The sequence below is a fragment of the Vibrio crassostreae genome (assembly GCF_024347415.1).
Classification (GTDB): Bacteria; Pseudomonadota; Gammaproteobacteria; order Enterobacterales; family Vibrionaceae; genus Vibrio; species Vibrio crassostreae.
This window is the reverse complement of sequence record NZ_AP025476.1, coordinates 1153432-1211102: the sequence shown is the minus strand read 5'-3', so window position 1 is coordinate 1211102 and position 57671 is coordinate 1153432. Positions and strand designations below refer to the sequence as shown.

The 57671-nt window shown below is 44.6% G+C and carries 53 protein-coding genes (2 of these 53 only partly in view); 18 read left to right on the top strand and 35 right to left on the bottom strand.

Going from position 1 to position 57671, the window contains the following annotated elements; genetic code table 11:
- Positions 1–552, top strand: the 3' end of a protein-coding gene (locus OC193_RS05635) for a response regulator (RefSeq protein ID WP_048664089.1). Its footprint begins 1095 nt before the window's first position; 552 of the gene's 1647 nt are visible here — the last part of the coding sequence; its start codon lies beyond the left edge, outside the window; it ends in the stop codon at positions 550–552.
- A 127-nt stretch (positions 553–679) separates the two neighbouring features.
- Here OC193_RS05635 and serS read toward each other — a convergent pair whose 3' ends face one another.
- From serS to lrp, 5 genes are all read right to left on the bottom strand, one after another.
- Complete coding sequence (serS, locus tag OC193_RS05630) at positions 680–1987, bottom strand: serine--tRNA ligase (RefSeq protein WP_010439959.1); 1308 nt, start codon at positions 1985–1987, stop codon at positions 680–682.
- A 142-nt stretch (positions 1988–2129) separates the two neighbouring features.
- Positions 2130–3485: a replication-associated recombination protein A gene (locus OC193_RS05625; protein WP_276605534.1), complete on the bottom strand. Its 1356-nt coding sequence runs from the start codon at positions 3483–3485 to the stop codon at positions 2130–2132.
- A 64-nt stretch (positions 3486–3549) separates the two neighbouring features.
- The gene (gene lolA / locus OC193_RS05620) at positions 3550–4146 is read right to left on the bottom strand and encodes an outer membrane lipoprotein chaperone LolA (protein WP_048658297.1); all 597 of its coding nucleotides are present in this window, start codon (positions 4144–4146) and stop codon (positions 3550–3552) included.
- 75 nt (positions 4147–4221) lie between these two features.
- Complete coding sequence (locus tag OC193_RS05615) at positions 4222–7380, bottom strand: DNA translocase FtsK (RefSeq protein WP_048664091.1); 3159 nt, start codon at positions 7378–7380, stop codon at positions 4222–4224.
- Positions 7381–7543: 163 nt separating this feature from the next.
- A complete protein-coding gene (lrp, locus tag OC193_RS05610; RefSeq protein ID WP_004734558.1) occupies positions 7544–8038 on the bottom strand; it encodes a leucine-responsive transcriptional regulator Lrp in 495 nt (164 codons plus the stop codon).
- A 156-nt stretch (positions 8039–8194) separates the two neighbouring features.
- On the opposite strand from lrp, the gene ald reads away from it, so the two are divergent.
- Positions 8195–9319, top strand: coding sequence for an alanine dehydrogenase (ald, locus tag OC193_RS05605; protein ID WP_017060246.1), 1125 nt, complete (start codon positions 8195–8197; stop codon positions 9317–9319).
- 158 nt (positions 9320–9477) lie between these two features.
- On the opposite strand, the gene OC193_RS05600 is transcribed toward ald, so the two are convergent.
- The gene (locus OC193_RS05600) at positions 9478–10680 is read right to left on the bottom strand and encodes a methyltransferase (protein WP_048664092.1); all 1203 of its coding nucleotides are present in this window, start codon (positions 10678–10680) and stop codon (positions 9478–9480) included.
- A gap of 152 nt (positions 10681–10832) precedes the next feature.
- Entirely contained in the window at positions 10833–11807 is a 975-nt protein-coding gene (cysB, locus tag OC193_RS05595; protein WP_017060244.1) for an HTH-type transcriptional regulator CysB, read from the bottom strand.
- Between the two features lie 322 nt (positions 11808–12129).
- Between cysB and OC193_RS05590 the strand changes: the two genes are divergently transcribed.
- Together OC193_RS05590 and miaE are read left to right on the top strand one after the other, a co-directional pair.
- Positions 12130–12894, top strand: coding sequence for a hypothetical protein (locus OC193_RS05590; protein WP_048658294.1), 765 nt, complete (start codon positions 12130–12132; stop codon positions 12892–12894).
- Positions 12895–13037: 143 nt separating this feature from the next.
- On the top strand, positions 13038–13793 hold the full coding sequence (miaE, locus tag OC193_RS05585) for a tRNA isopentenyl-2-thiomethyl-A-37 hydroxylase MiaE (RefSeq protein ID WP_048664094.1): 756 nt from the start codon (positions 13038–13040) through the stop codon (positions 13791–13793).
- Positions 13794–13897: 104 nt separating this feature from the next.
- Here miaE and pyrF read toward each other — a convergent pair whose 3' ends face one another.
- The 11 genes from pyrF to OC193_RS05530 form a co-directional block, all read right to left on the bottom strand.
- Positions 13898–14593, bottom strand: a complete 696-nt coding sequence (gene pyrF / locus OC193_RS05580; RefSeq protein WP_017078954.1) for an orotidine-5'-phosphate decarboxylase — start codon at positions 14591–14593, stop codon at positions 13898–13900.
- A 123-nt stretch (positions 14594–14716) separates the two neighbouring features.
- Positions 14717–15892 carry a lipopolysaccharide assembly protein LapB gene (lapB, locus tag OC193_RS05575; RefSeq protein ID WP_016769333.1) on the bottom strand — a complete coding sequence of 392 codons (1176 nt, stop codon included), beginning with the start codon at positions 15890–15892 and terminating at the stop codon, positions 14717–14719.
- Positions 15893–15904: 12 nt separating this feature from the next.
- Positions 15905–16177 (bottom strand): LapA family protein, encoded by a 273-nt coding sequence (locus OC193_RS05570; RefSeq protein ID WP_017066774.1) that lies wholly within the window; start codon positions 16175–16177, stop codon positions 15905–15907.
- Between the two features lie 129 nt (positions 16178–16306).
- Positions 16307–16591 carry an integration host factor subunit beta gene (gene ihfB, locus OC193_RS05565; RefSeq protein ID WP_010439923.1) on the bottom strand — a complete coding sequence of 95 codons (285 nt, stop codon included), beginning with the start codon at positions 16589–16591 and terminating at the stop codon, positions 16307–16309.
- A gap of 121 nt (positions 16592–16712) precedes the next feature.
- A complete protein-coding gene (gene rpsA, locus OC193_RS05560; protein ID WP_010439921.1) occupies positions 16713–18383 on the bottom strand; it encodes a 30S ribosomal protein S1 in 1671 nt (556 codons plus the stop codon).
- 106 nt (positions 18384–18489) lie between these two features.
- The gene (cmk, locus tag OC193_RS05555; RefSeq protein ID WP_017060237.1) at positions 18490–19170 is read right to left on the bottom strand and encodes a (d)CMP kinase; all 681 of its coding nucleotides are present in this window, start codon (positions 19168–19170) and stop codon (positions 18490–18492) included.
- A 276-nt stretch (positions 19171–19446) separates the two neighbouring features.
- Complete coding sequence (gene kdsB / locus OC193_RS05550) at positions 19447–20193, bottom strand: 3-deoxy-manno-octulosonate cytidylyltransferase (protein WP_048658292.1); 747 nt, start codon at positions 20191–20193, stop codon at positions 19447–19449.
- The gene (locus tag OC193_RS05545) at positions 20193–20372 is read right to left on the bottom strand and encodes a Trm112 family protein (protein WP_004736429.1); all 180 of its coding nucleotides are present in this window, start codon (positions 20370–20372) and stop codon (positions 20193–20195) included. The genes kdsB and OC193_RS05545 overlap by 1 nt, the downstream gene beginning before the upstream one ends.
- Positions 20353–21360: a tetraacyldisaccharide 4'-kinase gene (lpxK, locus tag OC193_RS05540; protein WP_048664096.1), complete on the bottom strand. Its 1008-nt coding sequence runs from the start codon at positions 21358–21360 to the stop codon at positions 20353–20355. The genes OC193_RS05545 and lpxK overlap by 20 nt, the downstream gene beginning before the upstream one ends.
- Before the next feature lie 14 nt (positions 21361–21374).
- The gene (msbA, locus tag OC193_RS05535; RefSeq protein WP_048664097.1) at positions 21375–23123 is read right to left on the bottom strand and encodes a lipid A ABC transporter ATP-binding protein/permease MsbA; all 1749 of its coding nucleotides are present in this window, start codon (positions 23121–23123) and stop codon (positions 21375–21377) included.
- Between the two features lie 31 nt (positions 23124–23154).
- Positions 23155–25485 (bottom strand): DNA internalization-related competence protein ComEC/Rec2, encoded by a 2331-nt coding sequence (locus OC193_RS05530; protein ID WP_048664098.1) that lies wholly within the window; start codon positions 25483–25485, stop codon positions 23155–23157.
- A 17-nt stretch (positions 25486–25502) separates the two neighbouring features.
- Here OC193_RS05530 and OC193_RS05525 point away from each other — a divergent pair, with 17 nt between their 5' ends.
- The gene (locus tag OC193_RS05525) at positions 25503–26015 is read left to right on the top strand and encodes a DUF2062 domain-containing protein (protein ID WP_048658288.1); all 513 of its coding nucleotides are present in this window, start codon (positions 25503–25505) and stop codon (positions 26013–26015) included.
- Positions 26016–26207: 192 nt separating this feature from the next.
- On the opposite strand, the gene lolE is transcribed toward OC193_RS05525, so the two are convergent.
- From lolE to lolC, 3 genes are read right to left on the bottom strand one after another with little or no spacing between them, the layout of a single operon-like run.
- Entirely contained in the window at positions 26208–27452 is a 1245-nt protein-coding gene (lolE, locus tag OC193_RS05520) for a lipoprotein-releasing ABC transporter permease subunit LolE (RefSeq protein ID WP_048658287.1), read from the bottom strand.
- The gene (gene lolD / locus OC193_RS05515; protein WP_048658286.1) at positions 27453–28145 is read right to left on the bottom strand and encodes a lipoprotein-releasing ABC transporter ATP-binding protein LolD; all 693 of its coding nucleotides are present in this window, start codon (positions 28143–28145) and stop codon (positions 27453–27455) included.
- Positions 28138–29346, bottom strand: coding sequence for a lipoprotein-releasing ABC transporter permease subunit LolC (lolC, locus tag OC193_RS05510; protein ID WP_048658285.1), 1209 nt, complete (start codon positions 29344–29346; stop codon positions 28138–28140). The genes lolD and lolC overlap by 8 nt, the downstream gene beginning before the upstream one ends.
- A 227-nt stretch (positions 29347–29573) precedes the next feature.
- Here lolC and OC193_RS05505 point away from each other — a divergent pair, with 227 nt between their 5' ends.
- From OC193_RS05505 to OC193_RS05490, 4 genes are all read left to right on the top strand, one after another.
- Complete coding sequence (locus OC193_RS05505) at positions 29574–30143, top strand: hypothetical protein (protein ID WP_048614554.1); 570 nt, start codon at positions 29574–29576, stop codon at positions 30141–30143.
- A gap of 6 nt (positions 30144–30149) precedes the next feature.
- Complete coding sequence (gene mfd, locus OC193_RS05500) at positions 30150–33611, top strand: transcription-repair coupling factor (protein ID WP_048664101.1); 3462 nt, start codon at positions 30150–30152, stop codon at positions 33609–33611.
- A gap of 62 nt (positions 33612–33673) precedes the next feature.
- Complete coding sequence (locus tag OC193_RS05495; protein ID WP_048658282.1) at positions 33674–34441, top strand: peptidoglycan binding protein CsiV; 768 nt, start codon at positions 33674–33676, stop codon at positions 34439–34441.
- A gap of 147 nt (positions 34442–34588) precedes the next feature.
- A complete protein-coding gene (locus tag OC193_RS05490) occupies positions 34589–35134 on the top strand; it encodes a GNAT family N-acetyltransferase (protein ID WP_048658281.1) in 546 nt (181 codons plus the stop codon).
- A 110-nt stretch (positions 35135–35244) separates the two neighbouring features.
- Here the strand turns inward: OC193_RS05490 and OC193_RS05485 are convergent, their stop codons facing one another.
- The 7 genes from OC193_RS05485 to hinT form a co-directional block, all read right to left on the bottom strand.
- Positions 35245–36534, bottom strand: coding sequence for an NAD(P)/FAD-dependent oxidoreductase (locus OC193_RS05485; protein ID WP_048658280.1), 1290 nt, complete (start codon positions 36532–36534; stop codon positions 35245–35247).
- Between the two features lie 509 nt (positions 36535–37043).
- Positions 37044–37583, bottom strand: a complete 540-nt coding sequence (gene ycfP, locus OC193_RS05480) for an alpha/beta hydrolase YcfP (protein WP_048658279.1) — start codon at positions 37581–37583, stop codon at positions 37044–37046.
- A gap of 108 nt (positions 37584–37691) precedes the next feature.
- Entirely contained in the window at positions 37692–38546 is an 855-nt protein-coding gene (locus OC193_RS05475; RefSeq protein WP_048658278.1) for a phosphotransferase, read from the bottom strand.
- Positions 38547–38732: 186 nt separating this feature from the next.
- Positions 38733–39323, bottom strand: coding sequence for a penicillin-binding protein activator LpoB (gene lpoB, locus OC193_RS05470; protein ID WP_048658277.1), 591 nt, complete (start codon positions 39321–39323; stop codon positions 38733–38735).
- Between the two features lie 86 nt (positions 39324–39409).
- On the bottom strand, positions 39410–39793 hold the full coding sequence (locus OC193_RS05465) for a YcfL family protein (RefSeq protein WP_019822451.1): 384 nt from the start codon (positions 39791–39793) through the stop codon (positions 39410–39412).
- Positions 39793–41184, bottom strand: coding sequence for a COG3014 family protein (locus OC193_RS05460; protein WP_048664103.1), 1392 nt, complete (start codon positions 41182–41184; stop codon positions 39793–39795). The genes OC193_RS05465 and OC193_RS05460 overlap by 1 nt, the downstream gene beginning before the upstream one ends.
- Positions 41185–41480: 296 nt before the next feature.
- Positions 41481–41831: a purine nucleoside phosphoramidase gene (gene hinT, locus OC193_RS05455; RefSeq protein ID WP_048664105.1), complete on the bottom strand. Its 351-nt coding sequence runs from the start codon at positions 41829–41831 to the stop codon at positions 41481–41483.
- 277 nt (positions 41832–42108) lie between these two features.
- Here hinT and OC193_RS05450 point away from each other — a divergent pair, with 277 nt between their 5' ends.
- Positions 42109–44100, top strand: a complete 1992-nt coding sequence (locus OC193_RS05450; protein ID WP_048664106.1) for a methyl-accepting chemotaxis protein — start codon at positions 42109–42111, stop codon at positions 44098–44100.
- A 197-nt stretch (positions 44101–44297) separates the two neighbouring features.
- Positions 44298–45464 (top strand): DUF1887 family protein, encoded by a 1167-nt coding sequence (locus tag OC193_RS05445; RefSeq protein WP_048609362.1) that lies wholly within the window; start codon positions 44298–44300, stop codon positions 45462–45464.
- A gap of 197 nt (positions 45465–45661) precedes the next feature.
- Here the strand turns inward: OC193_RS05445 and udp are convergent, their stop codons facing one another.
- From udp to OC193_RS05425, 4 genes are all read right to left on the bottom strand, one after another.
- Complete coding sequence (gene udp / locus OC193_RS05440; RefSeq protein WP_017632176.1) at positions 45662–46420, bottom strand: uridine phosphorylase; 759 nt, start codon at positions 46418–46420, stop codon at positions 45662–45664.
- 313 nt (positions 46421–46733) lie between these two features.
- Positions 46734–49091: a zinc/cadmium/mercury/lead-transporting ATPase gene (locus tag OC193_RS05435; RefSeq protein WP_048664108.1), complete on the bottom strand. Its 2358-nt coding sequence runs from the start codon at positions 49089–49091 to the stop codon at positions 46734–46736.
- 153 nt (positions 49092–49244) lie between these two features.
- A complete protein-coding gene (locus OC193_RS05430; protein WP_048658273.1) occupies positions 49245–50708 on the bottom strand; it encodes an MATE family efflux transporter in 1464 nt (487 codons plus the stop codon).
- A 171-nt stretch (positions 50709–50879) separates the two neighbouring features.
- A complete protein-coding gene (locus OC193_RS05425) occupies positions 50880–51296 on the bottom strand; it encodes a CBS domain-containing protein (RefSeq protein WP_048658272.1) in 417 nt (138 codons plus the stop codon).
- 303 nt (positions 51297–51599) lie between these two features.
- Here OC193_RS05425 and OC193_RS05420 point away from each other — a divergent pair, with 303 nt between their 5' ends.
- Both OC193_RS05420 and OC193_RS05415 read left to right on the top strand, forming a co-directional pair.
- Entirely contained in the window at positions 51600–51833 is a 234-nt protein-coding gene (locus OC193_RS05420; protein ID WP_048609358.1) for a hypothetical protein, read from the top strand.
- Between the two features lie 184 nt (positions 51834–52017).
- Complete coding sequence (locus OC193_RS05415) at positions 52018–52314, top strand: hypothetical protein (protein WP_048664109.1); 297 nt, start codon at positions 52018–52020, stop codon at positions 52312–52314.
- A 99-nt stretch (positions 52315–52413) separates the two neighbouring features.
- Here the strand turns inward: OC193_RS05415 and OC193_RS05410 are convergent, their stop codons facing one another.
- The gene (locus tag OC193_RS05410; RefSeq protein WP_048658754.1) at positions 52414–53370 is read right to left on the bottom strand and encodes a glycosyl transferase family protein; all 957 of its coding nucleotides are present in this window, start codon (positions 53368–53370) and stop codon (positions 52414–52416) included.
- 317 nt (positions 53371–53687) lie between these two features.
- Here OC193_RS05410 and OC193_RS05405 point away from each other — a divergent pair, with 317 nt between their 5' ends.
- From OC193_RS05405 to OC193_RS05395, 3 genes are all read left to right on the top strand, one after another.
- Positions 53688–54062 (top strand): hypothetical protein, encoded by a 375-nt coding sequence (locus OC193_RS05405; protein WP_048664110.1) that lies wholly within the window; start codon positions 53688–53690, stop codon positions 54060–54062.
- A gap of 89 nt (positions 54063–54151) precedes the next feature.
- Positions 54152–54751, top strand: coding sequence for a thiol:disulfide interchange protein DsbA/DsbL (locus tag OC193_RS05400; RefSeq protein ID WP_048664112.1), 600 nt, complete (start codon positions 54152–54154; stop codon positions 54749–54751).
- A 202-nt stretch (positions 54752–54953) separates the two neighbouring features.
- On the top strand, positions 54954–55448 hold the full coding sequence (locus tag OC193_RS05395; protein WP_048658268.1) for a peptidylprolyl isomerase: 495 nt from the start codon (positions 54954–54956) through the stop codon (positions 55446–55448).
- 130 nt (positions 55449–55578) lie between these two features.
- Here the strand turns inward: OC193_RS05395 and OC193_RS05390 are convergent, their stop codons facing one another.
- A complete protein-coding gene (locus OC193_RS05390; RefSeq protein WP_048658267.1) occupies positions 55579–56001 on the bottom strand; it encodes a c-type cytochrome in 423 nt (140 codons plus the stop codon).
- A gap of 152 nt (positions 56002–56153) precedes the next feature.
- Here OC193_RS05390 and OC193_RS05385 point away from each other — a divergent pair, with 152 nt between their 5' ends.
- Together OC193_RS05385 and OC193_RS05380 are read left to right on the top strand one after the other, a co-directional pair.
- The gene (locus OC193_RS05385) at positions 56154–56795 is read left to right on the top strand and encodes a cytochrome b/b6 domain-containing protein (protein WP_048664118.1); all 642 of its coding nucleotides are present in this window, start codon (positions 56154–56156) and stop codon (positions 56793–56795) included.
- A gap of 17 nt (positions 56796–56812) precedes the next feature.
- Positions 56813–57241: a MarR family winged helix-turn-helix transcriptional regulator gene (locus OC193_RS05380; protein WP_048664119.1), complete on the top strand. Its 429-nt coding sequence runs from the start codon at positions 56813–56815 to the stop codon at positions 57239–57241.
- Positions 57242–57313: 72 nt separating this feature from the next.
- On the opposite strand, the gene OC193_RS05375 is transcribed toward OC193_RS05380, so the two are convergent.
- Positions 57314–57671, bottom strand: the end of a protein-coding gene (locus tag OC193_RS05375; RefSeq protein ID WP_048664120.1) for a DMT family transporter. The gene runs 509 nt beyond the window's last position; the window shows 358 of its 867 coding nt (coding positions 510–867); the start codon falls outside the window, past its right edge — the gene reads right to left on this strand; the stop codon is at positions 57314–57316.

Genomic DNA, 57671 nt, shown 5'->3' with positions numbered 1-57671 from the left:
AAGGCAGTGACAATTTTGACCGCACTTCACGACAAGAATGACTTCAACGCATTTCCTGTGATTTACCACCATGCATGGTTGTTGGACAGAATGAGTTGTGAGAACGAATTTAAAGTCGCTGAGAATCGCTGCGGCATGTTGATCATCAAGACAGCAAACGAAACCGTTGTGTCGAGCCAGATGACGATGTGTGCTGAGATGAAAAATCGCAACACAGAAAAAATGACATGGCTTAAAGAGAAAAACATCAGTATTAAGCAAGGCCAGTCAGATTATAAATTGGTGCTTGTAGCTTACTTAGATATTCATAAGCGCTGCCCGATGATCAAAAACGTCTGTATGAACATCGTGAAACTACTTTCTGTGATTTGGCCAGATTCTATGGGTGCTAAGCAAGTGCTCACTATCATCAAGCAATGTGATGAAGTGATTACCCAGCTTTATACCATTGATGAGCTGACAAAAAACAACTATCAAAACTACTACCGAAAGGCGCTTCTAGCGTGTAAACAAGCAGATGCTGCTGCCAACGCCAGCTTCTCGTTTATGTAGCGGTTCTTTGAATTAGCTTCTCTATCTAGCTACCGCGTATAAAAAATAACCACATATAAAAAAGGCTTTGCCATTACAGCAAAGCCTTTTAAATAATCTATTTCGCGCGAGGCGCTAAATAATTAGATTAACCGATGTGCGTTACGCCGCCCATGTATGGTTGAAGTACTGCTGGGATAGCAATACGACCGTCAGCTTCTTGGTTGTTCTCAAGAATAGCAACCATAGTACGACCAACAGCAAGACCAGAACCGTTTAGTGTGTGTACAAGTTCAGGTTTCTTCTCGCCTTTACGACGGAAACGAGCTTGCATACGACGCGCTTGGAAATCCCACATGTTTGAACAAGAAGAAATCTCACGGTAAGTCTCTTGTGCTGGAACCCATACTTCTAAGTCGTAAGTTTTCGCAGAACCGAAGCCCATATCACCTGTACATAGAATCACTTTACGGTAAGGAAGCTCTAGAAGTTGAAGTACTTTCTCAGCGTGACCTGTTAGCTCTTCAAGTGCTGCCATTGAGTCTTCTGGCTTAGTGATTTGTACTAGTTCAACTTTGTCGAATTGGTGCATACGGATAAGACCACGAGTGTCACGACCGTAAGAGCCCGCTTCAGAACGGAAACATGGCGTGTGAGCTGTCATCTTAAGTGGCAGTTCAGCTTCATCAGTAATCGTGTCACGAACCATGTTCGTTACCGGTACTTCCGCAGTAGGGATAAGCGATAGAGTCTTAAGAGGCACATCACTTACTTGCTCAGTTAGCGGGCTTGTGTGGAACAAGTCTTCGCCGAACTTAGGAAGTTGACCAGTACCGTAAAGGCTATCGTGGTTCACTAGGTACGGTACGTACATTTCTGTGTAGCCGTGCTCATCAGTGTGAAGGTCCAGCATGAACTGAGCAATAGCACGGTGTAGGCGCGCAAATTTTCCTTTCATCACGATGAAACGAGAACCAGAGATTTTAACTGCGCTAGCAAAATCAAGACCGCCAGACATTTCGCCAAGATCAACGTGATCTTTCACTTCAAAGTCGTAAGTCTTAGGTTGACCCCAACGAGAAACTTCTACGTTGTCGTCTTCATCTTTACCATCTGGTACTTCTGCATCAGGTAGGTTAGGAATAGACATTGTGATCGTTTCTAGCTCAGATTGAAGATCGGCCAATGCTACTTTAGCTTGGTCTAGTTCTGCGCCTAGGTTGCCTACTTCAGCAAGGATACGCTCAGCTTCTTCATGGTCGCCTTTTGCTTTCGCTTGACCAATGGACTTCGATCGAGAGTTACGTAACGCTTGTAGCTCTTCAGTTTTCATCTGAAGGGACTTACGTTTTTCTTCAAGTTCACGAATTGTCTCTACATCAAGGGTGAAGCCTCGACGTGCTAATTTTGCCGCTGTTTCATCCAGCTCAGCTCGAAGTAATTTAGAATCCAGCATTGCTAATCCTATGCTTTAGTTATTTGAATATTCAGTAGTTTGCTACTGAATCACTGCTAAACCCCTAAAACTGGTGCTATTTCGACCAATTTCTAACGATTTAATTGAATTTTTATGACTAGGTAACGATATCCAAAAAAGACTACTTTTCATAGCGTTTTTGTGGGCTTTTTGCGTCCAAATCCGCCAGATAATCTAGCTTCTCGCCAATTTTGGTCTCTAAGCCTCGTTTTGTTGGGAAATAGTATTGCTTCTCTCCCATTTCAGGAGGCAGATACTTTTCCCCAGCCGCGTAGGCTCCAGGTTCGTCATGAGCATAACGGTATTCTTGCCCGTAGCCCATGTCCTTCATCAAAGTTGTGGGTGCATTCCGTAAATGATGAGGGACTTCATATTCAGGCAGATTGTGCGCGTCTGTTAACGCTTGCTTCCAAGCTGTATAAACGGCGTTACTCTTTGGTGCACACGCGAGATAAACAACCGCCTGTGCAATCGCACGCTCCCCTTCAGCAGGGCCAATACGTGTAAAACAATCCCAAGCCGACATCGCGACTTGCATTGCGCGAGGGTCAGCATTGCCAATATCTTCAGAAGCAATCGCCAGCAAGCGTCTAACGATATACAGAGGATCGCAACCTGCCGCAATCATGCGTGCCGACCAATATAAAGCCGCATCCGGGTTTGAACCACGAATTGACTTATGAACTGCAGATATTAGGTCATACCAAATATCGCCTTTATTATCAAAACGAGCGACTTTCTCACCGGCCACTTCAGCCAACAGCTGCAAGGTTATCGATTTCTCACCTTTATCGTTGTCTTCTGCCATGTCATACAGCAGTTCAAGATAATTAAGCGACATACGCGCGTCGCCGTTAACCAGTTCTGCAAGGCGATCTAAAACATTATCAGCAAAATCAGCAGGCACATCACCTAACCCACGTTGCTTATCTTCAATCGCTTGGCGGATGACGAGGGAAATATCCTCGGTATTGAGAGAAGTCAGTTTGTAGACACGCGCACGTGACAACAAAGCGTTGTTCAACTCAAAAGAAGGGTTTTCTGTCGTCGCACCAATAAAGGTCACGGTACCATCTTCGATATGAGGCAGAAAAGCATCCTGCTGACTTTTGTTAAAGCGATGGACTTCGTCCACAAACAGGATGGTTCTGCGCCCTGCTTGCTTGTTCTCACGCGCTTTTTCAATCGCAATACGAATGTCTTTTACGCCCGAAGTTACCGCCGATACGCGTTCAACTTCTGCATTCGCATAGTTTGCCGCTACTTCGGCTAACGTCGTTTTACCGGTGCCCGGAGGCCCCCACAAAATCATCGAGTGGATATGACCCGCTTCCAATGCTCTGCGAAGTGGTTTACCTGGGCCTAATATATGCTGCTGACCGATATACTGTTCGACAGTTTCCGGTCTCATACGAGCAGCAAGGGGACGAAAATCTTCGTCCCCCGCAAAATCTAAGCTGTAATTACTCAATTGCAATCTCTTGATTCGTTGATGGCATTAATGCCTATCGACGTACTACCAAACGATCTGCTTCTTTAGATCAGTTTCTTTGGTCGTCGACCTCGACACCTTCCGGCGCCACAAAAGTAAAACGGTCTGCTGCAGGTTTACCCAAGTCAACATTGCTAAAGGTAAACTCACCTTTTTGACCGTCTTGTTCAATCACATTAAAGCCCTGAACAATGCCTTTCTCGGTGATATTAATCTGGAAGTCACCCTGATTAGAGTCCGCTGCCGTTGGTGTTAGTGTAAATTGGTTACCTGTTTGCGCGACGTTGTAGTTATCCCAATCGCTTTCTTGGTTACGTGTAAGCAGGACAAAAGGTGTTTGCGATGTCGCTTGCTCTTGCCAATAAATACTCACTTGCTCAATGAATGGGCTGTAATACCACAAACTCTGGCCATCAGATACCAATAGGTTTTCATCAGGGAAAGTGGTTTCCCAGCGGAATAAGCTAGGGCGAGCAATCTCTACCGTGCCCTCGCCTTCCATGACAACATCACCATCAGGGCTGATTACGACTTGTTTAAAGTCAGCGCTAAAGCCTGCGTTCAATGCCAAACGGCTACTCAACTCTTCTTTCGGAGAAGCAAACACTGAGAAGCTCATAAATAAAAGTGCGAATACTTTTTTCATCAATAATCCTGTTAGAACATAAGTCGGTCATATTTTCGATTTGACCGACTTAATGGGTATGAGTTCCTAGTGGAACTAATCTTTTGGTGGCGCTGGTGCCAAGACTTCTCGGTTACCGTTATGGCCTGGAGCACTTACGATACCTTGAGCTTCAAGTTGCTCGACAATGCGTGCAGCACGGTTGTAACCAATCTTGAATCGACGCTGTACGCCTGAAACTGAACCACGACGTGAATGAACAACGTGTTCTACCACTTGATCAAACAGAGGATCGACCTCTTCATCACCTTCCATCTTCTCACCCGGAAGCAAGGTTTCTGGGGTTTGTTCGCCGTTAGTGATCTCATCAATATAGTTTGGCTTACCACGCGCTTTCCAGTTATTCACAACTGCGTGTACATCATCATCAGATGCAAAGGCACCGTGAACACGAGTTGTATGACTAGAGCCCGGTGGCAAGTAAAGCATATCACCCATGCCCAATAGTGATTCCGCACCACCTTGGTCAAGGATAGTTCTTGAATCCGTTTTGGTTGATACCGTAAAGGCCACACGGGTTGGAATGTTCGCTTTGATAAGGCCGGTAATAACATCCACCGAAGGACGTTGCGTCGCTAGGATCAAGTGAACACCCGCCGCACGTGCTTTTTGTGCCAAACGTGCGATCAGTTCTTCAACCTTCTTACCGACCACCATGATTAGGTCGGCAAATTCATCAACGATAACCACAATGTAAGGCAGCTTCTCAAGCAATGGGGCTTCAGGGTCCATGCTGTCGCCCGGCTTCCACAGTGGATCGTGAATTGGGTGACCCGCTTCCGCAGCCATCTTAAGCTTATCGTTGTAACCTTTAATGTTACGAACGCCTAACGCTGACATCAGCTTATAACGGCGTTCCATCTCGCCAACACACCAACGAAGGGCGTTCGACGCATCTTTCATGTCGGTTACCACTTCAGACAATAGATGAGGGATACCTTCGTAAACCGATAACTCAAGCATTTTCGGGTCGATCATGATGAATCGAACATCTTCCGGTGATGCTTTGTAAAGCATACTCAGAATCATTACGTTCACACCTACCGACTTACCAGAACCGGTTGTACCAGCAACCAGAACGTGAGGCATTTTCGATAGATCAGCAATGACCGCTTCACCTGCGATGTCTTGTCCTAGAACCACTGTCGTCGGCGATTTCGCTTCTTGGAACTGAGGGCTAGCAACCACATCTGAGAAGAATACCGTTTGACGACTCATGTTCGGCAGCTCTAAGCCAACATAAGGTTTACCCGGAATCACCTCTACGACACGTACTGCCAATGCAGAAAGCGAACGCGCTAAGTCCATAGAAAGACCAGAAATACGGCTCACTTTCACGCCTGGAGCCAGATCAAGTTCGAATCGAGTGATTACTGGACCTGGGAAAATATCAACCACATCTGCCTTGATCTTATAGTCCGCTAGCTTAGATTCAACAAGACGAGCAATTGCCTCTAATGCGTCACGGTCAATAAAGGTTTCACGCTTTTCAGGGTGGAATAACAATTCAAGTGTTGGTAATGGCTCAGCAGGCTTCGGTAAATTAACATCTTGTTGAACCAAGAACGGGTTCTGCGCCGCTGCCATATTCGCTTGGGCTTCAGAAACAATGCTTTGGAATGCGGCGACATCCTGATCTTGATGGAAAGGCTCTTCTTCCGTAACTTCTTCCCAAGGAAGATCAACAGCTGGCTCTTGGCTTTGTGCTGTTGGCTGTTCAGGCTCTGAATGTTCTTCTTGATAAGAGAAAGGTTCAAATTGCTCATCAGCTAATTCTGCATCAGCTTGCTCGGTTTCAGTCTGCTGAACTTCAGGAGCGAAAGTCTGTTCGTCAGCCTGCTCTTCCGTTACATCAAATGGTGAAGCTTGTGCAGAGAAATCATCTTCCACAGTTGCTTCTGGCTCACCCATTGGTGAAGCGTATAGAGATTCTGGCTGAACATCTTCAACATCGAATTCATTCGTTACTTCTGGCGAGCTATTGATCTCTGGTTCTGCACTTTCAAGAGCCATATCAGTAGAGGTAACGTCTTGTTGCTCATTCTGCATGTATTGCTGATACGCGATTTGAGATTCATGCGCATCAACCTGTTCTTGCTCCGCAAGATCATCTTCATACATAGCGGCGTTTTCTAGCTGCTCGATAGTGGCATTAAGCTGCTTCGAGCGCTCAATACCTTCTTCTAACGGTTCTTCTGGCGCTTTGTAAACAGGTGCTACAGGGATCAACTCAGGTGCAACTTGAGGTTGGCGCTGAACCTGAGGTTCTTCTTGTTCTGAAGCTTCTTGCTTCGCTGGCGCCTCAACAGGCATGTGAATATTGTAATGGCGCTTCGGTGGCGCAGCGCTCTCTAGCGCACTTGCAGCCGCATCTGACGAATCATTGGTCGCAGAAAAGCTCATTGCAGGATCTAGTGGATCATGCTCTGTTGATTCTTTGTTATCTTCTAAAGCAGGAACATCACGGTAACTCGGCTCTTGATGACGTTCTTCGATTAAATCGCGGTCCGCTGATTCTCTTAGCTGAGGCTCTAGTAGCTCTTGATCTTGGCCACGAGCCTTATTAACAGCAGACGTGAAGAATTTGATGGCACATTCACCTAACCATTCCACAATGCTTAACCAAGAAATACCAGTTAATAGAGTAAAACCAGCACCCCATAAGAAAAGAAGAACCAGCGTACTACCAAGAACATTCAACGTCGGAAGTGCAAGGCTTGTTAAGACGTCACCCACGACTCCACCTGATGAAAAGTACCAGATGTCGTCAAAGTTAATATCCGCTAGACCACAACTAGTAAGGATTAGGATAGTCAGGCCAAGTAAGCGAGTGCCCCACAGCATGAAGTCGATCTGCTCTTCTTCATTACGCTTGCGGAATAATACCCACGCAGCAACCGTCACCAAGATAGGCAAAGGGTAAGCCAAAGAACCAAATACGAAGAAAAGTGTATCCGCCAACCAAGCACCTAGATAACCACCCGCATTTTGAATGTCACCACCCCACGCCGTTTGCGACCATGATGGGTCAGCTGGACTAAAAGTTAATAACGCAACGGCAAGTAGAATAGAGAAGAGAACACCGAGAATCAGGCTGCACTCTTTGAGACGTTGAGAACCACTCAAACGAGGAGACTGAGGCTCTTCACTCGTTTTAATGATTGTTTCTACTTTATTACTGCTCTGCTTGAACATAAACCAACTTAATAATTAAACGGGATAAAAACATCTCGAGCGGCAAAAGCCGCTCGTTTCAATGAAACTACTGTTGATTTAACCATATCAAACAGAAAAACCCAATTCCAGAAAGCAAGAAAGCGGAACAAATGTCCGCTTTCTTTCATTTCACCAATTGTGACTAACGAGTTTTAATCACAAGTTGATTAGTTTGTTTCACTTCTTCCATTACAACGTAAGTTCGAGTGTCGTTTACGCCCGGTAGACGAAGTAACGTATCACCCAGTAGCTTACGGTAAGCACCCATATCAGATACACGTGTTTTTAGAAGATAGTCAAAATCACCCGACACTAAATGACACTCTTGGATGTCATCTAGTTTCTGCACAGCGGTGTTGAATTGTTCGAACACATCTGGCGCACCACGGTTCAACGTAATTTCAACAAACACTAAAAGTGAAGCATCAAGGTACTGTGGGTTCAGCAATGCTGTGTACCCAGTAATGTAACCTTGACGTTCTAAACGACGAACACGTTCAAGACATGGAGTTGGAGAAAGTCCTACTCGTTTTGAGAGTTCAACGTTTGAGATACGACCGTCTTTTTGCAACTCATTAAGAATGTTGCGGTCAATACGATCTAGTTCCTTGGACGGCTTCTTATAATTGTCTGCCATTTTTTATTCCACCTTATTACTTCCTTGCAAAAAAATATACTACAACTTTTTAATATTCAGTATCAAATTTTATCTGAACCTATCTATACTAGATATTAATTCGACAGAATTACCCTACACATAGATAAAACAACCAAAATAAAATGAGGAGTCAGGATGATCATTGGCGTACCTAAGGAAATCAAGAACCACGAATACCGCGTTGGTATGACCCCAGCTAGCGTGAGAGAACTAATCTCACACGGCCACCAAGTTTTTGTAGAAACCAATGCCGGTACTGGTATCGGTTTTTCAGACGATGATTACATCGCTGTAGGCGCATCCATTCTTCCTACTGCTGCTGACGTTTTCGCGAAAGCAGAGATGATTGTAAAGGTTAAAGAACCTCAAGCTGTCGAGCGAGCTATGCTTCGCGAAGGGCAAATATTATTTACCTATTTACACCTTGCACCAGATTTTCCACAAACTGAAGAGCTTATCAAGAGCAAAGCTGTCTGCGTAGCCTATGAGACTGTAACAGATAATATGGGTCGCTTGCCACTATTAGCACCAATGTCTGAAGTAGCTGGTCGCATGTCTATTCAAGCAGGTGCACAAACATTAGAGAAATCTAACGGTGGTTGTGGTCTTCTTCTTGGTGGCGTTCCAGGTGTTGAACCAGCAAAAGTTGTTGTTGTTGGTGGCGGCGTTGTAGGTGCTAACGCAGCACGTATGGCTGTTGGCCTTCGCGCTGATGTTACAATCCTTGACCGTAACGTAGATACACTTCGTCGTCTTGATGAAGAATTCCAAGGTCGCGCAAAAGTGGTTTATTCTACTGAAGACGCTATCGAGAAGCATGTTCTAGAAGCAGACCTAGTGATTGGTGCAGTACTAATCCCTGGTGCAGCAGCGCCTAAACTGGTTACAAAAGAGCACATCGCTAAGATGAAGCCAGGTTCAGCTGTTGTTGACGTTGCAATCGACCAAGGCGGTTGTTTCGAGACTTCTCACGCAACCACTCACGCAGACCCAACTTACATCGTTGATGACGTAGTTCACTACTGTGTTGCAAACATGCCAGGTGCTGTAGCGCGTACTTCAACTTACGCACTAAACAATGCAACACTTCCTTACATTGTTAAGCTAGCGAACAAAGGCTACCGCGAAGCACTTCTATCTGATGAAGGCTTCCTAGAAGGTCTAAACGTCATTCACGGTAAAGTAACTTGTAAAGAAGTTGCAGAAAGCTTTGACCTTGAATACGTAGATCCAGCAGAAGCTATCGCAATGTTTAACTAATGATGTAGTAACTAACTGAGCGTCAAATTTTCTCGTTGAAGCGTTCAGTTAATCCACACATTAAAAAGCCAGTCCGATTTTGTCGAACTGGCTTTTTTGTCTCTATAACACTATCGTTCGAAAGCGATGATTAGCACGCTTTCTAATAACCGCATCGTTTATCTATCGCTCTTAACACCATGAACCAACAGATTTCGAGGTGTGACACTACGTTCACAAAACTCTTCGATGGTGGCTTCGTAGCCTTGTTCTTTTAAATAAATCGCGCGATCCAACGCTAGCCATATCTCTAATGGTCGTCTAAAGACTTGCTGAACCAGGCTTAGTTTTTCCATCTCCCAGAAAAGTTGCTCCCCTTGAACAAGATAAGACTCAAAATCGGTATCCAAACGAATTGGGAGCTCTTTAATCTCTGAAGCCCATAAACAAAAAGCTTTAAAGCCCGCAGACAATTCTGATTTTTTGATGCTCGGCACGGGAATGTATTCATCAATCCCCATTTCAGCCTTGAGTAACTGACTGAAGCCTAGGCGATAACTCATCTCCAATTGGCGATGTCGCTTTACCCTTTCGCCACCAGTAACGGTTTCTTGGAGTGGAATTCGTAAATCACTCTTGCTCAATGTTAAAGCCGAGGCTTGTGCCACTGATGACATCGCTTTGTAGTTGTCGTCACGAATAAGGTGATAACAACAAGGGGATATAGTCACAGCAGGAAGCCCATGCGACACGGACTTTTTAACTAACTCAACATGGAGATCACCACAAGCATGAAGAGCGACCGCATGTTGATTAGAATTAAACACCTTATCAGCACTCTCAGAAAAGGCATCACCTTGAACGAACGTCATTTCTAAACGTCGTGCATCTGCAATCTTTTGGCCGCTTTCGCACAGCGATTGTTGCCACTCGAAGCTGGTCACTTTTTGCTTCGATTGTTGAGATAAGATTCGACCAAGGAAACCCTTTCCAGAACACCACTCCAGCCACTCTTTACCATGGTGGTGCTTAAGTACCGCCTCTCCCATCGACACGATTTGTTGCAACTTTCTACCGGGAATACCATCGGCAGTACCACGAGGGAGGTGGAGCCCAACCAAAGCTGTATTATCAAACTGAATATTTTGATTCGCGAGCTCTAAATCAGGAAGGAAACGAATCAGTTCCTCGGCCAACAGCTCAGGGTTTTCTTTTAAAGTTTGAATGCTTTCAATGCTTAAGTCTTCTAACCAGTCAACAAGTGGACGATTGGCCTCTTGCCATGGTTGCTGTTGAGTTTGGCATAGGTGAAAAGGCTCTGAGCGCCAATAAACTTGGTGCTCTAACAAAAATGAGTCGAGAATTGTAAATCGTGAATGCATGATTCCCCCTATGGTGCGTGGATTGTAGGGGTAAGAGCTTCAAATGGAAAGGTTCGAGACAAAGAGAACTAAAAAACGCACGCCCAATAAAGCCGAAAACAAAACGGCCTGTAAATACAGGCCGAATAAGAGTCTAGCTTTAAATGAAGAGATTAACGAACAGGTAGTTCGATATCTTTAAACATCTCTTCGATCTCTTCATTAGACTTCAAAGAAATGGCTTGCTCAACTACTGGGCGAGTTAGGTGCGGCGCAAAACGCTCCATAAAATCAAACATGTAAGAACGCAGGAATGTGCCTTTTCTAAAGCCAATGCTTGTGGTGCTAGCACCAAATAGGTGACTCGCATCAATCGCAACCAAATCGGTATCTTGCTCGTGGTCAATCGCCATACTTGCGATGACACCCACACCAATGCCCATGCGAACATACGTTTTGATGACGTCCGCATCGGTCGCGGTAAACACAACACGCGGTGTTAGGCCAACTTTATTGAACGCAGTATCAAGCTCAGAACGACCAGTGAAACCAAATACGTAGGTCACTAGAGAATAAGCCGCAAGATCTTCGATCGTTATATTTCGCTTCTGTGCCAGAGGGTGATCTTTGGTCACAACGATCGAGCGGTTCCAGTGGTAACAAGGCAGCATAATCGCATCTTGATAAAGATGCAGCGCTTCCGTTGCAATCGCAAAGTTCGCTGTACCCTTAGCTACCGCTTCTGACATCTGGCTTGGTGTACCTTGGTGCATGTGAAGCGATACTTTTGGATAACGCGCAGTAAAACCTTTAATCACATCAGGCAGTGCATAACGAGCTTGAGTATGAGTGGTTGAAATATTCAATGTACCCATCTCTGGATGAGTGTGTTCACCCGCTACGGCTTTAATACTCTCAACACGAGCTAAAATCTCTTGAGAGATGCGAATGATATCCTCACCGGCTTGGGTAACCTGTGTTAAATGCTTACCACTACGCTCAAAAATCTGAATGCCTAGCTCGTCTTCAAGTAATCTAACTTGCTTACTAATGCCTGGCTGAGATGTGTACAAACTCTCTGCTGTAGCTGAAACATTTAGGTTATGGTTTACAACCTCAACAATGTACTTCAGTTGCTGTAACTTCATATCTAACCTCGTAATCCTTTACTCATTTCTGTGCTAACTTATTTGCAAAGAGAGCGTTATAGTCTCGTGTAATATAATTAATAGTTATAACGCTTCAAACACAAAAATGACAGAAAAATTGAGTTTTTCTAGCTTAACAAACAAAAACATCACTAACGCTTTGCAACCCAACCCTCATTCTCATACATTAGTGGGTAAGTTTTGATTGCCGATTTCGCTCAACAAGAGATAATCAGAAATTGCAATTTACGAGTGCCGATACACAATGGAATCGTGTATCCTCTCAGGTTAGCTATAGAAAATAATAAGCAGACTCAAACATATGAATATTGGTTTAATAATCGCCTTAGTAGCCGTTCTTTTGGTGTTAGTTTTAGGCTACAACATCATGCTTCAATATAAAGTTAAGGTAGAAACAGCGAAGAAACAGGAAGCTTCTCGTTATCTAACCATTATTGACGGTACAGAAGAACTGATTGGCAACGCTCATCACATGCCGTTTAGCCAAGATCTTCTTGTGTGCTTAAACAATCGGATTCTTGATGCATTAGAAAACATGTATCAACTCGATCCAAAAAATAAGCAGCTTGCCCAACGCATTGAAAGCGTAAAACAACAGATCACTCAGCTCAAAGAGAACTACAAAGGTGGTGAGAGCACAGTTTTCCGCGTACCAAGTAGTGACAAGCAAGCAATCATGATGCTAAAGCTCGTTAAGCGCCTACGTGATACAGTCCGTAACGAACACAATAAGGGTCGCTTCGAGACTCAAGCTTATGTGGTTGAAAACGCTCGTCTAGAGACAATTCAAATTCGTATCAACATTGAAAACGTTATCAAACGTGCAAACGACTCGATTTCTCGCGGGCAACCGGGAACAGCAATTCAGTTACTGCGTAAAGGTATCGATGCGCTAGCAACCAAAAATGATTCGTACTCTAATCAAGCAAAAGAAAAGCTACAGCAGATGCTCGACGAGCTTGATCAAAAACGCCAAGATAAGAACGCTCAAGATTTACAACAGATCGAATCTAAAGAGCGAGAAGACGATATGGATGCCCTCTTCGGTCAAAAGAAAAAATGGTAACAGTCTAACTCAACAATTAAAGGCCGCCTTATTTACATTAAATAGGCGGCCTTTTTTATAGCTGTTGAATTTCCTTTCTCTGTATAGGGAGATCTCTTGAGCTGTGATAAAATCCCCGCATTATCAACAAACTTTCCCTGACCATGTATCAAGAACTACTCGCTCCAATCCACTCTTTTCTGAAAGCAGAAACGCCAGATTCATGGATAGATGAAGCCAAAAAGCCTGAAAATCTGCACATCATTCTACGCGATCACATGCTGTGTGAACTTAAAGCAGCACAGAGTGCCTTGTTCCTTATCCGCAAGTACGCAGTTGATAAAGAAAGTGCGAAACAACTGAATGAATGGATTTTGCCATACGAGCAATTTGCTTACCGTCGTATCGGAGACTTAGAGTCTCTGCGTGGTAAAAGCAACGTATCCAAGCAAATCACAGCGAAAGAAGGCTGTAATTACGGTGCTGATCTGATCGATAAGATGGTACTGCTGATCAAAGAAGAGCTGCATCACTTCTACCAAGTCATGGAGTTGATGGAGAAGAAAGGCGTAACTTACCAGCCAATCGAGGCGGGTCGTTATGCTAAAGGCTTGATCAAACAAGTTAAGACTTACGAGCCTGATGCTCTGGTTGATAAGCTTATCATCGGCGCGTTTATTGAAGCTCGCTCTTGTGAACGATTCGCTAAATTGGCTCCTTTCTTGGAAGAAGACATGGAGAAATTTTACGTGTCTCTACTTCGCTCAGAAGCTCGCCACTACCAAGATTACCTTAAGCTAGCAGAACAGATCGCAGGTAAAGATATTTCAGAGCGTATTGCTCATTTTGCGCAAGTAGAAGCGGAACTTATCACTTCAGAAGACAGTGACTTCAAATTCCATAGTGGTGCTCCAGTTTAAACTCTGTGCAGAGAATTCATTCCAGTTTAGACTAATCCGGACAAGACAATTAAGGCCAGCAATATGCTGGCCTTTGTTATTTATATCTCGAGCTAAATATAAACTTAAGCTAGCGTACCGTTGATCTCTGCAAGTACAGCAGCTGGGTCAATAGCTTGAGTAATAGGACGACCAATAACAAGGTAGTCTGACCCCGATTCAATCGCTTTAGAAGGGGTCATGATACGCTTCTGGTCACCAACATCAGCGCCTACAGGACGAATACCTGGAGTCACTAGTTTGAACTCCTGACCAAGTGCGCCTTTAAGCAAAGAAGCCTCTTGTGCAGAGCATACAACACCGTCTAAGCCAGAGTTCTTCGTTAGAGAAGCTAAGCGCATCACTTGCTGCTGTGGTTCAAGATCCAAGCCAATACCCGCTAAGTCAGATTGCTCCATACTGGTTAGGACAGTTACGCCGATTAGCAACGGGCGATCTTTACCATACGGTTCTAAGATTTCGCGAGAAGCCGTCATCATGCGCTCACCGCCACTTGCGTGTACGTTCACCATCCATACACCTAGTTCAGCGGCAGCGCGGACTGCCTTTGAACATGTGTTCGGGATATCGTGAAACTTAAGGTCTAAAAATACTGAGAAACCACGCTTATGCAATTCACGAACAAATTCAGGGCCAAACAGAGTAAACATCTCTTTGCCCACTTTTAGGCGGCAAGATGCTGGATCAATACGATCAACAAAGGCTAACGCATCCGCTTGGTTGTCATAATCCAAAGCTACAATGATTTTTTGGTCGTTCATTTCATCTCCTAACGCAGTTAACTTTCTAAAAATTTCAATCACCAAAGCAGGTGATAAATAACAGTCATAAAAATGCAGCCCGAAAGCTGCAATTAATAATTTGGTCTTAAAATGACCACAAATCTATTCACCATCAAGCCCACGAATAGGCTTGATCGTTCCCCACCCCTTACATGAAGGGCAGTGCCAATACATTGAATGTGTTGAGAAACCACACTGACGACAACGATAATGGGGCTTAACCTTAAGTTGTTCACCAACCATAGACTGAAGTGTGGTTAAGCTGTCTTTCGCTCGACCTTCTTCAGCTTCCGCTAGGTGGTAATCAATTAATCGATAAAAACCTTTCATGGTTGGGTTTTTAACAAGCTGCTTGGTCAGTAGCTCTTGCGCAGAGCCTACATCTTCATGGTGAGCAACCAATTGCGCCAGCATCAGTTCGGCAGATACACCGGCTTTCTTCTGTATACACGCTTTCAGGAACTCGACCAGTTGAGCTTCTTGTCCAAGTTTGTGGTAACACTCAGCAAGAGTTGGCAACACCTCACTGATAAAATCGATATCTTGTTCGAGTACCGACTCCAGACAATCAATTGTCTTTTGGTAATCTTCATTCGCTAAGTGGAACTTACCTAAAGCAATACTTGCACGAACACATTTAGGATCTTCAGAAAGCGCCTTCTTGAAGTGCTGAAGTGCTTTAGAGCGATTGCCATCAGCTTGCTCCTGCATCGCAAGTTCACACCAAAAATGCGCTACTGTCGCACGCATTTTCATTTTCTTCTTACCAAGCTTAACGAGGATATTTCCGTAATGGATAGCCTTATTCCACTCTCGAGTTTGCTGATAAATAGCAACTAACTGCTGCAAAGCGCCCTCTTTGTGGTCGGGTTCTTCTACAAGCTGTTCAAAGATTTTTTCGGCGCGATCAAGAAAACCAGAGACCATGTAGTCTTTAGCTAATTGTTGCAGTGCGAGATTTTTCTGGTCGAGAGTAAGCCCCGAACGAGAGATAAGATTTTGGTGAATTCGAATAGCGCGGTCGACTTCGCCTCTTGAGCGGAACAAGTTGCCCAAGGCTAAGTGAGTGTCGATGGTCTCATTGTCTACTTGAAGTAGCTCAATAAAATGATCAACCGCTTTGTCAGATTGGTCTGACAGTAATAGGTTCAAACCCGTCACGTATTGACGGGAGATCTGGTGTGATTGTTTTTGTTTTTCTTGCTGAGCATTACGATTACCCATATACCAACCATAAGCGGCTGCGATAGGCAAAAGTAAGAACAGTAACTCTAACATCAAATATAGCCTTTAAGCTTTAGTATCAGCAGCGACCTGCTTTGATTGCTTATTGAGTTGCTTCTTCAAGCGATGAATTTTTAGCTGAGACCGCATGTGCATATTGCCAAAGACTAACCAAGCAAGGGCAAAGCCTGAAACGAATACAACGCCTAGTAAACTTGATAGGTGGAAGTCACCTTGCGCTAGCAGATAGTTGAAATTCACAGTTGTTTGGTTTTGAGAGCCTAAAGCCAGTGCAATTAGGAAAAGTGCGATAACGGCGACTATTTTTATAATTTTCATAGTTCATCACTCATTGGTTAGTTAGCTGTACGATTATGCAGGAAAATTACTAATCAGACCACCATATTATGGTCATAAAAAAGCGGCATACATTATAGTATGCCGCTTTTCTTAATTCCGATAAGTAGGCTACAGTCCTGAGTTTACTCGTTCGCGTAGCTCTTTACCTGGTTTGAAGTGAGGAACGTATTTGCCTTCCAACTCTACCTTGTCACCAGTTTTAGGATTACGTCCAACACGAGGTTCACGGTAATGCAGAGAAAAACTGCCAAAGCCGCGAATTTCGATTCGATCACCACTTTCTAGTGTTGAAGCCATGTGCTCTAAAATGTCTTTTACAGCGTCTTCAATTTCTTTTGCAGAAAGATGCGTTTGCTCAGCGCATAGTCTTTCAATCAATTCAGACTTAGTCATAGTTACCCTCGTTGGTTTTCTTTTTAGAAATTATAGACCTATCGGAAAAATAAGCAAAAAAAAAGGAGCCTTACGGCTCCTTTCTTGGCTATATAGCTATAATTCTCTTAACGAGAAGCTATTATTCGCCTTTAGCAGCTTTGAATGCGTCTGCCATTGCGTTACCGAACGCGCCTTCTTCAGACTTGTTCAGTGAAGCCATTGCTTCTTGCTCATCAGCTTCATCTTTAGCTTTGATAGATAGGTTGATTACGCGGTTCTTACGGTCTACACCAGTGAACTTCGCTTCAACGCTGTCGCCAACGCTTAGGATTAGAGATGCATCTTCGATACGGTCGCGAGAAACTTCAGAAGCGCGGATGTAACCTTCAACGCCTTCGATTAGCTCGATAGTAGCGCCTTTCGCGTCAACTGCAGTAACAGTACCGTTTACAAGAACACCTTTCTTGTTGTCAGCAACGTATGCGTTGAACGGGTCGTTTTCCATTTGCTTAACGCCAAGAGAAATACGCTCACGCTCTGCATCTACTGCTAGAACAACAGCAGAGATTTCGTCGCCTTTCTTGTATTCACGTACAGCTTCTTCGCCGGCAGCGTTCCAAGAAATGTCAGATAGGTGTACAAGACCGTCGATACCGCCTTCTAGACCGATGAAGATACCAAAGTCAGTGATAGACTTGATCTTACCAGTAACTTTGTCGCCCTTAGCTTGCATTTCTGCAAATGACTGCCATGGGTTAGCTTTACACTGTTTCAGACCTAGAGAGATACGACGACGTTCTTCGTCGATATCAAGAACCATAACCTCAACTTCGTCGCCAACATTAACAACTTTAGAAGGGTGGATGTTCTTGTTAGTCCAATCCATTTCAGAAACGTGTACTAGACCTTCAACGCCTTCTTCGATTTCAACGAAGCAGCCGTAGTCAGTTAGGTTTGTAACACGACCAGAAAGCTTGTGACCTTCAGGGTAACGCTTAGCGATTGCTACCCATGGATCTTCGCCTAGTTGCTTAAGACCTAGTGAAACACGAGTGCGCTCACGATCGAACTTAAGAACTTTAACTAGGATTTCGTCACCAACGTTAACGATCTCTGATGGGTGCTTAACGCGCTTCCAAGCCATATCTGTGATATGTAGAAGACCGTCAACACCGCCAAGGTCAACGAATGCACCGTAGTCAGTAAGGTTCTTAACGATACCTTTAACTTCAGTACCTTCTTGTAGAGTTTCAAGAAGTTCGTCACGCTCAACACTGTTTTCAGATTCGATAACAGCACGACGAGAAACAACAACGTTGTTACGCTTCTGGTCTAGCTTGATTACTTTGAACTCTAGCTCTTTGTTTTCTAGGTGAGCAGTGTCACGGATAGGACGTACGTCTACTAGAGAACCTGGAAGGAAAGCACGGATACCGTTAAGTTCAACAGTGAAACCGCCTTTAACTTTACCGTTGATGATACCAACAACAGTTTCAGCTTCTTCGCAAGCTTTCTCAAGTACGATCCAAGCTTCGTGACGCTTAGCTTTCTCACGAGAAAGTTGAGTCTCACCGAAACCATCTTCAACAGCGTCTAGAGCTACGTCTACTTCAGCACCAACTTCAACTTCAAGTTCGCCAGCAGCGTTCTTGAATTGTTCAGCAGGGATAGCAGATTCAGACTTAAGACCAGCGTCTACAAGAACGAAACCGTTCTCGATAGCTACTACAGTACCTTTAACGATGCTGCCTTGTTGGAATTCAGTTTCAGATAGAAACTCTTCAAAGAGTTGAGCAAAAGATTCAGTCATTATTTAATCTTCAATAATTAAACGTCCATGGGTATCCTACCGCATGGGGTTGATAAATTCGCCGGTCATCATCCTTGCGACCAACGTTCGTACTAGCTCGGCGAAATTACCCAGCCAGTTTCGATTCAATATAGTGTAGTGCTTTTTCTACTACCTGCTCAATATTCATTGAGGTGGAATCAAGCACTAGAGCATCCTCTGCAGGGCGAAGTGGCGCCACTGGGCGATTACGATCTCGGTCGTCTCGCTCTTGGATCTCGCTCAAAAGGTCGTCAAATTTAACATCTAACCCCTTCTGTTGCAACTGTTTAAGGCGGCGACTCGCACGCTCTTCAGCACTTGCATCTAAAAATATTTTCGCTTCAGCTTCAGGAAACACAACCGTTCCCATGTCACGGCCATCGGCAACCAAGCCAGGCGCAGCGCTGAATGCACGTTGACGACGAAGCAGTGCTTCTCGAACGCGAGGTAAAGCAGCAACTTTTGAAGCCGCCATGCCAGTCTCTTCTTTACGAAGTTCACCAGACACATCTTCACCTTCTAGGATAACCTTAACTAAGTCGCCTTCAGCAATAAACTGCACGTCTAAGTGTGTAGCAAGCGGTACTAAAGCATCTTCTGATTCTGTATCCACACCATGGTGAATTGCAGCTAAAGCCAATACGCGATAGATCGCGCCTGAATCTAGAAGATGAAAGCCTAGCTTATCTGCTAGTAACATACACAGGGTACCTTTACCTGCACCACTTGGTCCATCAACCGTAATCACTGGGCTTTGAGAAGGCATCTTTTACTCCACGTTTTGTCGTAAGTTTTATTCTGTACTAGCGATTCGCCACTACTTTATAGGCGGCATATTATAGAGAAAAATTGGAAGTCGAGCGAGGTAAATCTCAGATAATTCCGTGTTGATGATGCATAAACAAATGCAACCAGCTCAATATCCGTTTGCGTAAGTCAATAAGACACCCACGCGCTTATCGATAGCGTACTTTTCGATAGATAGAAAAAAGCCTCGCAACAAGCAAGGCTCTACTGTGTTTTATGATCAGCTCAAAGAAGCTTAGCCAATAATAGCTCGAACCGCTTCTAGGTCTTCAGGTGTGTCAACCCCAGCAGCAGGCGCTTCAGCCGCAACATCTACGTGGATTTTTTCACCGTACCAAAGCACGCGTAGTTGCTCTAGGCACTCAATTCGTTCTAGGGTACTTGGTTCCCAATTGATGTAGGTATTGATAAAACCCGCTCGGTAAGCATAGATACCAATATGACGAAGCAAAGGCGATTCCGCTGCAGTACCGTTGTTCGCATAAGCATCGCGATCCCAAGGGATGGTTGCTCGGCTAAAATACAAGGCGTATCCGTCTTTATCGGTTACAACTTTAACGGCGTTAGGGTTAAACACTTCATCAACATGAGTGATTTCCACACCCAATGTTGCCATCGGAGCTGTACTGTTCGCAAGATTGTTGGCAACCTGTTTAATGATAGCAGGTGGGATAAGTGGCTCATCACCTTGAACATTCACGATAATATGATCATCAGGAATCTTCATAACTTCAATCACTTCAGCTAGGCGTTCAGTGCCTGATTCATGATTCGGTGATGTCATACAAACGGTCGCGCCAAATGCTTTAGCCGCTTTTTCAACTCGAGCGTCGTCGGTAGCGATAATAACGTTATCAGCACCTGCCTTCATTGACTGTTCGTATACCCATTGAATCATCGGCTTTCCACCAATGTCAGCCAGAGGTTTACCTGGTAAACGGCTCGATTGGTATCTTGCAGGTATAACAACCGTATAAGACATTACTTACCCTCATCCATTGAAACGGTGCGAGCTTCAGGTTCTAAAAGAACAGGAATACCCTCTTTAATTGGGTAAGCAAGGCGATCAATTTTACAAACAAGCTCTTGCTTATCCTTGTCAAAAGTTAGTTTACCTTTACATACAGGGCAAGCAACGATCTCAAGTAGACGGTGATCCATAGTATTCCATAACCTCTTTTATTCTTTTTAAAATTTGCTGTTGCGAATCTTCATCAAACTGCGCAGAAACTGGAAGATACCACCAGTTATCTTGAGCATATTCTTCGCATTTTACAGCGTCTTTTTCTGTCATAATCAGATTCATGCCTTTCTTAGCTAAGGCATGAAGTTCATCTTTATCAAAATCTTGATGGTCGGCGAAGCCCTGTGTGAAAACCACATCACCATCAAGATCGTCTAATGTTTTAAAAAAACGTGGTGGATGGCCAATACCTGCAAAAGCCACCAGCTTCTGTAATTCTGCCACAGACCTTTTCTGACCTGTCTTCAGGTTAACGGCTTGGCTTGGAAGCAAAGACATCGAGAACTCTCGCCCGTGCGCTTTACCGCCATTATTCACCAAAAAGTCTACGTCATCTAAACGAGATATAGGCTCCCTTAATGGGCCTAAAGGAATTAGGCACTCACTACCAAAGCGTCTCGCACCGTCGATAACCGCAAATTCAATATCACGTTCAAGTGCATAATGCTGAAGGCCGTCGTCAGTGATGATGACATTCACCCCTTCGCTCAGTAAAGCCTTCACCGCATTCGCGCGCACAGGGTCGACCGCAACAGGAGCTCCTGTTCGCTTTCGGATCAAACGAGGTTCATCACCAGAGTGTTCTGCTAGCGTATTCTCATCCAAAACCAGCGGATAGCTTGGTGCTTTTGCACCGTAACCACGAGAAACGACACCAGGTTTAAAACCATTGGCCTGGAGCATCTCAACCAACCAAATCACGACCGGTGTTTTACCATTACCACCAGCGGTGATATTACCAACAACAATTACTGGCAATGGCGGACGGTAGGTCTCTTTCTTACCCGATAGATAAGCGTCACGACGTTGGCCACTGATCATTTTGAACAGCAAACTCAGTGGCCACAACAGCGGCCAGAGAAGATATTTCAACGGGTGGTTGTTAAACCAAATCTTTTCGATCACAACAAGACCTAATCTTATCCGCTGAACTGAATTCGGTGTAATTGAGCATAGGCGCCATCATGCGCGATTAATTCAGCATGTGCCCCCCTTTCTACAATATGGCCATCATCAACCACTAGAATCTCATCGGCTTGCTCAATAGTAGAAAGTCGGTGTGCGATAACTAATACTGTTTTATCTTTCTGCAGTTCTTCTAACGCAGATTGAATTGCTCTCTCTGACTCAGTATCCAGTGCAGACGTTGCCTCATCAAGGATCAAAACAGGTGCATCTCTTAATAGAGCACGTGCAATCGCAATACGCTGTCTTTGGCCGCCAGAAAGGCTCGCGCCATTTTCACCCACAACGGTATCAATGCCATTTTCCATGCCTTCGATAAACTCACTAGCATGAGCAAGCTTAGCCGCGTGTTCAATCTGTTCACGTGAATACTGTTCTTCCGCTGCGTAAGCGATGTTATTCGCCACCGTATCGTTAAATAGATGTACATTTTGGGAAACGAGAGCAAAGTGTTCACGCAAATTTCTCAACTCATAATCACGAATATCGTGACCATCAAGTTCAATTGAGCCTGAGTCTACGTCATAAAAACGAGTAAATAAGTTCGCAATGGTACTCTTGCCAGAACCAGAACGGCCAACAAGTGCGACTGTTTTACCTTTCGGTATATTGAAACTCACCTTATCGAGTGCAGGCTTCTCTGCACCGTCATAAGTAAACGTCACATCTTTTACTGCAACGTCACCGGTTACGGTTTCAGGTTTCAACGTGCCTTTGTTTTGTTCTGTATCTAGATCCATCAAACCAAATAGCGTCGTACTTGCTGCCATACCGCGTTGGAATTCAGATGTTACGTTAGTTAGCGCTTTTAGTGGACGCAACAAACCAAACATTGCAGAGAAGACAACGGTAAACGTACCGGCAGTGAGCTCGGCTTTAATAGAATCAACACTAGCAAGGAATAGAACAACAACAATCGCAACTGATGCGATCATTTGAATAATTGGGTTAGCGGCCGCTTGAGCAGTGATTAGCTTCATGCTTTGTTGGCGCATTTGGTTACTAACTTTATCAAAGCGGTGTTTTTCTAGATCTTGACCACCGTAAGTTAGAACCACTTTATGCCCTTTCAGCATTTGTTCAGCTGAAGAAGCAACATGACCCATGCTGGTTTGCATGTTCTTAGAGATCTTTCTGAATCGCTTCGATACGATACTGATCGCCCACGCCACAAGAGGTGCTACAGCGAATAACACCAAAGACAACTGCCAGCTATTCCAGAACATCAGCGTCAACAAGCCAATAATACTTGCACCTTCACGGACAATACTGACTAACGCTTTACTGGTTGCTGCAGACACTTGCTCTGAATCGTAAGTAATTCGGGATAGCAGAGCACCAGTCTGTTCTTTATCGAAGAAAGACACAGGCATGTGCATGAAATGGCTGAATATTTTACGACGAATCTCCATAACCACATTGCCAGAGACCCAGCTCAAACAGTAGGTTGAAACAAAACCACTGACACCACGAACGAACATCATGGCAAAGATAATAAGTGGAAGTGTACGTAAAAAGTCAGATTCAGCATTACCAAAGCCTTCATCAAGTAACGGCTTTAGTAAGGAAATCATATAGGTATCAGAAACAGCATTTATAATAAGCGCAATTACCGCAACGCCTAGGCCGGCCTTATAAAGTCGAATATAAGTCCAAAGTCTTTTAAATGTGACCCAGGTAGTTTCATCTGTTTGTGTTGACATAGAATCGCTTAATTTTCTCACAATAATCTATCTATTCTACTCCCTTACGAAGCATCTGCCTATACCACTGCCCGCCTTGTTGTTCTCTAATCGCATGATATTGCCAACCTTCTTTGCTAAGAGTGATGGTTATTTGTCCGCTGTCTCCAGTATCTAGCCAAGTACTCCCCGCTTCCTGATAGCGTTCAACAACAGACGCACTTGGCATTCCCCACTGATTTCCTTTGGCTAGAGAAGCTATCGCCAGCTGAGGTGACACTGCCTCAATAAACGACTTAATCGATGACGAATCACTGCCATGATGCGGAACCAACATGACATTACTCCTAAGCCGTTCACCTTCACGGGCAAGTAACCACTCACTTACTAGTTCAACATCGCCAGTGAGCAACATCGAGAAATCTGTATTTGAGTCTGATATCTTGACCACGCACGAATGTGGGTTGTACGCCCTCTTCACTTGCTTGGGAGGCCATAACACTTCAAAAACAATACCTTGCCAGTTCCAAACCTCACCAAGAGTACATGCTTGAATATTAGGCAGAGCTGGAGTGGTAGATTGGGGTTGTTGATTAATATTCTGACTGGTTCTTATCCACTTAGGGTTGTAGTTTTCAAGCAACGCCGGATAACCACCAGCATGGTCAGAATCGAAATGACTCACAATCACGCCTTCTAATTCATGAATCCCCCGCTGATTCAAAGTAGGAATCAACAAAGACTCAACAACCGAGCCTCCTGGCCACGCATTGCCAAGATCATAAACAACAATCTGATTGTTCTTTTCCAACACTAAAGACAACCCGTGTCCAACATCCAATATATCGATGGTTAGCTTTTCTTGCTGGGGTTTGCTGAATTCCCACCACAGCACAAACAGCGCAATTAGCAATATCGATAGTGCTTGCTTGAGGTATCGACCAACAAAGCCGAAAAACAAAATAAGGAATACAAATAACTCAATTGTATGATTATCGACTTGAATCCAAAATCGCTCAGAGAAAGGAAGGCTATATACGAGAGGCTCAAGCGACAAGTCGACCAACTTCCACAGTTGGCTAACAAAACCATTCTCTATCACTCCGAGTTCAAGCGTACTAGACACTGACTCCGATATTAAGCTAAGAAACATTGCCAGAAACAACAGCGGGATCGTCACCATCGATACCCAAGGCAAAAGAAGTAAATTGTAGAAAACAGAGACTAAACTGACCCCTTTGAAAAACAGCATGGAAAACGGCGCGATCAGGAGTGTAAGTATCAGTTGGATCTTAATGAGCAACAATACTCGATCGAAAAATGTAGAGACTGAAGATGAATGCTGACAATTTAAAGCGATATATAGAACGGCGCCCAATGCACCAAAGGATAACCAAAGACTGCTCGACAAGACTGAAAACGGCCAAATCAGCAGAACCACGCACAGACTTAAAGCGACATACCGAAGCAAACTGATATTCTGCCCACGCCACAAAAAATAACTGGCGATGACGCACATCACTAAAGCTCTTAAAGTTGGCAGCGTGAATCCAGCAAACCAACTATAGAAATAGGCCAAGCCGAGCCCGAACATCGTAGGAAGCCAAAGAGATGAAGGTGAAAGTAACCTGAATATCTTGCCTAACTGATAACCGAAACCAAAGGCAATCCCGATATGGAGTCCCGAGATAGCCATCAAATGAATTAAGCCACTACTTTTAAGTAAATCCCACCGCTGAGGATGAATGAGCTCCCGATACCCAAAGCTTAAAGCCATAATGAGGTCTTGGTTTGCCAGCCGACTTAACCTTTCAAGGCTGGTTTCAAACCATTGGGCTCGCAAGTTGGTGCTAGAGTGTATTCGATATTTGGTATCGGCCCTGTAAGTTGCATTGGCAACCACGCCTGCACTAAACAAGTACTTTTCTAAATCAAAGCCTGCTTCATTGAGTTTGCCCCATACAGGCTTTATGGACACAGATAAATTGACATCATCTCCAAGCGTTAACTTAAAAGGGGTGAATAAACGCAATTTTATCAATTGAGGAGAGATTGATTTTTCGCCGCTAATTGATCTGGCTACTATTACGCTTTCAAAACCGTGGCTATTTTCACTAAAAAGGCTAACAACCGAAGCATTTATGGTAGTATTCTGCCCTGATTGGAATAAGTGACTCGTTTGTATTTCAATCGCATTCCCTAGGCAGATAACTAGTATCAATGCTGTTACTGGACCTCTTGCACTCCGGAAAACGCTATACTTTGTTGATGCTAGCAGTAGCAACAGCATCAATGGTGCCCAAACCCAATGTGGCATCACAGGCCAGAAGCTGGCAGACACAACTGTCGCAGCAAATGAAATCAAGAACCAAGTGTTAAACAAGAGAGTAGCTTCCTCCTATGCCAAGAAAGTTTATCAAACGATTTATGCCTGACCATGAGTTAATCAAGCGTCAGAAAGCATTGAAAGTTTTTGGCAATGTTTTGTACAACCCCAACTTATGGTGCCTTAATCGTCGCTCTGCGGCTGGCGCGTTCGCTGTTGGGTTATTCATGGCGTTTGTCCCTCTACCAAGTCAAATGATTATGTCTGCAGGCCTTGCCGTCGCATGTGGCGTTAATCTGCCTCTGGCTGTCGCACTTGTTTGGATCAGTAACCCGGTCACCATGCCCGTTCTCTTCTACTTTGCTTATAAAGTCGGGGCGTTTGTTATGCATGTTCCGCCGCAAGCCTTTCACTTCGAGCTGTCTTGGGACTTCATCTTGGCGCAGATGAGCACCATTGGGCCTCCGTTCTTATTGGGTTGTCTGATTTGTGGGGTGGTTTCAGCAATGACTGGCTACTTTGGTATTCGCGGTTTATGGCGTTACTCAGTAGTAAGAAGTTGGAAGAAGCGACAAGCAAGGTACTGAACGACCGTCCCTTGTCATTCAATCTAACCTTGTATGCGCTTCACTTAAAATGCACACAAGTTAAAATCAGATGAGCCGCTGACCTCTGCAAGATTGGCATGTAACGAAAGTCGTAAAGAACACGAATTGAATTCAATAAAAAAGGATCCCATTGGGATCCTTTTTTGTATCTACTAGAGAACTGACTGCTGATTATTTAGAACTAAGCACCGAGGCCGGATTTAACTTCGCCGCTCGTGATGCTGGATACCATGTCGCCAGCAAACTCAACACAATCGCAGTACCGGACACAACAACAACATCCGTCATATCCAATTGTGATGGCAAAAAGTCGACAAAGTAAATGTCACCGGACAAGAACTGGTGATCGACCAGCTTTTCAAGCCCTTTAATAAGCGTAGTGAGGTTAAGTGCCACCAACACACCTATCGCACTCCCCACTAAACTGCCTAACACACCTGAGAATACGCCCTGCCAAACAAAGATGCGCTTTACTAGACCATCTGATGCACCCATGGTTCTTAAGATCGCGATCTCTGATGCTCTGTCTTTCACTGCCATCATTAAAGTCGAGACAATATTGAAACAAGCGACGCCAATAACCAGTACCATCACCAGGTACATGATGGTGCGAACCAATTGGATATCTCGATACAAGAAGCCAAACTTCTGTTGCCAGCTTCGTAGATACACGTATACATCAAGCTGATTGCCCACTTCGCGCACAATAGAGTTCGCGTTCAGCACATCGGTCACTTTTAAAGAGACTCCAGTCACCGCTTCACCTAAGTTTGCGTAGACTTGAGCATCACCAATAGGGATTAGAGCCAAGCTGTGGTCTATCTGACCATTAAGCGTCAGCAAACCCACCACTTTCACTCGAACACGTTTTGGCGCCTGAACCTTCACAGAACCATTCACCGTTGGAATCATCAAAGTCAGATAATCACCGACTTTAGCGCCAAGCACATCTGCTACACCTGAGCCCAAGATGATCTGTTGTTGCCCCGACTTAAATTCACTCCAAGCTTGTTTATCGATGAAGTTAGACAAACTCGAGACTTCTTGCTCACGCTTAGGGTCAACGCCGCGCACTTCGATCGCTTTCAACTCTTTGCCCTTTTCAGCAAGCGCTGTAATTTTTACATAAGGCGCAGCTGCCATAACCTTGTCGTTTTTTTCGGACTGTTCGATTACATGTTCCCAACGAGTTACTGGCTCGTTCACGCCCTCAAACTCACCGTGTGGAATAACAGAAAGCACGCGTGATTCAAGCTCACGCTCAAAACCATTCATGGCCGACAAGCCGATAATGATCACGGCGACACCAACCGCAATGCCGATTGTCGAAGACAAAGAGATGAACGACACCATCTTGTCTCGCTGTTTCGCTCGGCTAAACCGACCGCCTATCAATAGAGATAAAGAAGAAAACACTTAGCTCACCTCTTTTTCTACGTTAACCAACAAACCATCTTGCATGTGAAGTTGACGGTCCATCTTGCCCGCAAGTTCACCATCGTGGGTTACCACCAAGAAAGCAGTATCGTATTCACGGTTGAGCTCACGCATTAAGTCGTAAATTGACAGTGCGGTATTGTGGTCAAGGTTACCAGTCGGCTCATCAGCTAAAACTAAAGCAGGTTTGTTTACCAATGCACGAGCAATTGCCACACGCTGTCTTTCACCACCAGAAAGTTCTGAAGGTCGGTGATCAACACGGTGGCTTAACCCAACTTTATCAAGTAACAGTTGAGCTTCTTGTTTTGCTTTCGCAGGTTTCTCGCCGCCAATAAGTAACGGCATAGCTACGTTTTCTAATGCAGAAAAATCAGAAAGAAGGTGGTGGAATTGATAAACAAAACCGAGATGTTGATTGCGAAGCTTCGCTTGCTTATTTGAACTCAAAGATGCTAAGTCCTGACCAAGAAAACTCACACTGCCTGCAGAGGCATCATCAAGCGCGCCTAAGATATGTAGTAAGGTACTTTTGCCCGAGCCAGAGGTGCCGATGATTGCTACTAGCTCACCCTTTTCGATTTCAAAGCTGACTCCCTTGAGCACCTCTGTATCTAACGAGCCTTCACGGTACGTTTTACGGATATCATTACATTGAAGAAAATTACTCATAACGAAGGGCCTCAGCAGGTTTCACAGACGATGCACGATAAGAAGGGAATACAGTGGCAATCAAGCTAAGTGCGATAGCCAGAACCACAACAACGGCGATTTGAATTGGGTTAATTAAAATTGGTAGTTGGCCACCAAATGAGAATAGAGCAACCCCCATCGCCTCTAAAATAGTATTAAGGTTCATTGCTAGGGCAACGCCCAATACTCCACCAGAGAGCGCCCCAATCACGCCACTACTTGCACCTTGAACCATAAAAATTCCCATGACTTGACCATCGGTCATGCCTTGTGTTTTAAGAATCGCGACTTCAGACTGCTTCTCCATCACCACCATAATAAGCGCGGAAATAATATTAAATGCAGCAACACCGATGATAAGACCAAGCATCAAGCCCATCATATTCTTTTCCATGCGCACCGCTTGAAACAGCTCGCCACGTTGGTCTCGCCAATCACTCCACAACCAACCTTCAGGTAATGGTTGAGTCGATAATTCTGCGACTTCAAACGGGTCTTCAAAAAATAGTCTCCAGCCTGAAATGGTATCTGATTTGTAGCGCATCAAACGCCCAGCATCTTTAATATCTGTCACCATCAATTGAGCATCGATATCAGAGCCAGTATTAAAAATACCAGCAACAGTGAAATTTCGTTGGCTTGGAATACGACCTAATGGTGTGTATTGGCTAGCGCTGGTCACCATCAGGCGAACTTTGTCACCCATAGACACCTTCAAATTTCTCGCCAAGGTATGACCAAGAAATAGCTGATACTGACCCGCTTTAAGTGAAGACAATCGACCTGCAATTAAGTGGTTCTGAAGAGGGTCATCTGAATTAGGCTCAATGCCGATTAACAGCCCTGCAGATAACTGAGCCGGACTCTGAATTACTGCCTCACTGCGAACAATCGGCTCAACGTGACCATTAAGAGACATTTGCTCTGCAAAATTAGGCGCTTGAGCAGAAAGAGAGGTGGTGCCGCCTTGCTCATAAACCACGGCCTGAGGAAGAACACCAAGAATTCGGTCTTTTAACTGCGCTTCGAATCCATTCATTACCGATAAAACAGTAACCAAAGACAGCACACCAATGGTGATACCTGCCGTCGACATATAAGAAACAAAACGGCTAAAGCGATCACCTGAACGGCCTTTCAAATAGCGTAGGCCAACAAACAACGAAATAGGATGAAACATACTTTGAACCATCTAAAGGGGATGCGGGTTAATGTAACGGGTATTGCTGTTACTGTGTAGGGGTTAATTGAAAATATAGAGTGAATTAACTCAATTAGTTAGGCTTGAAAAACAGAACCTTGTCAAATTGCCAAATTTCAAACAACTATTTGAGACTTTCAATTAACTGACCTTGATTACTGCGGCCACATAGCGATAATCAATAGATCACTTCAAGGAACTAACGCATGACAGAACAAGAGTTTTTCACCGTTCACCATAGCCTTACCGCTAATATTGAACCAATGGACAGCGGCTTCACTTTACCCTCTCAAATTCAATTCGAATCTGAGATCCCAGCACCATTTGTGGTGGCAAGTGAATTTAGCCAATTGGATCTGTTAGCTGACAGCGCTCGTGCTGAACTGAAAAACAGCGACTTGAAGAATGTCACCAGTTTATTGGATGCACAAAACTCAAAATTAAACCTCTTGTTGAGCTTTATGTTGTCGCAGCAAGATGATGAGAAATTTCGTACTCACACCTATTCATTTGGTGCGAGTCAGTTTTCCTGCTTTTCAAAAGCAGACATCGAACCAGGTCGCTTGGTAAAAGCCAAACTTTTCCTAGAGCACCCAGCTGCAGCCATTTATTGCTACGCAGAAGTATTTGCTAGCGAAGCGAAAGACTCAGGTTTCGAAATCAAATTTAAATACGCTCATCTTCGCGATACCGACCAAGACCTGCTAATTAAAGCGGCACTTCATCAACAACAGAAACTCTTGCGTCAACGCTCTCTAGACCGAGATAACAAGTAAATTAACATGACCAAAAAATCCATATTTACACTACCTAAACTTAAAGGTGCCGGTGACAAAAAGCACATCGGTAACCTAGTCGGTTCGTCTCTCGCTCTGGCCATTGCTAAACTCGCAGAGCAGCACAATAGCCATACCGTACTTGCAGTGCCAGACCCACAAGTCGCACTTAAGCTACAATCTGAAATTGAACAGTTTACGGCGCATGAAGTCGCACTATTCCCAGACTGGGAAACACTGCCTTACGACAGCTTTTCGCCGCACCAAGAGATCATCTCAGATCGTATCGCACGCCTTTATGCTTTGCCGACATTAAAAGACGGCATCACGATCGTTCCGATCAGCACGTTATTGCAACGCCAGTCACCGCGCGACTTTTTGCTGCAGCACACTCTAATGGTGAAAACGGGCGATCTCTACTCGCTTGAGAAACTGCGCTTGCAGCTTGAAAAGTCAGGCTATCGTTACGTTGATCAAGTGTTTGGCCCAGGTGAATACGCAAGCCGTGGTTCTATTCTCGACCTATTCCCAATGGGCAGTAAAGACCCATATCGTATAGACTTCTTTGATGATGAAATCGATACGATTCGTACCTTCGATCCTGAGAATCAACGCTCTATCGAAGATATCTCCGAGATTCGCCTTCTGCCTGCTCATGAGTTTCCAACCTCGGAAACAGCGATTGAAGATTTCCGTATTCGTTGGCGCCAACAGTTTGATGCCCGCCGCGAACCAGAATCGGTTTATATGCAGGTTTCAAAAGGGACTTGGCCTGCTGGTATTGAGTATTGGCAACCGCTGTTCTTCGATCACACAGAAACCTTGTTTGATTACGTTGCCGATGAAGCGCAACTCTTAGTTCTTGGTGACGTAGAAACAGCTGTTGATTCGTTCCTTGCTGATGTTGCTCACAGATACGAACAGCGCGGTGTTGATCCATTACGACCACTGCTGACACCTGAACAACTATGGCTAAAGAAAGACGAGCTATTCGCACACTTCAAACAGAAACCACAGGTCAACCTAAGCTTAGAATCTATTGAAGAGAAAGCTGGACGCATCAACCTTCCAGTTACGTCACTGCCTGACCTCAGTGTTCAACATCAGAATAAAGAGCCACTCGCAAACCTAAGAAAGTTCACTGAAGCCTTCGAAGGCAAAGTGGTTTTTTCAGTTGAGTCTGAAGGTCGCCGTGAGGCTCTGAGTGAGTTGCTTCGAGGCATTAAAGTTCGTCCAAGCGAAGTTGAAAACCTCGACGAAGCGATTAAAGGCAAAGATAAGTTCAGCCTGATCCTTGGCTCTGCTGAACACGGTTTTATCCATGAAGAGCACAACATCGCCCTTATCTGTGAAAGCGACTTACTTGGCGATCGTGTTGTTCAGCGTCGTAAGAAAGATAAGAAAAGCGTTAATAGCGATACCGTAATTCGCCACTTGGCAGAACTTAAACCGGGTCAGCCTGTTGTGCACATTGACCACGGTATTGGTCGTTACATCGGCTTGCAAACACTCGAAGCCGGCGGCATGAAAACCGAATACGTAACGCTTGAGTATCAAAACGATGCCAAGCTCTACGTGCCAGTTGCGTCTTTGAACTTAATCGGGCGTTACTCTGGTGGCGCTGAAGATTCTGCACCACTGCATAAACTCGGTGGCGAAGCGTGGCAAAAAGCTCGTAAACGCGCCGCAGAGAAAGTCCGTGATGTTGCAGCGGAGCTACTTGATGTTTACGCTAAGCGTGAGCTGAAACCTGGCTACAAATTTGTGCTCGACCGTGGCCAATACGCGACTTTCAAGTCTGGTTTCCCATTTGAAGAAACCGATGACCAAGCTATGGCCATCAATGCAGTGATGTCTGACATGTGCCAAGCAAAAGCCATGGACCGCCTAGTGTGTGGTGATGTGGGCTTTGGTAAGACAGAAGTGGCAATGCGCGCGGCATTCGTGTGTACCGATAACAGCAAGCAAGTGGCGGTTTTAGTCCCTACTACCCTGCTTGCTCAGCAACACTTCGAAAACTTCAGGGACCGTTTCGCCAACTTGCCGATTCGTGTTGAAGTTCTATCCCGATTCAAATCAGCTAAAGAGCAAAAGCTGATCATGCAAGATGTCGCCGAGGGTAAGGTCGACATCTTGGTGGGGACTCACAAGCTTCTTTCTAGCGATATTAAGTTTAAAGACCTTGGCTTGCTGGTTGTCGATGAAGAACACCGCTTCGGTGTACGTCAGAAAGAGAAAGTGAAAGCAATGCGTGCGGATGTCGACATCCTTACGCTCACTGCTACACCAATCCCGCGAACGCTGAACATGGCAATGAGTGGTATGCGTGATTTGTCTATCATCGCAACACCACCCGCACGACGCTTGGCAATTAAAACCTTCGTTCGCGAAAGTGATGATGCGATCGTCAGAGAAGCGGTGCTGCGTGAAATTATGCGTGGTGGGCAGGTTTACTTCCTGCACAACCAAGTCGACACGATTGAGAAAACAGCAGAGTTACTACAGAAGCTGATTCCAGAAGCGCGCGTTACCGTGGCTCATGGCCAGATGCGAGAGCGCGAACTGGAACGCATCATGAATGACTTCTACCACCAGCGCTTTAACTTGTTGGTGTGTACAACCATCATCGAAACCGGTATCGATGTACCAACAGCTAATACTATCTTGATGGACAGAGCCGATAACCTTGGTTTAGCTCAGCTTCACCAATTGCGTGGTCGTGTGGGCCGTTCTCACCACCAAGCTTATGCCTACTTGCTAACACCTCCCCCGAAAGCAATGACCAAAGACGCGGTCAAACGATTGGACGCCATTGCTTCACTTGAAGACTTAGGTGCAGGCTTTACGCTAGCAACCCATGACTTAGAGATTCGTGGTGCTGGTGAGCTATTAGGCGATGAGCAAAGTGGTCAAATCCAGTCGGTTGGTTTCACCTTGTACATGGAGATGCTTGAGCAAGCAGTAGAAGCATTGAAAGAAGGTAGAGAGCCTTCACTTGATGATCTATTGCGTGAACAAACTGAAATTGAGATGCGTCTGCCTGCACTATTGCCAGACGACTATATTCCAGACATCAACACGCGTTTATCAACATACAAGCGTATTGCGAGCGTGAGTGACACGGATGAACTTGCAGAGCTAAAAGTCGAGCTTATCGACCGCTTCGGTATTCTTCCTGATGCAACCAAGAACTTATTATCGGTTTCCGAGCTTAAGTTAGCGGCGGCATCTATCAAAGCCAAGAAAATTGAAGCGCACGATAAAGGCGGATTTATCGAATTCTACCCGGATGCTGACATAAACCCGAACTACCTTGTTAAACTGTTGCAATCTCAACCGCAAAAGTTTTCAATGGAAGGGCCAACTAAGTTCAAGTTTACGATACCATTGGTCGACAGACGGAAACGAATTCAATTTGTTAGTGATTTATTGGGCGAATTCAGACAAAACTTGCTGCCTTCAGCATAAGACCCAATCCACTGCACATATAAATTATCCAGCCGGTAGTTCGGCTGGAAGACGGAGTAAAAATGAAAAGACTGATCCCACTGCTACTATTGTTCGTCTCACTGCCAAGTTTGGCGCAGAGACAATTTGATATAGAAGTGATCATTTTTAAGCGCGCTGTTGATGCAGAAAAAATAAATGAATCTTGGCCAAACACACAGCCTAAGATTTCACTTGAGCGCGTTGGTTCATTTCAAGATACCCAGTACCGAGCGAAGAAAGGAGTGCAGATGCTTCCTTACTCGGAATACAAGTTAACGCCTCAGAAGGACAAGCTACGCAAACACGCAGGCTTTGAAGTTCTGATGCATACTGCTTGGCGTCAAGGTGACCAAGGTAAAAGTTCAGCACCTGTTTTCCACATTCAAGCAGGTAAAGACTTCTCTAAACAGTTTAATGCCGACGGCTCTGAGAAAGGTGCTGTCACTGCATCAAACCCAGATGGCTTCCAAGAAGAGACTATTGATAAACCGCTTTACGAATTAGACGGCAAGCTACAGATCTACGTACAGCACTATCTATATGCTGAAACGACTCTGGATTTAAAAGCGCCAAGCGTTCGTGAAGTGACGCTGCAAGAACAGCAAATCGAGCTAGACTCGCCAGTAAGTGGTGCAGAGAGCAATGTTCAGGTGGGTAACCTTACTGAGATCTCTCCGACCGTTGAAGTGCAAGAGTTCCTTAAAAGCTACCGCATGGACCAAAAACGTCGCATGCGCAGTACAGAGACTCACTACCTAGACCACCCGCTTCTTGGCATGGTGATTCAAGTACGTCGCGTCGCTCAATAAACCACGTAATCAGTCTTCAGCTAGCAGCTCAACTATTCTTATAGAGAGTGGAACTTGATATAAAGAATTGAAGTTGTATTAAGCATTCAATACGCCCTCCATTGTGAGGGCGTTTTATTAGCCATTACATGTTATTTGGTACGTCCTATGAGCCCAGACTTTCAGATCAATACACAAAATCTAAGCCTCAAAATCATTGAAGCCTCAGATGCTCAAGAGTTTGCTCAGCTGATCAAATCTTCACCGAGTTTATTACCTTGGGTAGATTGGTGCCACGATGAGTTTTCTATCGTCGAAGCCGAGAAGTTTATTCTAGCAACTCGCCTGAACTGGGTGAAAGCCGACGCGTTTGGTTTTGGTATTTTTGAGCGAAAAACCGATAAGCTGGTCGGAATGGTGGCGATCAATGAGCTTTATCACACCTTCAATATGGCGAGTTTAGGTTATTGGGTGAGTGATGACTTTCAAAGGAGAGGGATAGCCAAAGAAGCGATGCTGGCCTTGTTTGAATTTTGCTTTGCGCAACTGAAGTTAACGCGCTTGGAGATTGTCTGCGATACCGAGAACCTACCAAGCCAAAAGCTGATAGAGAAGTGTGGCGCTGAGCGAGAAACCATTGCCAAGAATCGATTTCTGTTTAACGGTAAACCGAAAGATGGCGTGGTTTATTCTGTGCTACCTCCAACCTCTTAACTACTTCAATTAGCTGCAACCAGCGATAGTACTCAATCAACACGATCAAAAAAGAGCTCCGAAGAGCTCTTTTTTATTATCAGCGAAATGCCCTTATAAGGCTTACCTGATTAGTGAAGCTTTAGGTTTGGACGAAGTACACGGTTAATACGACCAACCAGCATCATCAGTGATGTTTTGATTAAGCCGTGAAGCGCCATTTGGTGCATGCGGTACAAAGAGATGTAAACCACACGAGCAATACGACCTTCAACCATCATCGAACCTTTAGTTAGGTTACCCATCAAGCTACCTACGGTAGAGAAACGGCTTAACGAAACCAGTGAGCCCTTATCTTTGTAGATGTAGTCTTTTAGGTCACGACCGTTCAGCTTAGCAATGATGTTGCTGAATGCACAGCTTGCCATTTGGTGAGCCGCTTGTGCACGTGGTGGAACAAATGAACCATCTGCTTGGGTACATTGTGCCAAGTCACCGATAGCAAAGATGTTGTCATCCAGTGTTGTTTGCAGCGTGTTTTTCACAACCAACTGGTTGATACGGTTGGTTTCAAGACCACCGATATCTTTCATGAAGTCTGGTGCTTTGATACCTGCTGCCCATACCATGATTTGTGCTGGGATCTTGTCGCCATCTTTGGTTGTTAGGCCGTCAGAGTCCGCCTGAGTCACCATAGTATTAGTACGAACATTCACACCAAGCTTCGTTAGCTCAGAGTGTGCTGCGCTTGAAATACGAGGAGGTAGAGCCGGAAGAATACGCTCACCCGCTTCAACTAGGTTCACGTTCAGCTTGCTTGAATCTAGATCACCGAAGCCGTAAGTACGAAGCTCTTTTACTGCGTTATGTAGCTCTGCAGAAAGCTCAACACCTGTTGCACCCGCGCCAACAATCGCGATGTCTACCGTACCTTGACCGTTCTTAGCGTGAAGCTTTAAGAACTGGTTATTCATTTCAGTACGGAAACGGTGCGCTTGTTCTGGGCTATCAAGGAAAATACAGTTGTCACGAACACCTGGAGTGTTGAAGTCGTTCGACGTTGAACCTAGTGCCATAACAAGAATGTCGTATTCAAGTTCACGACTTGGCATCAGCAATTCGCCGTGCTCATCTTTCAGTTCGCTCAGTGCAATCACTTTACGTTCACGATCGATGTCGTTCAGGCTGCCCATTTGGAAGTCGAAGTAATGGTTTTTTGCATGTGCGCGGTAGCTTAATGCATCAACACCTTCATCCAGTGAGCCAGTTGCTACTTCATGAAGTAATGGTTTCCATAGGTGGCTTGCTTTACGGTCTACCAGAGTGATCTGGGCACGCTTCTTACGACCTAAAGTTCGGCCTAGCTTAGTTGCTAGCTCTAAACCACCAGCACCGCCGCCTACTACGATAATTTTTGTCACAATGACAATCCTCTACAAAATGAATAAATGGGGTTCGGCTCGATTACTCCAACCGATAAATTCTATGTATCTACTCGGCCTTGTTGATAAGGCTGTGACATATTGGATAACCGCGAAAAAGAATAACGACAGCTCACCGAGTAGTTAGAGGGATAACAAACAACAAACATTCGTTTGTCGCTTTGCTCACATGGATAAAAAAGGCGTCTAGCTGAGAGATAGAACGCAAATTATGGGCAAGTTTTTCACTCGCTCTCAATTTTTTTTGATATTTGTCAAAATATTTTGCTTAAGAACATTATATATAGCAAAAAGATGACCGCAACAAAAATCCTTACCCACAATGAGGATTCGCGGCTAATTAGTTAACGTTTGCGCAAACTTATCTATAAATGCACAAACCGACCGATAAAACATATACAACTGTTTTATCAATACCAATATCTAAGATTCAGATGTGAAAAAGCAGCACCCAAATGAGTGCTGCTTTTATAAAATAACCGGAGTAATTAAGCGTTCTTAAACGCTTTCATTGCCTGAAGATGTTGAGAGATTTTTTTGAATTTGTGACTCTCTTTCTCGTCCCAGATTACGTCGTAGTAATCTTCGAGTGCAGCGGCTGTTTTGCTATTGTCGTGAATTTCATCTTCACGAGAAAGCACCACTAAACAGCGACCTTTGTTCTTCATACGGTACTGCTCAACACACTTGGTCGCAATATCTTCGTACTCTTCAGGACGGTCAATTCGACCTACCATGTTGTTTTCAGGTTGCAAGTTTGGATTGAAAATCACCTGCTTAATACCACACAAGAAACCAATGCGCTCAGACCAGAAACCACCTAAACCTACACCACAAATAATTGGATGCGGATCATCTGATTGCTCTATCACTTTATGCACTTCTTTTAGCAAATGCTGCATATCGTGTTTTGGATGCAAAGTACTGTAGTTGATGAAACGAACGTCATCATCAATGAATTGCAACTGCAGTATTTTTTCGTGATTGCCCGGGCTTGTTGAGTCGAAGCCATGTAGATAGATAATCATTGTACCTCCCCCGTTGAATATTGGTACGTTTTGATCAATCTAACACGAAAAACAAGGTTTTAAAGGTAACAGCTGAGAAATTATATTTTTCACTTCCTAAACGTGATCCTAGCTACATAAAGTGTGACTCAGAGCCTCTGCTTCCTGCAAATAACTTTCATCGCCCCAAAGCTGATGAGCAAGTAAATACCAAAGCATCGCCATCATTTGGCTTCTTGGTAACCACGCTGCTACACCATCTAGCCAAGGCTGAACATCATGGATACCTCGCAGCTGACAGTACTTCTCAACCGCTTCAGTAGCCGGCACTCCAGTAACCGCAATGGTCAAGGTTAAATCGAGCCTAGGGTCTGCTAGCGCAGCGTATTCCCAGTCGATAATCTTAATACCGTCACTGTTTCTCACCAGGTTATAACCACCTAAATCAAAATGGCACAAAGACAGGTCGACATTGGTAACACTCGGGGCCACGCGCCACTCTTGATAAACCTTAGTGCAGGCTTCGGTCTTATGAATCGCATCAAGCTGCAGCCAATAGTGGTCGACTCGCGCTGTGAAACTGAATGGTTGCAGTGGTAATCGCGCAGTATTGACCAGATGCACAGAGATCAGCGTTTTCAACAGGTCATCGAGCTCTAGATCTTCGTAAAGTGTCTCACCTGCAATCCACTCAACCAATAAACCCTGTTCATTCACCACCACTGGGCTTGGCCCGATGCCGAGACGCTCAATTGCCGACAACACTTGGTACTCTTCATGACGAGAGATGAAGAAGGCTTTAGTGATAGGTGTTGTTGGCCGCCAAACATACGCAGTGCCATCGGCATCAACCAATTTCCAACATCGATTGGTCAAACCGCCTGTTAATGTCTGAGCTCTAACTGGAGGCTCAGAAAAGTAACCATCAAGCGAACTCAGACTGGTATCAAGAAGCTTAGCCTCAGACCAAGAAAAAATTGCCATTGCTCATTCCCTATAAACGTCTTCATTTCCCTACAAAAAAGACACTGACCAAAAGCCAGTGTCTCTTCATAAACAGCACATCATGCACTGCATTGGCGTGTGACCAAGCTATGTGTGATCAAGCTATGCGCAGCCAAGATTAGACGCTGTCAAAACTGGCTGCGTTTAGTTGGCAAGTAAGCGAAATTAAAGGCCTAGAAGGCTCTTAGATTGTTGCTTACGGATTTCAGTCTCGTCAGCCCACTCAATCAAGCCAGACTCAAGATCCATTAGGCGCATCGTCATTTTGTAGTATACGTCTTCATCGCTACCCGCTTTCTTAACGATGCTTGATAGGTTGCCGTACAACATATACTGAGCGCCCACCATTTTACCAAACTGAATCGCTGAACTTTGGTTTACAAGCTCATCGTTGTTTTGGAAGTTCAGTTGATCACGAACAGACTCAACACGATCCATATCAACGAAACGGAACTTACCAGAATTCAACATTTTAGTACTGATTGTGTCAGTGATTGACTCAGTATCGATGTGCTCACTTGTTTTGTTCTTGATTCGCTCAACGAACACGATTGGACGCTGTTCACGAGTAATGTAAGCCACTGAACCAGACGCCATCATGCTATCGACCATTTCACCCGCAATCGTTTGAAGGTCAGTTGAACCGAAATCGATTGTCGTGGTTTCTACTGCTTGTGCATCACCGTAGCTTACCTTGTTCGAACAACCGCCTAAAATAACCGCTAAACCTAGTAGCGCAATGACACTCTTTTTCATTTTGTTTCCTCAACTTATCACTGAGTGGGGTTACCCACACTCTTAAATTCTTATATTTACGAACCATTCGATCCGTTTTGTCTAACTTACTGCTCTCGGAACTGAACTCTAAACTGAGTCGCTTTCGGGTTTACCGACACTTCTGACAACGAAATACTTTCAAAGCCACGCACAATTGCTTGCTTCCAAGGGCCTTGCTTTAGGTTGACCTCAAGGCCGGCATCGTCGTACCAGTAAAAACGATAAAGGATATGTTGATCGCCTTTATAGTTACTGTTTAAACGAACGATTCCTCGCGTATGACCGTCGACTAAATCGGTGCGGATATCTTCAACCTGTAAGCGGCTGCCCAATACATTGTCACCAAAGAAAACGTTCTGAGTCAGACTATCGACCCTTACACCAGCTGTATTATCAGCACAACCAGCCAGAGCCATAACCGCTGCTAAGCTCACTAACCACTTTTTCATTACAGCCTCCCTAGCTGTTTATGCCACATTGTTGCGTTGTTTCCTTGTCGAGAAATCCACACCAAGGTGGTCTGCCCCTCTCGAATATCAAAGTCATACGTTTTAGCGCCAGCCTCCAACGTATATTGACCACTGTTTGCTACAAACGTGCTGCTCTTAATCTCTGCTGGTAAAGATTGCCAACTGCGAGTGTCTGGTTGCTCTGTCAGTGTGTTCCAGACGTTGAACAGAATATTACCGACATCATCGCCTTTGGTGGCTTCTTTACGAATGCGATCTTTCGCAACCACACGTAGCGCTTGGCGAATAACAATGCTCGTCATACGCTCAGATAAATCGTTTTGAGCCATTGCATTTACATCGGTAATCAAGTGCTCTTGTAGCGGCTGCCCGCTGATTCGTAATGCAGAAAAACGCTCTACGTTTTGGCTCGGGTAATATGGCAGCGCAAGAGAGTATATCGCTCCCTGATCGCGACTGTCATAAACAGGTAAATCTAGTCGCCAACTGTCCATAGCTTGTACAGCGCTCTGTTCTTGAAGAACAATTACTCTCCCTTCACCTGCATTAATTTTAGAAGACTGCTTATAACGTTTTTCTAGTGTCGCTAAATCTTGTCGCATCCCTAAACGAGCGGCTGTCGCCATGGTTCTGTCGATGATATCTTGGTTATCTGGCATCACAGCCAAAGCACGACGATAATCAACATAAGCGCTATTTAGATCATTCGAAGCTTCATAAAGCAGACCAGACAAGAACATCAGATATGCATTCTGTACCGACTGCAGTTTTTTACCCGCATCTGGGTAGTTGGCAAGGATGCTACCGACATTGGCAGACAAACCTTGCTTCTTCGCATCGTTAGCTGCCCGGTCTAACTCAGCTTCGCGTTGCTTCTTCGCTTGCTCTTGCACTTGGTTGGCGCGACGCATTTCGATCACCGCACCTTCTAAATCATTTTTCTTGAGGTAATTTAAACCGAGATAGAGATGAAGAAAGCCCAACTCATAATCGGCTGGCACATAATCGGTAATATTGTCATTCACAGCCAACGCACCCACGCTGGTTGCACTGTCTGATATTGAGATTACGGCTTTTCGTTGCTGCTCAGTAACCGCCTGATCAGCCACTTCAAACGAAGACTTACTCTCAGGATATTTTTGATCCAGCAGGTTAATTCTGCCTCTTTCAAAGTTATCAAGGATGTCGCCTGCCGCGTAATCTGGTAGCTCTTGCTGAGCCTCTGAATAATCTCCAGATTTAACGGCTTGGTAGATCGCTTTGTTTTGTGCGCTGTAATGACTAAATAGGCTTCCTGCTGAAATACTCGCACAACCTACGGTCAACGCCGATAACAGGGCAATGGAAGCGAATCTAAACTGTTGCTTCACTTATCGTCTCCGTGCATGTTTAAAATGCCAACTTTATTAGGGTCTGCTGACCTTTCGTGGTCTCATTATCAAAACGAAACGTGTTGTAAAAAGGATCTCAAGCCAGTTGAAACCCTACTGATTTAGCCTCTGCCTAGGCGATGCCGACATTCAGACAACAGATAGAACTTAAAGTTGGCATACAAACTACAAATTTTCCAACTAACTACTAGTGTTAACCCGCTAATGAGCTCGTTTAATCTAGCCCATTAGCTTTCATTAACTCGTTAGCTTTTCATTAGCTCATTAACTTTTTATTAGCTCATTAATAGCGGACCAAGTGGACGGCCACCAACCAAGTGCATGTGAATATGATAAACCTCTTGGCCACCGTGAGAGTTGCAGTTCACGATAAGACGATAGCCATCTTCTGCGATGCCTTCTTCTTTTGCTAACTTCCGAGCAACGGTAAACATGCGGCCCATCATCGCTTCATCTTCGACTTCAACATCGTTAGTTGTTGGAATCAACTTGTTAGGGATTATTAGGATATGGCTTGGCGCGCGAGGGTTAATATCACGAAATGCGGTTACTAAATCGTCTTGGTATAGTCGATCTGCAGGGATTTCTTTATTGATGATCTTACTAAAAATGGTTTCTTCAGCCATGTTTCTCTCCGATAAAACATTTATTTTTTAATGCTTTGAGTATGCGCTATGCCGCATCAAACCACAATAAATCTGCTTTAAAGCATAATAAAAAACACCGTTCAAATCAAAGAAAACGAGCCTCAGCTCTCAAGAATGGCATGTTGGTTATAACTGAGGGTTATTTTTGACGTGTGCGTCATAAAATGCGCAAGCGGAGCTCAATAGAATGCTGATAATTTTGTTAGTTTTACTTTGACCTGACATTAGGTCAGCATTTTTATTTAGGGAGAAAGCCATGAAGGGATCTGTGATCAAGCGTATGTACGCTGGTTTCGCACTGATCATCATCATGTTCGCAGTCACGATAACCATCATGATGAACAGCATGAATCAGATACACAGCAATTTTGAGAGTGTCTCAGAAACCTCATTACCACTTGTCGCGCTTTCAAATCAAACAAGTGTTCAATTGCTCTCTGCTGATAAGTCATTCAAAGATTTCTTAACCACACAAAACGCTGAACGCATGTCTGCAATGCGTACAGAGTTTGCTGCATCACAAGACTCGTTTTCTGAAGTGCTAGGTAACTTAGAAGCAGCAAGCCAAAACAATGTTTCGCTCACCGAACGTATCGCCCAATTAAGAGCGATGGAAGAGCGCTACTTCGCCGAAGCAGACGAAGCGATGAACAACTACGTCGCTATGTTTGAAGCACAAGAACAAGTACAAAAAGCGTCTCGCGATTTCCAACGCTTACATTCAGAATTAACCGTTGGCATGAAAGAGTACGTGGCCGACCAAAAAAGCATCTCTGTAAAAGTAATGGCAAAAAGCTACTTCATTAAACTGCAAGACGCAGAAGTCATTACCTCTGATGCACTTGCTAGCTCTGATGTAGCCTTCGTTCAAAAAGCCGTTAACCAAAATAAAAAGGCCGTTACTCACCTTAACTACGCTTATCGTGGCCTATCAACACAACTACCAGCACTTAAAAATGTCTTTGATGAATCAGTTCAAAAGTTCACCAAAGATGTTGGTCAGAAAGGCGGTGTCTTGGACAAACACAACAACTACTTGAAAGCGAAAGAAGCTCTGTATATCAACATTGCAAACCTAGCCGTAGAAGTAGACCAAGCAATGGCAGTGCTAGATTCATTCAACGTGACCGCTGAAGAGCAACTGAACTCGTCGTTAGCTGACGCAAGCAGCATCTACGACAAAGGCCTATTCAATGCGATCGCAATTGGCATCATTGTGACCGTATTCGCTGCAGCGATTGGTTACCACATAGCACATAGCGTAAGAGAGCCATTAACTCGCATTCTCGGGACATTAGAAGGCCTGACTCAAGGCGATATGACTCAACGTATCGATATTCGCTACGACAACGAATTCAGCCGTGTGAGTCGCCACATCAACACCTTGGCGGACAACTTGCACAATATCCTTGTGAAGCTGAATGATGCTTCAGATGACTTAACCAAGACAGCAAGCGTAAACCAAAAGACTTCTTCTGAAACGCAAGCTCAGCTGAACAGTCAACGTGAACAAACGGCAACTGTCGCGACCGCAATGACAGAGATGTCTCATTCTGTACAAGAAGTGGCAAACAGCGCGCAAAGCTCACTCACCATGGTTCAACAAGTAGAATCGGCTTCTGAGTCTGGTCGTCAGATCATGAACACCAACATTAGCACTATCAATCAGCTTGAGGTTCGCCTTACTGAGTCTGTGGGTGCTGTGGGCGAGCTACAACAAATGAGTAGTCAGATTGGTTCAATCCTTGACGTTATTCGTGGCATTGCTGAACAGACCAACCTACTTGCACTTAATGCGGCAATCGAAGCAGCGCGTGCTGGCGAACAAGGTCGTGGTTTTGCAGTTGTTGCCGATGAAGTACGAGTGCTAGCGCAAAAGACCACTCAATCAACGTCAGAAATCGAAACCATGATCAGCAACCTGCAATCAAGCTCGAAAACAGCAAGTAACGTGATTGAAAGTTGTATGAGCGACATGGATATGTCAGTCCAACAAGCTTCAAGTGCAAACAGTGCGATGGAAGAGATCCAAGCCTTGATTCTAGAGATTAGCCACATGAGCACACATATCTCTCAAGCAGCCGCAGAGCAGAGTGAAACGTCTGGCGATATCGCGCGTAATATCGAAGACATCAACCACATCGCAGATAAGAGTTACCAAGCGATGTCATCAATTGCAGAAGCCAGCCAAAACCTAACGATTCTGGCAAATCAGCAAGGTGATTTAGTACATCAATTCAAACTATAGATAAATGAAGAATCGATAGATATTTAGTGAGATTGTTGAGACTTCATACCCAATAGTGGTAACTAATTGAGCTAGGGCAACTTTTATCAAGGGTTGCCCTTGTTTTTTATGAGCTTTGTCATTATATGATTATTAAGGCTTGCTGCTTCCCGTTTTTTCTTTCACCTTTATGAGCGAGCCGCTATTAAGGAATTTATATGGCTGTTCATGTTGGCATTATCGATCAAGACCCTATTCGCTTGCTCACCCCTTTACTTGATAACCGAACGGTCAGCACTCACATCGTGTTTATCGGCGACAAGAATCAAGTCAGTATGTACAAACGTTTAGACAGCGTTTTACAGAAGCGCGACATTACCAGTGAGTTTTTCGAAATTCCGACCATCGTAAACACATCTGTAATCAAAGAATCTATCCAAACTCTTGCCGAAGACCTCAAAGCTCGCGGTCAAGAAGTGAAGCTCAACGCGAGTTGTGGCCTGCGTCACCGCCTACTTTCGGTGTACGAAGTATTCCGTACTTACCACTGGCCAATCTTCGTGGTTGAACCAAACAGTGACAAGCTGTGCTGGTTGTACCCGAACGGAAAAGAAGACGCACAAGTTCAAGACCGCATTACTATCGACGACTACCTAACGGTATTTGGGGCTCGTGGCGAGTTCAGCGATGTTCAGCTATCTCCGCAACTTGATCAGAAACTTTATGAACTGGGTGAACGTTGGGCAAGTAACGCGCTAGAATTGGGCCCAGGCCTTGCGACATTAAACTACCTTGCAACGACCTGCCGTAAAGAACAGAAGCTTGATGTTGGTCTCTCTGAGAAGCAACAAGGTTACCGTGAACTGAACATGCTGTTGAGCGATTTAGTTGAAGCGAAGATTGCGACTTACGACAATGGTATTTTAACTTTTGCTAATGAAGACGCACGCCGCTTCTCAAACGGTGAATGGCTGGAGACTCTGGTTCACAGCACAGTGAAACAAATCCAAGATGACATGCCGACCATTCAAGATCGTTCTTTGAATGTTCAGGTATACCGTCAACTGGGTGAACGAGAAGTTCGTAACGAGCTTGATGTTGCCTCAGTGGTGAACAATAAGCTGCACATCATCGAATGTAAGACCAAAGGTATGCGTGACGATGGTGATGACACCTTGTACAAACTGGAATCGCTTAGAGACCTATTGGGTGGCCTACAAGCACGTGCAATGTTAGTGAGCTTCCGCCCTCTTCGCCATAACGACATCACACGAGCAGAAGATCTTGGCCTTGCATTGATTGGCCCTGACGAATTGAAAGATCTTAAAACACACCTAACGGCATGGTTTACGGCTGCGGGTGGTAGTGAAGATCTAGAGTACTAAAAACAAATAAACTCATGAGAGCTAAATGCTCTTAAGCAGATTGTTAAAAAGGTGAATGACGATTAAGTCACTCGCCTTTTTTGTATCTGATACTTTTTCTTGTCTACTTTCTCTGCCACATAAAAAATGGCCACATCATTCGATACGGCCATTTTCAAAATTTGCAGTCAGTTTAAGACTTAAATCTTTTTTGCAACTTAAAGCATTTTACGAGCAGCTTCTACAACTACTTTGATTGAACGCGCTTCTGTTACTTTTAGTGTGTCGTGATCAGGCGTCTCTTTTTGAGTACGGTTGATGATTACACCAGCAACACAACCTGCTTTCAGACCAGAACTTGCACACATAGTTAGCAGCGTTGCAGATTCCATCTCGAAGTTTAGAACGCCCATGTCTTGCCATTCTTGCATAGAACCTTGGAAACGCTTAACAACACGACCAGAGAACGTATCGTAACGCTCTTGACCTGGGTAGAAAGTGTCACTTGAAGCCGTTACGCCCATGTGAACTGCTGCGCCTGATTCTTCAACCGCTGCTTTCATCGCTGTTGCCACTTCGAAGTCAGCAACTGCTGGGAATTCCATTGGAGCAAAGTGCAGGCTAGCGCCGTCTAGGCGAACAGAACCTGTAGAAACAATCATGTCACCCACGTTTACGTGAGGTTGGATAGCACCAGTAGTACCAACACGTAGGAAAGTACGAACACCAAGTTGAGCAAGCTCTTCTACAGCGATAGAAGTAGATGGGCCACCGATACCTGTTGAACATACAACAACTGGCTTGCCGTCTAGCTCTGCGCGGTAAAGCGTGTATTCACGGTGACTAGCAAGGAATACTGGATTCTCCATCTCTTCCGCAATTTTTTGCACACGAGCAGGATCACCAGGGATGATCGCCAGAGTAGCACCGTTAAGATCTGCTTCAGTAACACCTAAGTGGAAAACAGCTTGAGACATAGTTCGCTCCTTTTGGCTTATTGGGCTTTTTACCCTTATTTAAGCTCATAATAAATTCGTGGGGTACGAACACACTCTAACCAAGCTTATTACAAAATGAAGTGATACATGTCACACGAATGATCGCAACAAGAATTCAAGTTTCACAAAAAACCGATTGGCATCACAAAAATAAGCAATCCGTATACCTATGTTGCATACTAATGAGACAAAAAGCGCCTTTAACGTATTACCGCTAAAGGCGCTTTTTAGATTAGACGCTTTCTATATTCGTCGCTTTGAATGAGACATAATCTATGTCAGAGATCTGAACTTAATCCGCCTTAGACTTGAATCGAAGCAGACGTAGAGCATTTAATGTCACCAAAGCTGTCGCACCACTATCCGCTAACACTGCAACCCATAAGCCAGTAATACCTAATAAGCTCGTCACCAAGAATACACCTTTCAAACCGAGCGCTAGCGCAACATTTTGACGGATGTTGTTCATAGTTGCTTGCGATAGCTCAATCATCGCTGGCAATTCTGTTAAGCGGTTATGAGTTAGTGCTGAATCCGCCGTTTCCAAGGCAACATCAGTCCCTCCGCCCATTGCGATGCCGACATTCGCCGTTTTCATTGCTGGCGCATCATTGATGCCATCACCAACCATTGCAACGTGCGACTGTTGAGATAACTCCTCAACGTAAGATACCTTGTCGCTTGGAAGTAGGCTCGCCTTGTATTGCATACCAATCTTACTGCTGATCGCAGCCGCACTGCGCGGGTTATCGCCAGTCAGCATGATAGATTGAATACCCAAATCATTGAGTCGTTCAATCGCAAGCTTAGCGTCACTGCGTAACGTATCTTGCCAAGCAATCAGACCAATCACTGTCGTATTTTGCTCTGTTGATTCTTCTTGATCTTTAAGCTCAAGAGCAACCACAACCGTCTTGCCCTCGCCTTCCAATGCTTCTACCTGAGAAACCACATCGGCACCAAGATCGAACGCTATTTTAGACGGTGACAGAACCTGATACTTAACGCCATCAACATCACCTTCAACACCACTACCGATAAGTGCGATCTTGTTGTGTGATTCAGGAATCTCAATATTCAGATCTTTTACTTTAGCGACAAGTGATTGCGCCAATGGGTGAGTAGAGCCAACTTCAATTGCACCAACCACACGCAGCATCGCATCTTGTTGCCAACCCGAAAGAGGCTGAATATCCGTAACCTGAGGCTTACCTTCGGTCAGTGTGCCCGTCTTATCGAAGGCGATAGTTTGGATTTTACCAAGCTGCTCCAGTGCTGCACCGCCTTTAATTAGTGCACCACGTTTCGCTGCTGCCGCTAAACCAGAAGTAATCGCTGCTGGCGTCGAGATAACTAACGCACACGGACAAGCAATCAATAATAACGCTAGGCCACGGTATACCCATGTTTCCCAAGGTTGAGCGAACAACAGTGGTGGCGTGATAATAACGAGCAAAGCCACCACCATCATCAATGGCGTGTACCAACGACTGAACTTATCAAGGAAACGTTCCAGCGGTGCTTTACGAGACTCTGCTTCTTCAATCAAGTGAAGAATACGGTCGATTGCGTTTTCACCTTGTTTTGAAGTGATGGTTATACGAACCACTTTGTCCACGACGACGGCACCAGCCATAATGCTGTTACCTTCGGTGTGTTCAACAGGAACAGATTCACCGGTTAACGCACTTTCATCAAAGCTCGCCGCGTCTGTAATCAATTGACCGTCAGCAGGTAAACGAGAACCCGCAGCCACTTCAATCACATCACCAGGAACCAGTTCACTGACTGCTACTTCAACACGTTCACCGTTGATAATCTTAGTTGCATTTTCTGGTACCAATGCCATTAACGCTTGAACGCCACTTCTTGCTCTAGATGAAGCAAACGCTTCTAAGCGCTCACCAATCAAGAACAATAATAGAACCATCGCCGCTTCCGCGGTTTCACCCAGGTACAAAGCACCCAGTGCGGCAACACTCATTAAGGTTTCAATAGCAAACGGTGTACCTGAGCGTGCCAACTGAACCGCTTTCTTCGCCACCGGATATAAACCAAGCAAACAAGTTACCGTAAACAAGCCTTCACTTAATTGAGGATAGGTACTTTTCAGAAGCGCAGCAAACAGCATTGCCGCTGCAATCGCGATAATCTGTAAATTAGGTTGGATATGAGCTTGCCAAAAAGTCTCAGGTTGTTGTTTTTCTTTCTTTGAACCGGCTTCCGTAAGAGGGAAACCCGTTTTAATAGAGACCTGTTCAATGGTGTCGGCAAGGCTTTCATTATCGAATTTCACGACCAGCTTTTCGGTAGCAAAGAGAACCTTCGCTTGAATAACACCGTCAATATTGCTGATCGCGTTTTCTATTTTTCTTGCACAAGCTGGGCAGTCCATTCCGGCAACCAACCAACTTTTCGAAAATTGAGCGTCGAAAGATGAGGGTAAGGACTGACTGTCCTCTTCTCCATTGTCCGAACTACAACAATCATCCCCTGACGATGAAGGAGCCGCAGAAGAAGAACTACAACAGCCAGATGAAGTACCTGCTGCCGTGATGCTGGAAATTTTAGGGCTAGAGCAAGTTGCTCCTGTCGCTTGAGGTTGAACGTCCACTTTTGTTGAGCGGCACGCTGCATGTTTTGCGCACATAATGTATCTCCTTAATACTCAAAAGCCTTGAGGTTGTTGCTGACTCACGAGCAACAGAACCTTAAGTTCATCAAAAGTATAAACCTTGGAGGCTACTCCAAGGTCAAGAAGAAGTTATCAAGAAAACAAAAATATTATGCCAGCGCCGATAGCTTACTGAGATTTAAGCTCCGCACACTCTTCACGGTTCGCCGATACATCATCAATAAGAACCGCATCGTGTGAACAGAATGGCTGAGTGTTCAAGCTGACAATCGACACATCATCTTCCACTGGATCAACTTGAGAGCCCTGCATTAACTCAGCAATATGATGTCGAAGTACCAAAATACCTAAAATCCCGAACAGAACATTACCCAAGGCTTGACCATAGAGAACACCCAAAGCGCCATACCATTGTGAACCTAGATAAACGAACGGCAGAGTACCTAAAGTCGCTTTGCCCAAATTCAATGCTGTCGAGTAAAGCGGTTTACCTAGGTTATTGAAAGAGGTATTGGCAACAAACAGCGCGCCGTTAAAGGTAAAGGTCAACGCCACATAGGTACAGAAAGCCGCCACAATGATTGCTGCATCACCTTGCAGGCTAAAGCCTTGAATGACGTAACCTTGAACGAAGTACAACAGAATACAAACGGCGATGGTATAGAGTGTCGTCACCAGTAACGAGTTGTTGAGTGTTTCTTTAACTCTATCCATTCGTTCTGCACCAAAGTTCTGACCAATGATTGGTCCCACAGCGCCAGACAAGGCAAAGATAACCGCAAAACAAACCGGTGTTAGACGACCGATCACGGCAAAGCCCGCGACAAAATCCTCACCATATTGTGCGATACCTGTCGTCACAATCGCGTTACCGATAGGCGTTGCGGTATTGGTGATAATCGCAGGCAACGCAATCGCCAATATAGGTCGAATATTAATGCGCCATTGCACAAAAGAAGGTGGAGCCACCAGCTGATGGCTGCGAATCAGGGGATAAAGCGAGAAGAATAGCACTGAGAAGCGAGCAACAACCGAAGCGATAGCTGCCCCTTCGATGTTCCAACCAAAACCAAAAATAAACAGAGGATCGAGAATCGCATTAACAATTCCGCCCGACAAAGTCGCCCACATCGAACGTTTGGCATCACCTGCCGCTCTTAAGCCTGCACCCGCTGCCATCGCTAACGCCAAAAAAGGACCACTTGGTAGCAAAATCTGTAGGTAAGCTTGAGCACGCTCGGCTGCAATGCCTTTGGCGCCTATCGCGGCTAGCAGCTCTGGAATATAAGCGAACATGATTGCCGTTACGGTGGAACTGATAACAAACGCAGTCAACATGATACTGGTGCTTAGGTTTCGAGCGTGTTCTTGATTCTTTGAGCCGATGGCTTTGGAGACTAATGCGCCCATGGCAATGGAAGTACCAATCGAAACAGAGGTAGAGAAAAAAGTCAGCGTACCTGCAAAGCCTACCGCAGCAGCCAATTCGACCTGCCCGAGCATACTGATAAACAACATGTCGAGTAAATCAACCACAAATAACGCCATCAAACCGACAGAGCCAGCCCCCGACATCACCAATATGTGGCGCATCGTTGAACCTTCAACAAACTTTGCCGTTTGATTTGACATGAAACCTCCAAAAGTTGGAATACCCAAGAGCTAAAGCCCTATCAACTAATCAACAGGCTAGGGATCCACAAAGAAAGGATCGACCAAGAAAAGTGCTATACATAAAAAAGGCGCTAGTGCGCCTTTTTTCAATTGAGGATATTGAGAAAAATAATCGTTCTTAACACGCTACTATACCTGATGTTTGAAGCATTCTTCCAAGTTCTTGCCGATTGCTCTCAAAACATCGGTTCTAGTGATCATACCCACCAGTTTTCGATTATCGATTACAGGGTATGCTTTAGGTTTGCCCACCTGCATCATGTCCGCCAATTCAATAATGGATAAGTCAGGTGACACCGACAGTACTTCTTGGTGCATGCAATCACCCACAAGGTGTGTGTCTTGGCAGAAGTAACTGACCTTCACAAGTTTCTCGAGTAAATCCTGCTCAGAAAGGAAGCCTATCACTTGTTCGTTATCATCGATTACGGGTCCACCCATGTGGTGGCTACGCATCACTTTGTCTAACGCTAGACTTAACGGCATATCAGGAGTAAATGTCACAACCTGCTGCGTCATGTAATCTTTCACTTTAATAGAATGCATTGCGTTCTCCCTAAATACTTTGCGTTATATATTTTTCTATCTTGTTAAGTTAATTGTTGTCTAAAATCTTGATTTTACTAAATGGATTTCAACAATTTTATTGATAGGCAAAACCTAACAAGACAAAAAAGTGAGACAAACAAAGGGTTGAGCACGTTTTCGAACGCCAGAAAAAAGAAAAAAAAGAGCCCTTACAAAGCCTTACTTTCCCTTGCTTAACCTTACTTAGCCGAACTAGCCTGCGTAAATAAACCCTGTAATCTTCACCGCACTAATAATTAGAAATCCCGATTTAGGAAGTTTATGCAACACGACAACAACATGTACGCGTATGTTTATGCAGGTAACGACGGTACAGAAAACACACTCATCGCCACTATCGATAATCAAGAAAAACCGCTTATTTCAAGCTGCGTTGATGAGATAAAACGCATGTCGTGCTTAGCCATTGACTTAGCAGCAAAACACGACCTAAAAGTGAAGCTGGTGAAATACCAAAGAGAACAAGAGATTGACTTCGGCTTGTTCGTTAAATAGCAGACTCATCACACATGTCTTGACAGTCAAGCTCAACAAGCATTGTCAGCGACGCATGAATACCGTATTTTGTGGCAAGTTCTTGAGTAGGTAATCACATTGACGATGATTACCTGCTTTAACCGATAAGCGCTCGAATTGGACACATCCGTCGCACCGCTTTTCATTGTCCAAACGGTTCACTATGACTTTGCTTCGCTCTCCTCAAACTTTTCTATCTCACTTTATGCCTAAGCTAAAAAGCTACTTTAACGAGTTATTGGATTTCCAATCACGCATTTGGGTGGTTCATATCTTTGAAGACTCTATTACCGATCAGTCGTTTGTGATTAATGAAGATGGATTTAAAGAACCGCTAGAGTGGATGAAGAAACGTGATTACCAAGCGAGAATGCTTGATCGTGTTGATAAAATGAAAATCTCACAGGTGATCGAGATTCAGTTCGAAGACAAAATGCATCGATTGATGCGAGTGAAGTAGCTCTATTGTTTGGGTATTTGCAAAAAGCCCTTTGCTATAAATCAAACATAAAAAAGGCCAGCGCTCGCTGACCTTCTCTGATTGGTTAAACACCATCATCTAACGCGCACAATACTCATGCCACAAGCGCACCGCTTTCTGATATGCCTCAGTTTTATTGTGCGTTTCTGCAAAGAGAATGGCTGTCATGCTGTCGACAACGGTATTTGCCATTAGCGCCATCTCTTCAGCCGACGTACCAAGTACACATTGACTAGGAAGTGGCAGTTCTAAGTTCATCATCTCTTCCCAGTAGAACGACTCGACTTTATCAGGAGAGCTCATCCACACCGTTTGGCTAACTTTAGGATTATATTCCGACTCACCATTCATCCCTTTGAATGAAATCACCGAGTGGGATTTATTGCCAATGACATGCTCAACTTCCGCATGAAGTTGTGGGAAGCCAGGATGGAAACTACCACGCAGACCTAAACGACCACCACCGGGGTTCAATGCTCGAACTACCGTGTTAATTGGTGTTCTTAATCCGTAACGGTGTTTCCAACCGATCATGGTTTGCGCTTCGGGAGCAAAGTTAGCTAGCGGTAAATAAGCAATGCCGTCTTGTTCAAGAATCGACTTAGCATGTTCAGGGTTCTCTGCACTTTGCACACCAACATCTTGCAAATGGCTTTCAACGTGTGTCCTACCGCTCGGTTTGTCCATGTAGCCATGCATTAAGACTTTATAACCACTGTCAGCGAGGATTTTTGCTGCCAGCAAGTTCCAAGGTTTACCACTGGCGTTATCGTTACGCTTACCTGCATAACACGGCCAATCAATATCAGCACCTAAATCTGGCACTCGAGATTGAAACGCTTTTACAAAGCCAGCGATCTCTTCATTGGTTTCATTCTGCACACGAATCAGCATCAGTAGCATAGCCATTTGGTCGTCGCCGACTTCTCCGCTTAAATACTCATCCATGATGCGGTAGGCTTGTTCGAACGATAAAGGCTTACGCCCTCTTTCTCCTCGTCCAACTGTACGAATACACTCTAAAATACTACTCATTGATTGTTTATTCTCTTCCGTTGATATCAATAAAATTCGCATACGTTTTCGATTCTATGATACCCGCAGTCCATTGCAAAGCGATTCAACAGCTGCTCCCTAATTATCAATACACGGATTGAGGTAAAATTAACGAATGCAGCGCACCTTGATAGGTCAAACAAAAATAGAACCCTGGCAAGTTTCATCGGGTTTGATTAGAGATGCTGAAACAAGTCGTGTATTATCGGAACGTTTGCACTTTACCTATTTTACGGTTAGCGGTTGCACAATTTTATTCGCACCAACACACGTTCATATACCAAGACTAAGAATTGATGCCAAAGTTGATTAACAAAATTTGGGTACACGCTTTCATGCTCTTAGCTATGCTAATGGCCACCATTAGTGTGGACAGCATCGCGAGCAGCAATGCTCTGCAAGCCCCCCAAGCTCAATCAACTTCTGCCAATAGCTTATCTTTCTCTGCTTCTAACATCAGTTCTGTAGAGAGCGCCCCAACACCTTTTTCCAGCGTACAATCCAACGTTGAGCACCACTGCTGTGGATCGGTCTGCCTACTGAAAATGCCACCACTTATCGTTTCTGAATCTTTCGAACCGCAGATTGAATCACTGGCACTGATAGAAAAAGAATCTTCGCACAAAGCGATTTTTGCACCACAAGCGCCATACCGCCCCCCTATTTTCTAATCGTTTGTCCCTGTTTGGCAATCTCTGCCACCAAGTTATAACAGCATTTTTGCTGTATCAAATGACATCCGAATTTAGGAAATTAACACATGAAAAAACTATTTAGCCTCTTTACTGCTCTACTCTTAAGCGCTTCAGTAAACGCCGCACAATTTGAAGAAGGCACGCACTACAAAATCCTTGATGTAGCCAAGGCCGACAAGCCTGTCGTTACCGAATTTTTCTCTTTCTACTGCCCACATTGTTACAAGTTTGAAGGGGTCATTAAGTACCTAAAAGCAGACTTACCAAAGTCAGCAAGCTTCCAAAAAGTGCACGTCGCTTTTATGGGTAACAACATGGCAGTGCCAATGGCGAAGGCTTACGCGACCATGGTTGCGCTAGACGCTGAAGAAAGCATGGTTCCTGCCATGTTTGCTCAGATCCATGAGAAGCAACAAACACCAAAAAATGAAGCAGAACTGCGTGACGTTTTCATTGATAACGGTATCAATGCGAAGAAGTTTGATGCGGCATACAACAGCTTTGCAGTGAACTCGATGCAAAAACGTTTCGATAAAGAGTTTGATCAAAGCACACTAACAGGTGTTCCTGGAGTTCTGGTTAACAACAAATACATCGTGAAACCGGATCAAATCAAGAGCTACGAAGAGTACAACCAACTAGTGAATTACCTACTAACGCTCTAAGTCCGTTTTTCATCTCAAAGCCAGTGATTCATCGCTGGCTTTCTTATATATGAAGTCTCCCTAGCCACTCACCATTCCCATAAATCCGCTTGGGAAGCATTGTTAACTGGCATCCTCCACAATTTTTCATATACTGCACTCAAATAAGCTAACCACTGTGCTGTAGCCTTCAAAGTATTAACACTCAAATATTGGGACCTTTATGATCATTCTGACCACAAACTTTGGCGACATTGAAATTGAACTGAACCTTGAAAAAGCGCCAGTAACATCGAAAAACTTCCTTAAATACTGCCAAGATGGCTTCTACGAAGGCACGACATTTCACCGTGTTATTGAAGGTTTCATGATTCAAGGTGGTGGGCACACTATCGACATGACAGAAAAACCAACTCGCGCACCCATCGTCAACGAAGCAAACCGTGGCTTAAAGAACGTGATTGGCTCTGTAGCGATGGCTCGTACTGATGCACCACATTCTGCAACGGCACAGTTCTTCATCAACCTTGATGACAACGATTTCCTCGATCACACCTCAACAACCAACGCAGGCTGGGGTTACGCTGTATTTGGTAAAGTATCGGCAGGTATGGATGTGGTAAACAAGATCGCAGCCGCGCCAACGACCATTCGTTGGGGACATGAAGATGTACCTTGCGAAGATATTGTGATTACTAAAGTCACTGTTCGCGACTAATTCACTCACGTACTTTCCCGCCCCTAGTGCATTCGAATTGATTGCACAAAGAAAAGAAGGCTGCGCGATAGGACTATGGTGGTAAGGGGTCGACTTTACCACCTATATTCAAAGCTCGTTGTTAGAATCGTTACCAACGAGAACGATAAGTACGGTGACATCCTTTGCACGTCTTATTCGCAGAAGTTAACCCTCGCTCTGCACTCAACAAGTCTTGTTCAACACTCGCTTGGTAAACCTCTGCAAAGCCTTGATTCATCTGCAACATCAGTTGGTTAAATTTCTCAGGCTTGCTCCAAACCTCCTTCTTGGCCTTACCTCCTGTATCAGCTTCGGCAAAACTCGCGTTCAAGACATCACCATGTTCCACCAACATTTCACTTAACTCCTCAACCTTTTTCCAATCTGTATTTCGGTTTCCTAATTCTGAAGACACTTGTTTATTGAGTTTTTCAATTGAGCTGAAAGCCTGTTGGCGATTATTCACAGCTTCAGTTGCAGCAATAGCCATTACTGGCGCGGCGATAAGTAAAGCGATAGTCAGTTTTTTCATAGTGTCACTCCTGTTCATTGGTCGGTTGATTTGTTGATCTTTCAATCGGGAATCGATGAGATGCATTTAATTTACACAACAATAGTTGCTTACGCAACTATTGTTGTGTAAATTAACCTCACTTTGAAAAATGACAAGCAGGAAATTGAACAATGAAAATTTGGGATCTACCGACTCGACTGTACCACTGGCTACAAGCCACACTATTCATTGGTCTAGCGGCATCAGGCTTTAGTGGCAATGGCCCACACATTTATCTAGGGCTAGCACTGTTTAGTTTGATTCTTTGGCGCTTGGTCTGGGGAATGATTGGTAGTGATACCAGCCGCTTTTCGCAATTTATGAGCTCACCTCGATCTGCTTGGCTGTACTTACGAGGCCGAGCTCAACCTAAGCCGGGGCATAATCCTCTCGGTGCTTGGATGGTTGTGGGGATGATTACAACCTTATTCGTCCAGTGCATCACTGGCCTCGCGATAGCAGGATTCTTCGACACATTACCGTACTCAGAAGTCATCATCACAGACGCTGTTTTTGACCTACTCGGCACCGGTCATGCTATTGCCGCACATATGTTAATCGCTTTTGTAGCACTGCATTTATTGGCTATCTTGGCCTACAAACTGCGCTCAAAGCCTTTAGTGCTCGCTATGATCACAGGCAAACAAAATCAATCGTTATCTACCGCTCATTTCGGAAATGGCACTCAATTGGCTTTTTCATCAAATAGAAAAGCATTATTGGTGCTAATTGCGTCGGTATTAGTTACGATAGCAATAGTTGTTATGTCATAAGAATTAGGGACTAACGAATGCCAGAAGAGTTTGATAGACAGAATAGTTTTGGATGGATGATCAATGTGATCGCCAACAAAGCGACCAAAGATTTCGATCTTGAGCTAAAGAAACACGGCTTAAGCATCGCATTGTGGCCAACCCTGATGTGTTTATGGGAAGAAGAAGGCGTTACCCAGCGTGATATTGCCGCTAAGTCGAAAGTAGAAAACTCAACGACAACACGAACATTAGATAAATTGGAAAAGCTTGAACTGGTAGAGCGCAGAGCTGATCCACACAGCCGACGCTCTTTTAGAATCTACCTTACAGAGAAAGGTAAAGCACTTGAAGAGGTGTTAATACCCATCCCTGTGAAGTTGAATGAAGAGCTAATGGCAGCACTTGATGCACAAGAGCAGCAACAGATGATCGGTTTACTTAAAAAAATGGTCGCCGCTGTCTAGCTCAATAGCTCAATAGCTCACGCTAAAGTAACCACTTAGAAACTGAATAAGACCCTCGCCCTAAACGAGGGTTTATTTTTTCCGCGACCATTTGATGTAGCAAAACAGCGAAGCAATGATCACCGCTCCACCTATCAGTTTTTGCACCTCGACCGTTTCACCCAACATACTCACACTAAGTAATAGTGTCCATACTGGCTCTAGAATCATGATAAGCGCCGCTACTTCCATGTTCACTGAGTGCTGGCCTACCGTTTGTAATAGGTAGCGAATAGACGTTGCAACAACCGCCGACACGATGAACCAGAACACCAACGTTTTGGTGATTTCAAATTCCGGCTGTGTCGTCATAGACGCAAACGCCAAACCACTGACTCCGACTACGAAAAGCTGAATACAAATCGAAGCAATTGGCTTGATGTTTGTGATC

What these genes read in the sequence shown, in the direction of transcription:
- serS (WP_010439959.1), bottom strand. Translation starts at nt 1,987, where the DNA reads ATGCTGGATTCTAAATTACTTCGAGCTGAGCTGGATGAAACAGCGGCA.
- lolA (WP_048658297.1), bottom strand. Translation starts at nt 4,146, where the DNA reads ATGAAAAAAGTATTCGCACTTTTATTTATGAGCTTCTCAGTGTTTGCT.
- OC193_RS05615 (WP_048664091.1), bottom strand. Translation starts at nt 7,380, where the DNA reads ATGTTCAAGCAGAGCAGTAATAAAGTAGAAACAATCATTAAAACGAGT.
- lrp (WP_004734558.1), bottom strand. Translation starts at nt 8,038, where the DNA reads ATGGCAGACAATTATAAGAAGCCGTCCAAGGAACTAGATCGTATTGAC.
- ald (WP_017060246.1), top strand. Translation starts at nt 8,195, where the DNA reads ATGATCATTGGCGTACCTAAGGAAATCAAGAACCACGAATACCGCGTT.
- OC193_RS05600 (WP_048664092.1), bottom strand. Translation starts at nt 10,680, where the DNA reads ATGCATTCACGATTTACAATTCTCGACTCATTTTTGTTAGAGCACCAA.
- cysB (WP_017060244.1), bottom strand. Translation starts at nt 11,807, where the DNA reads ATGAAGTTACAGCAACTGAAGTACATTGTTGAGGTTGTAAACCATAAC.
- OC193_RS05590 (WP_048658294.1), top strand. Translation starts at nt 12,130, where the DNA reads ATGAATATTGGTTTAATAATCGCCTTAGTAGCCGTTCTTTTGGTGTTA.
- miaE (WP_048664094.1), top strand. Translation starts at nt 13,038, where the DNA reads ATGTATCAAGAACTACTCGCTCCAATCCACTCTTTTCTGAAAGCAGAA.
- pyrF (WP_017078954.1), bottom strand. Translation starts at nt 14,593, where the DNA reads ATGAACGACCAAAAAATCATTGTAGCTTTGGATTATGACAACCAAGCG.
- lapB (WP_016769333.1), bottom strand. Translation starts at nt 15,892, where the DNA reads ATGTTAGAGTTACTGTTCTTACTTTTGCCTATCGCAGCCGCTTATGGT.
- OC193_RS05570 (WP_017066774.1), bottom strand. Translation starts at nt 16,177, where the DNA reads ATGAAAATTATAAAAATAGTCGCCGTTATCGCACTTTTCCTAATTGCA.
- ihfB (WP_010439923.1), bottom strand. Translation starts at nt 16,591, where the DNA reads ATGACTAAGTCTGAATTGATTGAAAGACTATGCGCTGAGCAAACGCAT.
- rpsA (WP_010439921.1), bottom strand. Translation starts at nt 18,383, where the DNA reads ATGACTGAATCTTTTGCTCAACTCTTTGAAGAGTTTCTATCTGAAACT.
- cmk (WP_017060237.1), bottom strand. Translation starts at nt 19,170, where the DNA reads ATGCCTTCTCAAAGCCCAGTGATTACGGTTGATGGACCAAGTGGTGCA.
- kdsB (WP_048658292.1), bottom strand. Translation starts at nt 20,193, where the DNA reads ATGTCTTATACGGTTGTTATACCTGCAAGATACCAATCGAGCCGTTTA.
- OC193_RS05545 (WP_004736429.1), bottom strand. Translation starts at nt 20,372, where the DNA reads ATGGATCACCGTCTACTTGAGATCGTTGCTTGCCCTGTATGTAAAGGT.
- msbA (WP_048664097.1), bottom strand. Translation starts at nt 23,123, where the DNA reads ATGTCAACACAAACAGATGAAACTACCTGGGTCACATTTAAAAGACTT.
- OC193_RS05525 (WP_048658288.1), top strand. Translation starts at nt 25,503, where the DNA reads ATGCCAAGAAAGTTTATCAAACGATTTATGCCTGACCATGAGTTAATC.
- lolD (WP_048658286.1), bottom strand. Translation starts at nt 28,145, where the DNA reads ATGAGTAATTTTCTTCAATGTAATGATATCCGTAAAACGTACCGTGAA.
- lolC (WP_048658285.1), bottom strand. Translation starts at nt 29,346, where the DNA reads ATGTTTCATCCTATTTCGTTGTTTGTTGGCCTACGCTATTTGAAAGGC.
- OC193_RS05505 (WP_048614554.1), top strand. Translation starts at nt 29,574, where the DNA reads ATGACAGAACAAGAGTTTTTCACCGTTCACCATAGCCTTACCGCTAAT.
- mfd (WP_048664101.1), top strand. Translation starts at nt 30,150, where the DNA reads ATGACCAAAAAATCCATATTTACACTACCTAAACTTAAAGGTGCCGGT.
- OC193_RS05495 (WP_048658282.1), top strand. Translation starts at nt 33,674, where the DNA reads ATGAAAAGACTGATCCCACTGCTACTATTGTTCGTCTCACTGCCAAGT.
- OC193_RS05490 (WP_048658281.1), top strand. Translation starts at nt 34,589, where the DNA reads ATGAGCCCAGACTTTCAGATCAATACACAAAATCTAAGCCTCAAAATC.
- ycfP (WP_048658279.1), bottom strand. Translation starts at nt 37,583, where the DNA reads ATGATTATCTATCTACATGGCTTCGACTCAACAAGCCCGGGCAATCAC.
- OC193_RS05475 (WP_048658278.1), bottom strand. Translation starts at nt 38,546, where the DNA reads ATGGCAATTTTTTCTTGGTCTGAGGCTAAGCTTCTTGATACCAGTCTG.
- lpoB (WP_048658277.1), bottom strand. Translation starts at nt 39,323, where the DNA reads ATGAAAAAGAGTGTCATTGCGCTACTAGGTTTAGCGGTTATTTTAGGC.
- OC193_RS05465 (WP_019822451.1), bottom strand. Translation starts at nt 39,793, where the DNA reads ATGAAAAAGTGGTTAGTGAGCTTAGCAGCGGTTATGGCTCTGGCTGGT.
- hinT (WP_048664105.1), bottom strand. Translation starts at nt 41,831, where the DNA reads ATGGCTGAAGAAACCATTTTTAGTAAGATCATCAATAAAGAAATCCCT.
- OC193_RS05450 (WP_048664106.1), top strand. Translation starts at nt 42,109, where the DNA reads ATGAAGGGATCTGTGATCAAGCGTATGTACGCTGGTTTCGCACTGATC.
- OC193_RS05445 (WP_048609362.1), top strand. Translation starts at nt 44,298, where the DNA reads ATGGCTGTTCATGTTGGCATTATCGATCAAGACCCTATTCGCTTGCTC.
- udp (WP_017632176.1), bottom strand. Translation starts at nt 46,420, where the DNA reads ATGTCTCAAGCTGTTTTCCACTTAGGTGTTACTGAAGCAGATCTTAAC.
- OC193_RS05435 (WP_048664108.1), bottom strand. Translation starts at nt 49,091, where the DNA reads ATGTGCGCAAAACATGCAGCGTGCCGCTCAACAAAAGTGGACGTTCAA.
- OC193_RS05430 (WP_048658273.1), bottom strand. Translation starts at nt 50,708, where the DNA reads ATGTCAAATCAAACGGCAAAGTTTGTTGAAGGTTCAACGATGCGCCAC.
- OC193_RS05425 (WP_048658272.1), bottom strand. Translation starts at nt 51,296, where the DNA reads ATGCATTCTATTAAAGTGAAAGATTACATGACGCAGCAGGTTGTGACA.
- OC193_RS05420 (WP_048609358.1), top strand. Translation starts at nt 51,600, where the DNA reads ATGCAACACGACAACAACATGTACGCGTATGTTTATGCAGGTAACGAC.
- OC193_RS05415 (WP_048664109.1), top strand. Translation starts at nt 52,018, where the DNA reads ATGACTTTGCTTCGCTCTCCTCAAACTTTTCTATCTCACTTTATGCCT.
- OC193_RS05410 (WP_048658754.1), bottom strand. Translation starts at nt 53,370, where the DNA reads ATGAGTAGTATTTTAGAGTGTATTCGTACAGTTGGACGAGGAGAAAGA.
- OC193_RS05405 (WP_048664110.1), top strand. Translation starts at nt 53,688, where the DNA reads ATGCCAAAGTTGATTAACAAAATTTGGGTACACGCTTTCATGCTCTTA.
- OC193_RS05400 (WP_048664112.1), top strand. Translation starts at nt 54,152, where the DNA reads ATGAAAAAACTATTTAGCCTCTTTACTGCTCTACTCTTAAGCGCTTCA.
- OC193_RS05395 (WP_048658268.1), top strand. Translation starts at nt 54,954, where the DNA reads ATGATCATTCTGACCACAAACTTTGGCGACATTGAAATTGAACTGAAC.
- OC193_RS05390 (WP_048658267.1), bottom strand. Translation starts at nt 56,001, where the DNA reads ATGAAAAAACTGACTATCGCTTTACTTATCGCCGCGCCAGTAATGGCT.
- OC193_RS05385 (WP_048664118.1), top strand. Translation starts at nt 56,154, where the DNA reads ATGAAAATTTGGGATCTACCGACTCGACTGTACCACTGGCTACAAGCC.
- OC193_RS05380 (WP_048664119.1), top strand. Translation starts at nt 56,813, where the DNA reads ATGCCAGAAGAGTTTGATAGACAGAATAGTTTTGGATGGATGATCAAT.